This is a genomic window from Thioalkalivibrio sp. ALE17 (assembly GCF_000425605.1).
In the GTDB taxonomy this organism is placed as follows: Bacteria; Pseudomonadota; Gammaproteobacteria; order Ectothiorhodospirales; family Ectothiorhodospiraceae; genus Thioalkalivibrio.
In genome coordinates this window covers 220,814-278,075 of record NZ_AUDT01000003.1, presented here as the reverse complement: position 1 = coordinate 278,075, position 57,262 = coordinate 220,814, and the positions used below count along the sequence as shown (strand labels likewise).

The following is a 57,262-nucleotide window of genomic DNA, read 5'->3' as shown; positions in this document are numbered from 1 at the left end:
CTTGTCCTGTTCCCCAGAGTGCCGCCCGGTCCCCTGCGTTACAATCCATAGAAACCATCCGGCGCCGCCGGTTCCGTTCCCGGGGAACTCTTCATGCGCATCCTGTTCGCCAGCAGCGAGGCCTACAGCCTGGTCAAGACCGGCGGGCTCGCCGATGTCAGTGCCAGCCTGCCCGCCGCCCTGCGCCGCCGACGCCAGGATGTGCGCCTGGTCCTGCCCGGTTATCCCGAGGCCTGCCGCAACCTGGTGGATGCCACCCCGCGCCCGGGTCCGGACAACGCCCCGTGGCAGATCCTCGAGGGCCGCCTGCCCGGCACTCGCGTGCCGGTCTACCTGATCGACTGGCCGGAGTACTTCCAGCGCGCCGGCAATCCGTACAGTGCCAGCAACGGCATGGACTGGCCGGACAACGCCCAGCGCTTCGCCGGTTTCGCCCGCGCCATCGTCGCCCTCGCGCGCGACGAGGCCGGGCTGGACTGGACCCCGGAGCTCATCCACCTGAACGACTGGCAGACCGGCCTCGTACCGCTGCTGCTGGACCCGGAGCGCACCGGCATCGAGCGCCCGCGGACCGTATTCACCATTCACAACCTGGCCTACCAGGGCCTATTCCCGGCCAGCACCCTGCAGGAGCTGAACCTGCCCGCGGACCTGTGGCACCCGGAGGCGCTGGAGTTTCACGACCAGCTGTCGTTCATGAAGGCTGCCCTGGTCTTTGCCGACGCCATCACCACGGTCTCGCCGACCTATGCCCGCGAGATCCAGGAGCCAGCCTCCGGCATGGGCCTGGACGGCGTGCTGCGCGCCCGCGCCGCGGACCTGCACGGCATCCTCAACGGGGTCGACTACCGCGACTGGGACCCGGCGCGCGACCGCCATATCGCCGCGCGCTACAGCGCCGACGACCTCGCCGGCAAGGCCGCCAACAAGGCCGCGCTACAGACCCGCCTGGGCCTGGAACCGGACCCGGACATCCCGCTGCTGGGCCACGTGGGCCGCATGGTCGAGCAGAAGGGCGTGGACCTGCTGCATGCCGCCTGCACCCCGCTGCTGGAGGCCGGGCGCATCCAGCTGGCCCTGGTCGGCTCCGGCCAGAAGGACCTGGAACACGCCACCGGCGCCCTGGCGCGCGCCTATCCCGGCCGGGTCGGGGTGCACATCGGCTATGACGAGCCCCTGGCCCACCAGATCGAGGCCGGCGCCGACCTGTTCCTGATGCCCTCGCGCTTCGAACCCTGCGGTCTCAACCAGCTCTACAGCCTGCGCTACGGCACCCCGCCGGTGGTCCACGCCACCGGGGGCCTGGCGGACACCGTGGTCGACGCCACACCCGATCATCTGGACGCCGGCACGGCCACGGGATTCAGCTTCTCGCCGGACAGCGTGGCCGCCCTCGGCGGCGCGCTGGAGCGCGCCCTGGGGCTGTACGCCGCCCGCGGCGACGGCCGCTGGGAACAACTGATGCGCACCGGCATGGCCCGCGACTTCGGCTGGAACGCGAGCGCCGACGCCTATCTCGCCCTGTACCGCGAACAGCTCCCGCGCCGCAGCCGGCGTGCGAAGGCCGCATCTGCGCTATAATCGCGTCCTTTTCGCGACCTCCCGACCCCAACCGGCAAGCCCAGGCAGCGGCGATCGTCGTCCTGCGCGCACAGGCCCGATATGACTCGAAGCGATCAACACGACCGATTCCTGCCCAAGGACAAGGAACTGCGCGCCCGCGTGCGGCTGTTCGGGGAACTCCTGGGCAACGTGATCCACAAGCTGGAAGGCCAGGCGGTATTCGACGCGGTCGAAAAGCTGCGCCGCGGCTTTGTCAGCCTGCGCAAGAACGAGGACCCGGACCTGCGCCGCCAGCTGATGGCGGACATCACCCACTTCGACGCCGCGCTCACCGAGCGCGTGATCCGCGCCTTCAGCATCTACTTCAGCCTGGTCAACATTGCCGAGGAAGACCTGTTCTACCGCTGGCGCCGGGCCCAGGTCTCCAGCGGCGAACCGCTGTGGACCGGCTCCTTCGACCAGACCCTGCGCCAGCTGCATGACGAGGGGGTCACCGCCGAGGAGCTGGAACGGCTGCTCAGCGAACTGCACTACCAGCCGGTCTTCACCGCCCACCCCACCGAGGCCCGTCGCCGGACCACGATGGAGAACCAGCGCCGCGTGTTCGAGACCGCCGACCGGCTGAACCAGCCCGGTCTGGGCGAGGAGGAACGCCGCCTGATCACCGAGGAACTGGAAACCCAGATCCAGATCCTCTGGCGCACCAACGAGGTGCGGGTGAAGAAGCCGCAGGTCCAGGACGAGATCAAGTACGGTCTGTTCTACTTCGAGGAGAGCCTGTTCGAGGCCATCCCGCAGTCCTACCGCTTCCTGGAAAAGGCCATCCGCCGCATCTACGGCGTCCACCCGGACGGCAGCCTGCCGGTGCGGATCCCGGCCTTCCTGCACTTCGGTTCCTGGATCGGCGGGGACCGCGACGGCAACCCGAACGTGACCCCCGAGGTCACCGAACTGTCCTGTCGCCTGGCGATGGAGCAGGTCCTGCGCGAATACATCAAGCGGGTCAACCACCTGCGCAACGTGCTGACCCACTCGTCGTTCATGTGCCAGCCGTCGCAGGCCTTCCTCGACAGCCTGGACTCCGACGCCAACATCGCGAACGCGGTGTTCCAGGGGGCCTCCGACCGCTTCGAGAGCGAGCCCTACCGGCGCAAGCTCTACATCATGCGGTATCGCCTGCGCGAAACCCTGGACACCGTGGTCCGGCGGGTACACGGCGAGGCCGCGGTGCTGCCGACCAACAGCGCCTATGCCGACGCCCAGGCCTTCCTGAGCGACCTGAAGCTGATCCGCGACTCGCTGATCAGCCACGGCGACCGCAATATCGCCAGCGGCGCGCTGACCGATCTGATCCGCCTGGTCGAGACCTTCGGCTTCCACCTGCACCACCTGGACGTGCGCCAGGAATCCACCGTGCATACCGACGCGATCGCCGAGATCCTCGGCCAGCTGGCCCCGGACACCGATTACGCCGCCCTGGACGAGACCGGCCGCCAGCAGGCCCTGAGCGACCTGATCGCCGCCGAACAGCTGCCGGAACTGGACCGCGACGCCCTGGGCGAAGGCACCCGCGAAACCCTGCGCGTGTTCGAGGTCATCCAGGGCATGCGCCGCGAGGTCGGCCCGGATGGCATCGGGACCTACGTGATCTCCATGACCCACGCGGCCTCGCATGTGCTGGAGGTCCTTCTGCTGGGGCGCCTGGCCGGCCTGGCCGGAGACGACGAAGACGGCAACCCCTTCTGCCACCTGCGCATCTCGCCGCTGTTCGAGACCATCGAGGACCTCCTGCATGTCGAGGACGTCCTCGAGGGCCTGCTGTCCAACCCGGTCTACGCCCGCCTGCTGGCCGCCTCCGGCAACATCCAGGACGTGATGCTCGGCTATTCGGATTCCTGCAAGGACGGCGGCATCCTCGCCTCCAGCTGGAACCTCTACGAGGCGCAGAAGAAGATCGTCGGCATCACCGACCGCTTTGGCGTGCGCTGCCAGCTGTTCCATGGCCGCGGCGGCACCGTCGGCCGCGGCGGCGGCCCGACCCATGAGTCCATCCTCGCCCAGCCCCCGGCCACCGTGCAGGGGCGCATCAAGTTCACCGAACAGGGCGAGGTACTGTCGTACAAGTACTCCAACGTGGAGACCGCGGTCTATGAGCTGGGCATGGGCGCCACCGGTGTCATGCTCGCCTCGCGCAGCCTGATCCGGCCACCGCGCCAGGACCGCGACGACTACCGCGCCACCATGCAGGATCTCGCGCAATGCGGCGAGGATGCCTATCGCGAGCTGATCGACCGCACCGACGGCGTGCTCGACTACTTCTACGAGATCACCCCGGTGCAGGAGATCGGCTTCCTGAACATCGGCTCGCGCCCCTCGCACCGGCGCAAGACCGATCGCTCCAAGAGCTCGATCCGGGCGATCCCCTGGGTCTTCGGCTGGGCCCAGGCGCGCCACACCCTGCCCGCCTGGTACGGCATCGGCACCGCGCTGGAGCGCTGGCGTGGCGACGATCCCGAGCGCCTGGCCCAGCTCCAGCGCATGTACCAGGAGTGGCCGTTCTTCCGCTCGCTGCTGTCCAACTGCCAGATGGCGCTGACCAAGGCCGACATGCGCACCGCGGCGGAATACGCCCGCCTGTGCAGCGATCCGGAACTGGCCGAGCGCATCTACGCCCGCGTGCGCGATGAACACAGCCGCACCGTGACCGAGGTGCTGCGGGTCGCGCAGCTGGACGCCCTGATGGACGAGACCCCGCTGCTGGCGCGCTCCCTGCAGCGGCGCAATCCGTACCTGGACCCGCTCAACAGCATCCAGATCCACCTGCTGCGCGAATCCCGCCAGTTCGACGCCGAGGCCGACGACGACGCCGACAACCCGTGGCTCTCGCCCCTGCTGCGCTCGATCAACGCCATCGCCGCCGGCATGCGCAACACCGGCTGACCCTTACGGGAGCGCGAGCTGGCCGGTCCGATGGTCCGCGACCATCATCGCGTCAGGGAAACGCTGATCAATGTGCACATTGACCAGCGTTTCCCCTAGAATCCGGTCATGCGCCTGCTGCTCCTGATCGTTGCCATCGTCGCCGTGTTCCTCGCGGTGCGCACCCTGGTGCGCTCCAGCAGCAACCGCAAGCAGGTCTCCCGCGGGGAACGCCCCGAACGCCTCAAGGAAGGTGGCGCGGTGATCCGCTGCGCCTTCTGCGGCGTGCACGTTCCGGAGGCCGAGGCCTACCGCGACGGGGACCGCCTGTACTGCTCGCGCCAGCACGCCGAGGTCGACCGCAGCCGCTCGGACGCCGGCACCCACAGCGAAGACGACTGATCCCCGCGCGCATGGACGGCCAGAACGGGGCGCACACGCCGATCGACGCCGACACCCGACGCTCCGCCTGGCTGTTCGCGCTCTACCGGGTCTTTGTCGCAGCGGTTCTGCTGCTGCTGGGACTGTTCCCGGATACCCCGCTGGGACTGCATGCGGTCGCCCCCCAGTTCTACGCGGTGATCGCCACGGCCTACCTCGCCTTCGCGCTGGCCGCGGCCGGCTTCGCCTGGCGTTGCACCCACAACCCGAACACCACCAGCCTCAGCCGCATCGCCCTGATCGGGGGCGCCGGGGACGGCATCGGCCTGATCGGGCTGCTGCTCGTCTCCGGTGGGGTCGGCACCGGGATCGGCCTCCTGCTGGTCCCCGCCCTGGTCGCCACGGTACTACTATCCAGCGCGCGCTTCGCGCTGAGTCTGGCGGCCATCGCCACCCTGGCGCTGCTGCTGGCCGAGACGGTCAGCGCCCTGCTCCTCCATCCTGGCGAGAGCGCCATCACCCAGGCCGGGCTGCTGGGCGCCACCCTGTTCGCGGCCGGCCTGCTGGCGCGCCACTTCGCCCGCCGGGCCGGCGAGACGCGCGCCCAGGTGGAACGCCAGGAGGCCGACCTGGCGAATCTGGCCGAGCTGAATGCCCAGATCATCGCGCGCATGAGCGCCGGGGTCATCGCGGTGGACCCGGAGGGCTACATCCGCTCCATCAACGAGGCCGCCCGCCGCCTGCTGCCGCCACGGCCGGGGCGCCACCTGTCGTCGCTGTCGCCCTCGGTGGCCCGCGTCATCCGCGAGTGGCAGCGCAGCGGCAGGCCCAACACCAGCCAGCAGTTGCCGGGCGATCGCGATCAGCCGGCCCTGCGCATCCGCCTGGCCCCGCTGGGCGACCGGGGCGACCAGGGCACGCTACTGATCCTGGAGGATGCCGCCGAGCTCCAGCGCCAGGCCCAGGCCAGCAAGCTTCAGGCCCTGGGCCGGCTGACCGCCAGCATCGCCCACGAGATCCGCAACCCGCTCGGTGCGATCAGCCACAGCGCTCAGCTGCTTGGCGAGTCACCGGACCTCGCGCCTCACGACCAGCGCCTGCTCGACATCATCAACAACCAGAGCAAGCGCGTGAACGAACTGATCTCCAATGTCCTCAGCCTGTCACGCCGGGACACCGGCGAGCGCGAACGCCTGAACCTGCAGGAGACCCTGGACCGCTTTGCCGAGGAGTTCTGCGGGGCCCTGCAACTGCCCCGCTCCACCCTGCATGCCCGGGTGGAACCGGGCGACTCCGAAATCCAGTTCGATCGCTCGCAGCTCAACCAGATCCTGTGGAACCTGTGCACCAACGCACGCATCCACGGCGGTCACGACGAACCCGACAGTCCGCCCATCGTGTTGCGCGGGGGCGCCGGCCAGGTCGCCCGCGTGGTCAGCCTGGATGTCATCGATGCCGGCCCCGGGATCTCCACGGAACAGGAAAAGGACCTGTTCGAACCGTTCGTCTCCGGTCGCAGCGGCGGAACCGGGCTCGGCCTGTACATCTCGCGCATGCTGTGCGAAAACAACGGGGCCTCGCTGGAGTACATCCGGACGCCCACCGGCGGCTGCTTCCGGATCCTGTTCGCTCCCCTGGAAGACGAATCGCCAAAGGAACAAGGCGCATGAGTATCCGTCACGTGCTGGTCGTGGACGACGAGCCCGACATCTGCGAACTGCTCGAGATCACCCTGGCACGCATGGGCCTGGAAGCGACCACGGCCACCCGCCTGGAACCCGCCCGCGCCCTGCTCGCCGAACGCGACTTCGACCTCTGCCTGACCGACATGCGCCTGCCCGATGGCGACGGCCTCGAGCTGGTCCGCCACATCCAGTGCGAACGCCCGCAATTGCCGGTGGCCGTGATCACCGCCCACGGCAGCGTGGACACGGCGGTGCAGGCACTGAAACTGGGGGCCTTCGACTTCGTCAGCAAGCCGGTGGACCTGAAACAGCTACGCGAACTGATCGATGCCGCGCTGCGCCTGGAGACCCGTGGCCCCGGGCCGGAAGAAGGGCCCGATGACGCGACCACGCCGGCCCGCCCCGACGACAGTCCCCTGCTGGGCCATTCCGAACCCATGCAGCGCCTGCGAGCCACCATCCACAAGCTGGCCCGCAGCCAGGCGCCGGTGTTCATCTCCGGCGAATCCGGCTCCGGCAAGGAACTGGTCGCGCGCGAGATCCATCGCCTCGGGCCGCGCGCCGAGCGGCCGTTCGTCCCGGTCAACTGCGGCGCCATCCCCGGCGAGCTGATGGAGAGCGAGTTCTTCGGCCACCGCAAGGGCGCCTTTACCGGGGCAACCCAGGACCACACCGGCCTGTTCCAGTCCGCCGACGGCGGCACGCTGTTCCTCGACGAGGTTGCCGACCTGCCACTGCCGATGCAGGTCAAGCTGCTGCGCGCCATCCAGGAGCGAGCGATCAAGCCGGTCGGCGGCACCCGCGAGATCCCGGTGGACGTGCGCATCCTCAGCGCCACCCATCACGACCTCGAGAAGGCCGTACGCGAAGGGCGCTTTCGCCAGGACCTCTACTACCGACTGAACGTGATCGAGCTGAAGGTCCCCCCACTGCGCAACCGCCGCGGGGACATCGAGCGCCTGGCCGCGCGTATCCTGCGGCGCATCAGCGAGCAGTGGGAGACCGGCGATATGGAACTGGCCCCCGATGCCCTAGCGGCCCTGCAGGGGCACGGCTTCCCGGGCAACGTCCGCGAACTGGAGAACATCCTGGAGCGCGCCGCCACCCTGTGCGAGGGTCGGCTGATCCACGCCGACAACATCGACCTTCCCGCCACTGGCCTGGGCACCGAACCCGTCATGGACCGCGCCCCGGACAGCCCGCCTGACCCCGACCACAGCGCCCGCAACGAGGCCGACCGCGCACTGGACGACCAGCTCGCCGCGCAGGAGCGCCAGGCCATCGCCACCGCACTGCAACAGACCGGCGGCAACCGTACAGCCGCCGCGCGCCTGCTCGGCCTCAGCTTCCGCCAGCTGCGCTACCGCCTGAAGAAACTCGGTATCGAGTAACGGTCCCTCGACCAGTCCGCCGCTACAGCAGATCCGCCCACTCGGTCAGGGCAAACCAGATCACGTAGCCGCCGTAGAGGATCAGAAAGATGATGCTGAGCACCGTGATCGGCCGAAACCCCTTCACGTCCACCTGGTAGGACACATCCTCCCCCTGCGCGCGGCGGCGGCGCACATCCATCCAGCGCGACACCCGCCACCAGACAAACAGCAGGATCAGGATCACGGTCAGGAACTTCAGCATCGCGGTTCGCTTCCTCGTCGGACAGCACTGAACGCGACACTACCCGAGAACGCCACCCTCCGCATTCTCTGATGACGGCCGCGCCTTTGCCCCGCAACCCTGGCGGGCAGAACGCTTGTGGGAGCCTGCTTGCAGGCGAAGCCCCCGCCAAACCCGGGCCTGCTACCCACGCCGCTTCGTATGCCGCGTGGCCGGCGCATTCCACGGATCCTCCGGCCAGGGGTGCTTCGGATAGCGCCCCTTCAGCTCGCGGCGCACCTCCGGATAGCCGTTCTCCCAGAAGCTGGCGAGATCCTGGGTGACCTGCACCGGACGCCGCGCCGGCGACAGCAGGTGCAGCACCAGCGCCACGCGGCCGCCCGCCACCCGGGGTGTCTCGTCCAGGCCGAACAGCTCCTGCAGCTTGACCGCCAGCACCGGCGGGTCCTGCGTGTAATCAATCCGGTGGGCGGAGCCGGAGGGGACCTCGATCCGCGCCGGTGCCTCCCGCTCCAGTTGCTGCTGGTGGTCCCAGTCCAGTCGCGCGCGCAGGATCGCCGCCAGATCCAGCCGCTCCAGGTCCCGACGCCGCGTGATCCCGGCCAGATACGGCCCCAGCCAGTCCTCGAGGGTCATCAGCAGCGCGTCGTCGCGCAGATCCGGAAAACCGGCCGCGGGCAGGGTCTCGTGCAGCAGCTGGATGCGCGCACGCAGCTGGGTCGCCGCGTCATCCCGGGGCAGCAGCGCAAGGCCCTCGCGGCGCAGCCGTTCGCACCAGCGCGGGATGGTGGCGGCGGGATCGTCCAGCACGACCATCTGCCGCTCCACCACCAGCGTGCCGATCCGCCGAACCCGCGCGTTTTCCAGCCGCGAGCCATCCTCCACCCAGTCGCAGCGCATCTCGCGGTGGAAGAGCTCCGGGGCCTCCTGCTCCAGTGCCGCCAGGTCCAGCATCACCGCACAGCGGATGCGGGCCTCGCGGTCGGCATCCGTGCAATCCACCGCGACCAGGTAGTCGGCATGCGCCAGACGCTCACGCTCCGGCAGCCACGCGCCGCGGCCGTTCCCCATCACGAAGCGCCCGGCCACCTCGCCGCGGCGACGCGCGATACGCTCCGGCCAGGCCAGCGCCGCCAGCACGCCCAGCGCCGTGCTTTCGTCCAGTGCCGCCTCCGTACCCGCGGGGCGCTCCCCGACTCGTGCCAGCGCCTGTTCCAGACGCCGCAGGCCGGATTGCCAGACCCGGCTACCCGAGCGCCGCGCGTGCTCCAGGCGCGCACCCAGCTCCAGCGGCGCCTCCGGCCCGGCCACACCCGGTTCTTCCACGGCCACCGCCAGTTCGCAGGCCAGGCGCGCAAGCCCCCGCTCCCGGCCCCGCAACAGCATGTGGGCCAGGCGCGGGTGCGTCGGCAGGCGCAGCAGGGCACGGCCGTGCCCGGTCATCCGCCCGTCGGCATCCACCGCACCCAGTTCCGCGAGTACGGCCTGCGCGGAGGCCAAGCCCTGCGCGGGCGGCGGCTCCAGCCAGTCGAGCTCGGCCACCGCCTCGCCCCAGCCGGCCAGTTCCAGGGCCAGCGGCAGCAGATCCACCTGCTGCATCCCCGGGGTCGCGTAGTCCGGGCGCGCGACCTCGTCGGCCCGCGACCACAGGCGGATCGCTACGCCGGGCTCGGTGCGACCGGCACGCCCGGCCCGCTGTTCTGCGGCGGCCTTCGAGGCCGGGAGCGTCACCAGCCGCGAGAGCCCGGTCGCCGCATCGAAGCGCGGCTCGCGGGAGAGCCCCGCGTCGATCACCACGCGCACGCCCTCGATGGTCAGGCTGGTCTCGGCGATGTCGGTCGCCAGCACCACCTTGCGCTCGCCCGCGGGCGCCGGGCGCACGGTCCGGGCCTGCTCCTGCGCCGGCAGCCGGCCGAACAGCGGCGCGATCTGCGCCGGGCCGGCAGGGGTATCCATCTCCTCGCCCAGCCGCGTGGCCACCTCGCGGATCTCGCGCTCGCCGGGCAGGAAGACCAGGATCGAGCCCGTCTCCGCCGCCAGCGCGTCCCGCACCGCCTGCGCCACGCCGTCGGCCAGCGGCGCATCCTTCGCCGTCGGGACATAACGGACCTCGACCGGAAACTGCCGCCCGCGCGCCCGCAGCACCGGCACGGCATCCGCCTCCGGGCCGGCCAGCAGCCGCGCCACGGCCTCGTCGTCGAGGGTCGCCGACATCACCACGATGCGCAGCTCCGGGCGCAGCAGCCGACGCACCTGCAGCGCAAAGGCCAGCGCCAGCTCGGCCTCAGGCCGGCGCAGGTGGAATTCGTCGAAGACCACGGTGCCAACCCCTTCCAGCAGCGGGTCGCCCTGGATGCGCCGCAGGAACAGGCCATCGGTGACCAGCTCCACCCGGGTGCGATCCGAGACCTTCTGCTCGTCGCGCACGCGGTAGCCGACCGTCTGCCCGGCCGCTTCACCGAGCTGCCCGGCCATGTAGGTCGCCGCCATGCGGGCGGCCAGCCGGCGCGGCTGCAGCACGATCACGCGATCCTCGGGGCTGGCGGCGGCCAGATGCAGCGGGACGCGGGTGGTCTTGCCGGCACCGGGTTCGGCCACCAGCACGGCGGCACCGCGCGTCTGCAGCGCGGCATCCAGGGGGGTTAGCAGATCTTCCAGCGCCCGGGCCTGCGGCGCCTCATTCAACTCTGTGGCCATCTACAGCGGTCAGTTCTCGGTAACCCGCGTGCCGGCCCGCACCCGGTCCCCCGGGCGGGTGACGACACGCTCGCCCGCCTCCAGGCCCTCGAGGATCTGTGTGGCGAAACCCGAGCGACGCCCCACCTCGACCCGGCGCGGCTCGGCACGACCGTCCTCGACCACGAACACCGACCACTCGCCGCGGTCGCGGAACAGCGCGCTGGTCGGAACCTGCAGCACGTCATCCCCTTCCCACAGCAGGAACTCGGCCTCCACGCGGTAGCCCACTGCCAGCCCGGCCATGCGTGCCTCCACCGCGTCGAGGTCGAGGATCACCGGCACGCGCTGCTCATCCACGCCCAGCGCGGAGATCCTGGTAAAGCCGAACGGCTGCACCCGGCGTACGGTGCCCTCCAGTTCGGCATCGCGGCCCCAGTCGGTCAGGCGCACGCGCATGCCCGGCACCACGCGCACCGCGTCCATGGACAGCAGATCCACCTGCACCTCGAGGTCGTCGAGATCGCCCACGACCAGCACCGGCTCGCCGGCCCCGATCGTGCCCTCGCAGCAGCGATAGCGCTCCAGCACCACCCCCGAGGCCGGCGAGCGCACGGACAGCGTCTCGGCCTCGGATTCCGGCATCTGGCCGCTGGCGATCTCCAGCACGATCCGGGCACCCTCGATCTCGCTGCGCGCGACCTCCACCGCGGACTCGCCGGCGCGCACCGCCGAGCGCGCGCGGTCGCGTGCGGTCTCCATACGCTCCACCTCGGTGGCCGAAACGGCCCCGCGCTCGAACAGCTCCTGGTGCCGGCGGTACTCGGATTCGGCGAAGCGCGCCTCGGCCCGCAGGTTCTCGAGATTCGCCTCGGCGCTTTGCAGGCGCGACCGCGCGGCCGCCAGGTTCTCGCGCGCCTGCTCGCGCGAGCGCACATCCAGCGCCGGGGTCGGCAGGGGCTCCATGCGGAACAATGTGTCGCCGAGTTCGACCGCGTCCCCCTCTTCCAGCTCGACGCGATGCAGGAAGCCGGCGATCGGCGCCGACACCGTAAAGGTGTCGCGCAGCCGCGTGCGCCCTTCCTCGCGCACGGTCTCTTCGAACGGGCCGGCCTCGACCGTGGTCAGCGACACCGGTACCGGCTGCGGGCGCAGCGCCCAGACCAGCGCGGCCACCCCCGCCAGCACGATCAGCCCAACCGTAATTCGCTTTTTCATCGCCATAGCGTCAGTCTCGCAAATCCCGCCATCCGGCGCTTCCCCATCACCCCGTGTGGCGCAGATCGCGCTGGACGCATATCGGTTATCACCTGACTTACCGTTCATCTCAACCGTTGTGAGGCTGGTCCTGGTTCGTCCTCCGGTGTTTACGGTGCCTTCGGTCCACATACTGCCTGGCGCTGACTCGCCAGCGCGCCCCGAGGTCCTTTCTTGCTTGCCCAAGAAAGGACCCAAAGAAGGGCACCCGGATTTCGCCCGGGAACCTCGCTCCGGACGCGCTGGGCCGGCGGCGCTGAACTCGCTGCGCCTCCGGCTCCGCTCAGACATCCAGCGCCTTCTCCCGGCCCATCACGCCCTCCGCGAGGGGCTCCATACGGGGGAGGAAGGTCAAAACAGGAGCTAGTCCAACATTCCTGTCTGACCCTATGCATTGCCGCCTGAAAGCCCCCGGCGCCCGCTGGCGGGCGCGGCACGCAACGGCCAAAGGCCGTGCGTGCCCAAGATGTCCGAAGACCCAGCCTTCACCTACTGGCAAGACCGTCGGGACCACCGTTGTCTTGACCTTGACCCCCCCGTTGTCGTCGCGCCGAGTGGAGAGGGTTTTCGCGGGATCAGAGGCGCTGGATGTCTGAGCGGAGCCGCAGGCGTAGCGAGTTCAGCGCCGCCCGCGAAAACCCTCGGAGCGAGGGAAACCCCGGCCCGCACAGCGGGCCGGGGTCGCGGCAGTCGGGCGTGTTTCTTGGTTACTTCTTTGCACGAGCAAAGAAGTAACTCGCGGCGCGCTGGCGAGTCAGCGCTCGGCAGGCAGCGGACCGGAACCACCGTAAACACCGGATGCCGAACCAGGGCCAGCCACAAAGAGGCGGGCAATAGCGACCGCTACTCCGCCGCCTTCAGGGCCTGCACGCGGTCAAGCTGCTGCAGGCGCCGCCAGGCAAGGAAGGCGGTCAGACTGGCCGCGACCAGGATGCCGAGGGCGGCGAAACCGTAGGCCTGCGGCGTGATCACCAGCGGCACACGGAACAGATCCATCGCAAACGCCTGGTTCAGCAGCCAGGCGAAGCCCGTGCCGGTCAGCCAGGCGACCGGGATCGCGGCGAGGGTCAGCACCGCGATCTCGCCGAGCAGGATCCAGCTGACCTGGCCGCGCGAGTAGCCCAGCACCTCCAGCGTGGCCAGATCCCGGGCGCGTTCGGCATAGGTGATGCGCGCGTTGTTGTAGGTCACGGCAAAGGCGATGGACACGGCCAGGGCGACGAATACCATTGCGAACACGATAATCGTCTCGCCGATGTATTGGCGGATGTTGCGCTCGGCCTCCGCGATCAGGCCGACACTGGCGACCCGGGGGCGGTCGGACAGGCTGCGGAACAGCGCCTCCTCCTGTGCGCGGTCGGTCAGCAGCCAGGCACCGGAGACCGCAGGGCCCTCGCCGATCAGGCGGTTCAGCGCCGGGCGGTGCATATAGGCGCCGACACCGATGGGCTCCTCCACCACGCCGGCCAGCGGCACCGTGACCGTGCGGCGACGGCCTTCCAGGATCTCTACCTCCACCGGGTCGACCACGCGCAGCCCGAGCTGTTCGGCCAGGTAGTCGGTCAGCAGGATGCCCTCCTCCGGCAGTCGGCCACGCCCGCCACCCATCGGCAGTTGCCGCAGGCGCGGTTCGGCGTCCAGCCCCAGCAGGCGCACGCGCTCCTCGCGGTTCACGCCGACCAGCCGCACCGGCACCGCCCGGAAGGTCTCCACCGCCAGCACGCCCGGCTCGTGGCGCAGCTCGCCGGCCGCGCGCGCCGGCACGGGATCGGTGAACTGCAGGTCGATGTCCATCTGCAGGACCTGCCCGTACTGCGTGTCCAGCATCTGGCTCACCGCGTTCAGCTGATAGGCGCCCATCAGCAGCAGACCGCCGGACAGGCCGATGCCGATCACCGACAGCACGGACTTGAGCCGGTGGCGCGCGAGGTTGCGCAGGATGATCCGGGTCGGCTGGTCGAACGCGCCCCAGGCCGCCGAGCGCTCCAGCCAGCCGCGGTGAAAACGCTCCGGGGCCGGCGGGCGCATGGCCTCGGCCGGTTGCATGCGCACCGCCTGCCAGACCGCGCGGAAGGTGCCGAGCATGGCCGCGCCCATGGCCACGCCCACGGCCAGCACCATCACCCAGCCCTGCAGGCGAAAGCTCATCTCCGGGAAGCGGAAGTACTCCGCGTAGATGCCGGCCAGTCCCTGTGCCGCCCAGGCCCCGAACGCGAGCCCCAGCGCGCAGCCCACCAGCACGATGCCGCCGGTCAGCAGGGCATAGTGCCCGGCGATGACGCCATTGCCATAGCCGAAGGCCTTGAGCACGGCGATCGGCTCGCGCTGGGAGCGGATGATGCGGCCGACGACAACATTCAGCAGGAAGGCCGCGACAGCCAGGAAGATGGTCGGCAGGATCGCCGCCTGCGCCCGCAGCTGGGTCAGCTCCTCGGACAGAAAGCGATGCGAGAACTGGTCGTCGCGGCCATAGGCCCCCATGCCGCCGTAGCGCGCCAGTTCCCGGTCCATTGCCTCGATCACGGGGGCCGGATCCGCGCCTGCCTCCAGGCTCACGGCCACCGAGTTGAACGCCCCCTCCATCCCGTAGGCGGCGGCCAGCGCGCGGCGGTTCATCCACAGGATGCCGTAGCGCTCGTAGTCCGGCAGCAGGTCGGTGGGGCTGATCTGATAGACAAACTCCGGCGACAGCGCGATGCCGCTGATCTGCAGATCGGTCAGGCGCCCGTCGATAATCGCGCGCAGGGAGTCGCCGGCCCGCAGCTCGTGGGCCTCCGCGAAGGCCTCGCTGACGACCGCCTCGCGCTCGCGACCGGCCTCCGGCAGCCGCCCCTCGCGCAGGTAGAGCCGGTTCAGCAGTGGCTCGCCTCCGTCGGGTATGGAGAGCACGGTGCCCCGGATGGGATCGTCAAAATCGGCGACCTCCAGGCGCACCGGGGCCCGCACCCGGGTCTCGATCTGGTTGATCCCCGGCGTATCCCGAAAGCGTTCCACCGCGCTCTCCGGCGCGCGCTTGATCTCCGCGAACACGTCGGCGAACTGGTATTCCGAGTAGAAGCGGTCCTTGGTGATCGTGAGAGCATCGAGGCTGGTCACGGCGATCACCAGCGTCATCACGCCGCTGGCGATCACCAGCGCGATCGCCGCCGCCTGTCCCTTCAGGTGACCGAGATCACGCAGGATCTTGCGGTTCAGGGCGCGCATGGTCGGCCGCGGTCGCTACCAGTGGAGCTCGGCCGGGGACTGGCGCGTGGCATTTTCGTGGATCTCGCTCACGCGCCCATCGCTCAGGTGGATCACCCGGTCCGCCATCTCGCCGATCACCGCGTTGTGGGTGATGATCGCCACCGTCGTGTCCAAGCGCTCGTTGATGTGCTGCAAGGCCTCCAGCACGCGGATGCCGGTCTTCGAGTCCAGCGCACCGGTCGGCTCGTCGCACAGCAGCACGGCCGGCTGCTTGGCGATCGCGCGGGCAATGGCCACCCGCTGCTGCTCGCCGCCGGAGAGCTGCGAGGGGAAGTGGTCCATGCGGTCCTCCAGCCCGACCAGCGCCAACGCCTCCTCCGGCGGCATGGGGTCGCGCGAGATCTCGGTGACGATCGCCACGTTCTCGCGCGCGGTCAGGCTGGCGATCAGGTTGTAGAACTGGAACACGAAGCCGACATGGTCACGGCGAAAGGCCGTCAGCGTGCGCTCGGAGGCCTGCGCCAGATCCTGGTCGCGGTAGCGCACCTCGCCCTCGGTCGCGGTATCCAGCCCGCCCATGATGTTCAGCAGCGTCGACTTGCCGGAGCCCGAGGCCCCCAGCATCACCACCAGCTCGCCGGTATACAGCTCCAGGTCCACCCCGCGCAGGGCGTGGATGGTCACCTCGCCCATGCGGTAGACCTTGGTCACCCCCGCCGCACGGAAGATCACCTCCCGTGTGGCCACGGGGGCCGGGGACGCGCTCATGCGGGGGCGGCCACCACGTGCGTGGTCGGCAGCGCCGAGGCGCCCGGCTCGGGCGCGCTTGGCAGGATGCCGCCCTCGCCGTCCAGGCTCATGGACCACAGGCTCAGCAGCAACAGCAGAATGATCAGGATCGGGATCAGTACGCGTGGTTTCATCGGACAGGCCCTCGCTCGCGGCAATAGTTCCATGCTGCCACAAAGCCTTCGGCGCGGCGTCGGAAAAACAGCGCCGCCGCCCCGGCCGGACCAGCGTCGGGGTTGCGTCCGGAGATCGCCACGTCGCCTTCGGCTCCTCGCGATGACGTTGCTTTGGCCCCCGCCATTGCGAGGAGCCGAAGGCAACGTGGCAATCGCTGAAATCGAGCACAAAGCCAGCGCGACCCCTGCTTCCATCCCCCCCGATTTGTTGTTTTGCGCCCAAATATTTACCCTATGCGCACCGTCCGGCCTGTTGCGGGCGCGCAGCGAACCCCGAAATCGCGCGCCGCCAGGCCGCTGTGCCGTCTTTTTCGGACGCCACGCCAACCCGTTTCAACAACGCAAGGAGTCAACATGTCCGCTCTGATCTGTGGGTCCATGGCCTACGACACCATCATGGTGTTCCCCGACCGCTTCAAGAACCACATCCTCCCGGACAAGGTGCACATGCTGAACGTGTCCTTCCTGGTCCCGGACATGCGTCGCGAGTTCGGCGGCTGCGCCGGCAACATCGCCTATAACATGAAGCTGCTGGGCGCGGACCCGACCGTGATGGCCACCGTGGGTGGCGACTTCGCCCCCTACGCCGACTGGATGGACAAGCACGGTATCTCGCGCAAGTTCGTGAAGGAGCTGCGGGACACCTACACCGGTCAGGCCTTCATCACCACCGACCAGGACGACAACCAGATCACCGCCTTCCACCCGGGCGCGATGGGCTTCTCGCACCAGCAGAAGGTGACCGACGCCGACGGCATCAAGGTCGGTATCGTCTCCCCGGACGGCCGTGACGGCATGATCGAGCACGCCCAGCAGTTCGCCGACGCCGGCATCCCGTTCATGTTCGACCCGGGCCAGGGTCTGCCGATGTTCGACGGCGACGACCTGAAGCGCTTCATGGAGAACGCCACCTATGCCGCGTTCAATGACTACGAGGCGCAGCTGACCGCCGATCGCACCGGCATGAGCATGGAGCAGCTGGCGGAGATGGTCGACGCGATGATCGTCACCCGTGGCGGCGACGGCTCCGACATCTACACCGGCGGCAAGAAGATCACCATCCCGTCGGTCGAGCCGGCCGCAATCAAGGACCCGACCGGCTGTGGCGACTCCTACCGCGCCGGCATCCTGTTCGGCCTGGAAAAGGGCTTTGATTGGGAGACCACCGGCCGCATCGCCTCGCTGATCGGCTCGATCAAGATCGCCCACTCCGGCACCCAGAACCACCACTTCACCGCCGACGAGTTCGCCGACAAGTTCGAAAAGGCCTTCGGCTACCGCTACTAAGCGACCTCACGCCGCCCCGGGCACCCGCCCGGGAACGCAAAAGGCCCGGTCCGAGTTCGCTCGGCCCGGGCTTTTTTGTGGACGACTTCAGCTCCCCTGCCCCCGTGGGAGCGTGCTTGCACGCGAATGCCCTTGCCCGCGCCCGACTCTGGCAGGGCTTCGCCGCCGAGCCGGCTCCCACAAGAAATTCCTACAAGGCTATTCGCCGTAATGCGTACGCGCCCGGATCACGATCACCAATAACTGCTCGTCCCGAATCGTGTACAGCAGACTGTCCTTGTAGCTGATCCTCAGGGAGTAGTATCCGCGCAGATCACCAACCAGCGCCTTGCCACAGTACGGGTCGACCGCCACCCGGTTGCGCAGGATCTGCTTCACCTTGTCACGCAGCTTCGGCGTCAGACGCCGCAAGTCCTTCTCGGCTTGACGGGTGAACCGAATAGTCCAGGTCACTGCTTCTCCCCGAACACCTCCTCGAATCCCAGCGTATCGCCCTCATCCGCCTCGCGGCGGCCCTGCTCGAATTCCTGCCGAAAGCCGGGTTCCGAGAGCAGTTCCAGGGTCTCGATCAGGCTGGCGTACTCGTCTTCCGACATCAGCACCGCATCGCCGTTGCGATGCCGGATGTGGTAGATCGCGTGCTGTTCGTTCACGCCCTTGATCAGGTCAAACAGACCCTTGCGGGCCTCGGTAGCGGTCAGCGTCGTCATCGCCAGTTACCCGAAACGTACATAAAGTGGTACATATCGTGCGCCCGCCGCCCCACCCGGTCAAGACCGAACCGTCACAAGCAGGATAGGGCCCCTGTGGGAGCGTGCTTGCACGCGAATGCCCCTGCCCGCGTCCGACTCTGGCAGGGGCTTCGCCGGCGAGCCGGCTCCCAGAAGACATTCCTACAAGGCCTCAGCCCCGCTGATAGGTACCCACCAGGCGATTCATGCCGATCACGTGGGGCTCGGCGTGTTCCAGGAACTGCCACAGGGTCAACCCCGGCGGTAGCTGCAGGTCGGCATCCAACGCCAGCAGCCAGAAGAAGTAGTGATGCTTGCCGTGGCCCTCGGGCGGCATCGGCCCGCCATAGCCGGTGCGACCAAAATCCGTCTGGCCCGTCGCGCCCAGATCGGTTGCCTCGGACAGGCCATCCAGATCCGGCGGCAGGTTATACAGCACCCAGTGCACAAAGCCATAAGTGCCCGGCTGGATCAGCGGCGCATCCGGGTCGTGGCAGATCACCGCCAGCGACTGGGTACCCTGCGGCACGCCGTGCCACTGCAGCGCCGGCGAGGTGTCCTCGCCCTCCCCGCTATGGCGTTTGGGGATCGGCTGGCCGGGGCCGAACGCGGAACTCGACAGCTGCATCTCGGACAGTGCAAAACCCATGACTGGCTCCTTTTGAGTAACCTGCCCGCACGGTAACGCCTACAGCCGCACCCCTCCAAGCCGTCACGCGACCATCTCCGCTTGCAGACCGGCGCCGGCATGCGGATCATCCCGGCATGCGCAAACTTCTGCAGAAATGGCTGGCCCCACGCGACCCACTGGAGTCCGCCGCCCAGGCGGTGGACCACGGCCGCAGCGGCATCGAGACCGTACTGGGCCTCCCGCACCGGCTGTCGGTACCGCTGCTGCGCCGCCACTTCGGCGACGATGCCGAACCCTCCGACGAAGCCTTCCGCGAGACCGGCCGCGATGGACACTGGAGGCTGCCGCCGCCCGCCCCCGAGTTCGAGGTGCACCTGTTCGGCGATACCGAAGGCCGCCTGACGCTGGGCACCATCCGCGGGCGCGGCCCGTACACCGGGCTGGTAGTCTTCAGCGAATGGTCACCGGATCACCCGGCCCACGTCTGGCAGCTGCGGGTGGAAGAACCTGCCGGCGAAGCCGCCCAGGCCCTGCACGATCACCTCCTGGACCCGAACCGCGCCCCCGAATAGCCCCCATCGCCGCACACCACCCCCTATAGGAGCCTGCTTGCAGGCGAACCCCCTGCCGTGAGACCCATTCGTTGGAACCAGGCCTCTACGCTGGAAAAATCCCGTCACACCCCCAACATATCCTCAAGGAAAACCGGTAACAGCAGCTCCGCGAAGCGATCGGCGCGTTCCCCCCAACACCCCAGACAGGCAGGGCGGCCACCATGACGCGAAAGCCCCAGTCCATCTCCCTGGTCCTTGGCAGCGGCGGCGCCCGCGGCTTGGCGCAGATCGGCGTGATCCGCTGGCTGGAGGAACACTCGGACTACCAGATCCGCTCCATCGCGGGCGCTTCCATGGGCGCGGTCGTCGGCGGCATCTACGCGGCCGGCCAGCTGGACGCCTACGAGGACTGGATGAAGACCTTGCGCCGCCAGGATGTCTGGCGGCTGCTGGATTTCTCCTTTCGCGGCGCCGGGCTGATTCGCGGCGAGCGCCTGATCGAAAAGCTGCGCGACATGCTCGGCGACACCGACATCGAACAGCTGCCGATCTCGTTTACCGCCGTGGCCACCGACATCGAGCGCGAACGCGAGGTCTGGCTGAATACAGGTTCCCTGTTCGACGCCATCCGGGCGTCCATTGCCATCCCCACCGTGTTCACCCCGGTGCGCCACAAGGGGCGGCTGCTGGTGGATGGTGGCCTGCTGAACCCGGTCCCGATCGCCCCGACCCTGAACGACGACACCGACATCACCCTGGCGGTCAGCCTGAATGGCCGCGTCGGCGAAGAACTGATCCGCCCCGAACGCACCGGGACTTCCGACTCGCACGTGGGCGCACCAGATAGCCGGGGCCTGCTGAATCACCGCCTGGCCGAGGCCCTGCCCGACCGGGTCGGCACCTGGCTGCAGGACTGGCAGGACAAGCTGGGCCTGGGCGAGACCGACCCCAGTCTGAGCCGCGAACAGGAGGCCCGCGCACTGGGGCTGATCGACATCGTCTCCCACTCCATCGAGGCCATGCAGGGCACCATCGCGCGCTTTCGTATCGCCGCCTACAACCCGGAGCACCTGATCGAGGTCCCGGTCAACGCCTGCGGCGTGTTCGACTTCCACCGCGCCGCCGAGATGATCGACCTCGGCTACGCACTCGCCGAGCGCAAGCTGGGCGACAAAAAGCCGTAAGCCCCTACCCCCTGTAGGAGGCCAGCCCTCTGGCCGATCCAGCGCCGGCACAACCCATCGGCCAGAGGGCTGGCCTCCTACAGCGGAAAAGAGGGAACGGCCTGCTCAGTGCTTGAAATGCACGAACAGCCGGCCGTGGTTCTTCGAGTCCTTCTCCACACGGTGGTAGCGGGCCTTGATCTCCGGCTGCTGCAGGAAACGCAGCACGCGCTTCTTCAACTGCCCGCTGCCCTTGCCGTGGATAATCTCTACCGTCTTGATGCGCTTATCGCAGGCCTGCTCGATCGCACCGTTGAGCTCGGCGTCGATCCGGCGGCCATTGCGAAAGCACTCGTGCAGATCGACCGATAACCGCGACATCGCAACAAAGCCGGGCTCAGTTCACCGTCACCACGATGCAGCGGGCAAGCTGCTGCACCTTGTGCGACACGCTGCCGGACAGCAGCCCCTGCAGGCCACCCAGCCCGCGCGAACCCATCACCACCATGTCCACGTCGTGGTACTCGGCCTGCTGCAGGATCACCTTCGCCGGAGAGCCATCCTCGATATGGTGCTCGATGTCGGTCACGCCCAGTTCGGTGAAGTATTCGTGCGCCTGCTCCACCAGCTTCCTGGCGATATCCCGCAGCACCTTTGGCGGCACCGCGGAGCCGACCGCCGCGCCGCCCATCGCCAGGGGCGGATCATCCGGGTCCGGAAGATCGGAGAGTTTTCGGATATGCGGCGGCACCTCGCCCTGCAGCAGCACGCTGACCAGCACCACTCGGGCGTGATACTTGGCCGCCAGGTCCGCGGCCACCTCCACCGCGCGCCACGCATTGGCAGAACCATCCACTGGCACCAACATGGTCTTCAATTCCATACCGCACTCCTTGGAAACGCCGCCAGGGAAACACTGATTAAGGTACACACTTGCGCTTCTCCCCCGTGGGACCCGGCCCGCTCCGGGCCGTTCAGTCGCCGACCAGACTGCCAGACTCGCCCCCCGCGCGCACCCCATTCCAGCCCCCTATACTGGGGACAACAATCCGCCCGGAATCCGCGATGACCCGCCTGTTCGAAAAGACCTACCTCAAGCCCGGCGCCGCCCCCGGCCACGGGGTCCACGCCACCGAACACCCGCACACGGGCGACGCGGTCGTCTCCGCCTGGCACTACCACCGCGAACAGCTCGTCGAACTCGACCCGCAGCGCACCCTGCGCGAGGGCGCACAACCGCACGAGGGTGGCCTGGTCTGGCTGCACCTGCAGGGCGCGCCCAGTCCGCGTCAGCTGCACGATCTGGGCGAGGCCTTCGACCTGCACCCGCTGGCGCTGGAAGATGTGCGCCACCAGGGACAGCGCCCCAAGGTGGACTTCTTCGAGGAGCAGTTGGTCGCCATCCTGCGCCAGCCGCGCCATCACAACGGCAACATCGAACTCGACCAGGTCAATGTGTTCGTGGTGAATACCCGCCTGGTCATCAGTATTCACAGCGGCGAGCATGACCCCTTCGGCCCGGTCCGCGAACGCATGCGCGGCGCCAACCGCAACTTCAATCGCCTGGGGGCCGCCTACCTCGCCTATGCCCTGATGGACACCGTCATCGACCAGGCCTTCCCGGTACTGGAGCACATCAGCGAACGCCTGGAAACGCTGGAGGAAACCGTCCTCGAACAACCCGACCGCCAAACCCTCAACGAGATCCATATCCTGCGCCGCGAACTCCTCGTGCTGCGCCGCCAGCTCTGGCCCACGCGCGACGTAATCGCCCGTCTGATGCGCGACGACATGGAGCCTTTCACCCCGGAGCTCTTCCCGTACCTGCGCGACGCCCACGACCACACGATCCAGATCATGGATCTGCTGGAGTCCTACCGCGAGATGGCCGCCACCCTGATCGAGGCCTATATGTCCGCGATCAACCAGCGCTCCAACGACGTGATGCGCGTACTCACCATCATCGCCACCATCTTCATCCCGCTGACCTTCCTGGTCGGCATCTACGGCATGAACTTCGACAACCCGGACAGCCCCTGGTCCATGCCCGAGCTCTACACCTACTACGGCTACCCCGTACTGCTCGGCTTTATGCTCGCCGTCGTCCTCGGCATGCTCTACCTCTTCCGCCGCCGCGGCTGGCTATAACGTCCCCGCCCCCAACATCGCAGCGCCGCTCTCCCCTTCCCGTCATCGCGAGGCCGCAAAGCGGCCGTGGCGATCTCCAGACCGAAACCCCGACGCGCGAACTGCCAAAAGCGATTCACAGGAAGCCATGAAGATCGGAAGGCATAACACAGGATCTTTGTTCGTTCCGCCGGAAGCCTGCCCCTGCCCTTCCGAGCATGGCCGCGCCCCAAGCGACAACCTGTTGAGAGATCACAGCTAGCACCGCGGAGCCGCGATTACGTCCAGCCGCAGACTCCGTTACGATGCCGGCAACGCAGCGGCACCGACCGAACGGAGGATCCATGGACGTCCCATCGAGCGGCACACCGGAACTGGACGAACTGACCGCCCGGGTGGAGGCCTTCGTCGCGGAACGTGACTGGGCCCAGTTCCACTCGCCCAAGAATCTGTCGATGGCGCTGGCGGGCGAGGTCGGCGAACTGATCGAACACTTCCAGTGGCTGACCCAGGAACAGTCGCGACACCTGTCCCCCGAGACCCACGAGGCGGTACGCCAGGAGATCGCGGACGTCCAGATCTACCTCCTGCTGCTGGCCCGCAAGCTCGATATCGACCTGCTGCAAGCGGCCCGCGACAAGCTGGAGATCAACATCCGCAAATACCCGGTGCACAAGGCCCGCGGCAACGCCCGCAAATACTCGGACCTGTAATCCACAGGCCGGGCCAACGATCCATTTCAGATCGCGGAAAGTATCTCCCTGGCAGGAGTCTCCACGGTTCTCTTGGCCTCAGCAAAGCCGGGGTGGGCACAGGCCTTCGGAGTGCGGGCCCTGCGGTGAGCCAGACCCGATCGCTTGCGGACTCCGACCAGAACGGGTTTCAAGCCGGGTGTTCGAACGTGAAAGAAGCCAGCCGGGCGGGGTGCCCGGCTTGGCGAGGGAGTGGGGCTTACCAGTCAGGGGCCCCTTCGTCGTCATCTTCGTCTTCGTCGTCGTCATCATCCATGGGGCCGGCGCCCGCCTCGGCACCTCCGCCCATGCTGCCGCCACCACCCGCGCCGGCTCCGCCTTGCGGCGCACCGCCGCCGGCGCCCGCGCCACCTTCGGGCGCACCCGCACCGCCTTCAGCGCCAGCACCGGCTTCAGGGGCTCCGGTATCGGCGCCCGCGCCGGCATCTCCACCCGTCTGGGCCTGCGCGGCACCGAGGCCGCCCAGCGCAAACATGGAACCCAGGACCATCGCGATCGCAGTTTTCTGGAAAGTCGACATCATGCGTTTCTCCTTCAGGATTGAATCGAATCGCAGTCAATCGATCAGGGCCGTACTGGCGTTCAATTGACTGCACCGAAGGAACAGCAAGCGGAATGCCAGAACGACATCCGGCAACGAAGGTCTCGTTTCTGCCAAACGCCGTGATCCACTTCTCGCACAGGCGCGGACACGCCATCCACCCGCAATGACGCAAAACGACACATGGGCTGGAACGACCCGGTCAGGACGCTACACCGCCGTTCTGGAGCACGAGATCACGCGTCCGCCAGAGTGGGCCGCTGACCGGAGTTTCTGCTGCAGGCCGCCTTCCGCAGCATACCCTCGATCATGCCGGCCGGAGCCCGGGACGACCTGCGGATGGCCGCAGCCCCCCGCGGGAGCTCGCGATGACGGCCAGTGAAGCACCGTCATCGCGAGGAGCGCAGCGACGTGGCGATCTCCCGGGACAGCCCGGGCGCCGGATCCGGCGGGCGTCAGGACCTACGCCGAGAGCTTCCACCCTACGCAACAAAAAAAGCGCCCGGGGAAAACCCCGGGCGCCTCTGGATCTGAACCGGGCGAACCGCCCGGCTCGGGCCGTGCTTACTGCTGGAACTGCTCCAGGTCGAAGCGGTCGGCGTTCATCACCTTGGTCCAGGCCGTGATGAAGTCCTTCACGAACTTCTCCTGGTTGTCGTCCTGGGCGTACACCTCGGCGTAGCTGCGCAGGATGGAGTTGGAACCAAACACCAGGTCGATGCGGCTGGCGGTCCACTTCACCTGGTCGCTCTGGCGGTCACGCACCTCGTACACGCCGTTGTCCGCGGGCGTCCAGGTGTTGGCCATGTCGGTCAGGTTGACGAAGAAGTCGTTGGTCAACTGGCCTTCACGGTCGGTGAACACGCCATGCTTGCTGCCACCATGGTTGGTACCCAGCACGCGCATACCGCCAATCAGCACGGTCATCTCCGGCGCGGTCAGGCCCATCAGCTGGGCGCGGTCGAGCAGCATCTCCTCCGGCTTGACCACGTAGTCCTTCTTCAGCCAGTTGCGGAAGCCATCGGCCAGCGGCTCCAGCGGTTCGAAGGAGTCGGCGTCGGTCATCTCGGCGCTGGCGTCACCCCGGCCCGGGATGAACGGCACCAGGGCATCGTGACCGGCCGCCCGGGCCGCCTGCTCGATGCCCACGCTGCCACCCAGCACGATCAGGTCGGCCACGCTCGCGCCGGTCTCGGCGGAGAGCTGCTCGTAGACCTTGAGCACGCGGGCCAGGCGCTCGGGCTCGTTGCCTTCCCAGTCCTTCTGCGGCGCCAGGCGGATGCGGGCGCCGTTGGCACCACCGCGCATATCGGAGCCACGGAAGGTACGGGCGCTGTCCCAGGCGGTCGCGACCATCTCGGCAATGCCGAGACCGCTCTCGGCAATCTTCTGCTTGGTGGCCTCCACGGAATAGTCCGTGTTGCCGGCCGGCACCGGATCCTGCCAGATCAGATCCTCCTGCGGGGCGTCCGGCCCGATGTAACGGGTCTTCGGGCCCATATCGCGGTGGATCAGCTTGAACCAGGCGCGGGCGAAGCAGTCCTTGAAGTACTCGGCGTCCTTGCGGAAGGCGTCCATGTACTTGCGGTAGACAGGGTCCATCTTCATCGCCATGTCCGCGTCAGTCATGATCGGGTTATGGCGGATGGAGGGGTCCGTGGCGTCGACCGGCTTGTCCTCGTCCTTCATGTCCACCGGTTCCCACTGCCAGGCGCCGGCGGGGCTCTTCTTGAGCTCCCACTCGTGGTCGAGCAGGGCCTCGAAATAGCCCATGTCGAACTGGGTCGGGTTCTTGGTCCAGGCGCCTTCGATACCGGAGGTGATGGCGTTGGTGGCCTTGCCCTGCATATTGGGGTTCTTCCAGCCGAAGCCCTGCTCCTCAACATCGGCGCCTTCGGGTTCCGGCCCCAGCGCGCCGGCATCGCCGTTGCCGTGGCACTTGCCCACGGTGTGACCGCCGGCGGTCAGCGCCGCGGTCTCCTCGTCGTTCATCGCCATGCGGGCGAAGGTCTCGCGGACCTGCTCGCCGGTCTTCAGCGGGTCGGGCTTGCCGTTGACGCCTTCCGGGTTCACATAGATCAGGCCCATCTGCACGGCCGCCAGCGGGTTCTCCATGGTGTCGGGCTTCTCGACGTCGCCGTAGCGCTCGTCGGAGGGCGCCAGCCACTCCTTCTCCGCGCCCCAGTAGGTGTCCTTCTCGGGGTGCCAGATATCCTCGCGGCCGAAGGAAAAGCCGAAGGTCTTCAGGCCCATGTTCTCGTAGGCCACATTACCGGCCAGGATGATCAGGTCGGCCCAGCTGATCTTGTTGCCGTACTTCTTCTTGAGCGGCCACAGCAGGCGGCGCGCCTTGTCCAGGCTGGCGTTGTCCGGCCAGCTGTTGATCGGCGCGAAGCGCTGGTTGCCGGTGCCGCCGCCACCCCGGCCATCGGCGATCCGGTAGGTACCCGCCGCGTGCCAGGACATGCGGATCATCAGCCCGCCGTAGTGTCCCCAGTCGGCCGGCCACCACGCCTGGCTCTCGGTCAGCAGCGCGTGCATGTCCTTTTTCAGGGCCTCGAAGTCGAGCTTCTTCACCTCTTCCCGGTAGTCGAAGTCCTCGCCCATCGGGTTCGTCTTGCGGTCATGCTGATGCAGGATGTCCAGATTCAGCGATTCCGGCCACCAGTCCATCACCGAGTGACCAGCGGCCGTCTCGCCGCCGTGCATGACCGGGCATTTGCCCATGTTCTGATGCTCACCCATATCCTTCTCCTTGTTCGCTGCGTAGAGCGTGTTCGTGTTCGGGAAGCCACTATCCTTTCGTGATGGCCGGCTTCCGTGGGGGACCGCACGCCTTCTCCGCCTCTTCCCGGCTGCAGCCGGAGAACGGCGTGCTGTTTGTGTATGCCTGAAGGTAGGCCGCCCGAGTCATTGGTGCAAGTTGAGATTCACCATGATCGGGATAGCCCATCACTATCGCTCCACGGGCGAATGCACGGCGCGTGCGGCTACAGGATGCTCTCGATCGCGCGGCGCAGCTCGGCGGAGCCGGGGCCCGCCTGGCTGGGGAAATGCGCGACCACCCGACCCTCCCGGTCCACCACATACTTGTAGAAGTTCCAGCGCGGGGCGTCGGCCTGGCGCGCCAGCTCGCGGAAGATCGGATGGGCATCCGCGCCGCGCACGCCAATCGGCCTGAACATGTCGAAGGTGACGCCAAAGTTCTCGAAGCACACCCGGGCGGTCTCGGCCTCGTCGTCGGCCTCCTGATTGAAGTCATGGGAAGGGAAGCCGACCACCTTCAGCCCCCGGTCCCGGTAGTCGCGGTGCAACTGTTCCAGACCGCCGAACTGGTCGGTGTAACCGCAATGGCTGGCCGTGTTGATGATCAGCAGCGGCTGCCCCTGGAAACGCTCCTGCAGGTTCACGACCTCCGAGGAATGCAGCCGCCCCAGCTCGTGCTGGAACAGGGCCTCCCGGTCCGGTTCGGCGGCGCTCGCGACGGCCACCGGCAACACCAGCAACAGGGAAGCAAACAGGCGCGCAAAACGGGACATGGCGGATCTCCACAGGGGCGTGAGCTTCTGACCATCACGACCGCACGGGGTTCTTTCTTCGCTCGGCCACGACGGACGGGGCCGGGGTCCCGCCGGGTTCGCCCCGATATGGGGGGCAGCCCCGGAATTCCGCGCCCTGGCCTGGCGGCTGCGTGACGCGCACCTTCGTGCCCGTATACCAAGAAGGTCCCCTCCCGATGCTTGCTCGTACTCGCCCCCTCCTGCTGCTCGCACTGATCCTGCCACTGGCGACCGGTTGCACCGCGGTGACGGTGGCGGGTGCCACCATAAACGCCGCCGTCAGCGCCACCACCGGCACCGTGCAGGCAACCGGCAAGGCCGTGGGCGCGCCGGGGCGTGCCGTCACCCCCGGCGGCAAGCAGAATCACGACACCGAGTGAGTCGGGAACCGTCACCCGCGTTCGGCGACGATTGGACGTGACAGGCAACGGGTAACCGGAAAGGCGCCGCCGCCAGGGCACCCCGATTGTCGGATGCCAGTCCTCCTGCCAGGCCCGCATGCAGCGGCCGAGCCCCCAGCTGCTTGCGCCGCACCGCCAACCCGGACCCGTACGGGGGCATCCTCGCGCCTTCAGCCGCTGGCACCACTGCTGCCGCGCGCGCACGGCAGGCCCGCCCGCCACCAGGCCAGCATCCCGCCACGAAGCTGAAGGGCCTCGTAGCCGTGGGCGCGCAGCCGGCGTACGGCGGGGATGCTGCGGTGTGCACTGAGACAGATCGCCACCACAGGGCGATCACGATCCAGCGCCAGTCCGGACAGCGCCTCGTCGGAGAAGCGCGTGATGGGAAGATGCCGCGCACCGGGGATGCGGCTGCGGCGATGTTCGACCGCGGTGCGCACATCCAGCACCTGGACCTCGGCCTTCTCCAGCGCCCGCGCCAGATCCTCGGGACAGATCTCCGGCTCTCGCCCGAACGGCCACCACTGGTTCCAGCCCATCGCGATCACCTCCTGCCCGGATGCCTGTACCCACCCCGAGGATACCGCCACCCACACCCGCGAAACGCCGTGGCCCCATCCCGTGAAAGACAATAAGGCAGGCCCCCTTTTGCAGGAGCCTGCTTGCAGGCGAAGCTCCCGCCAAAGCCAGCCGCGATCCGGGACAGATCGTCACCCCGGCTGGAGGGATTAGCACTACCAATCGGGGTATAGGCGGGAACTGCTTTGCAGCCTGTCGCAGGCCGCCTGCAGCAGGTCGATATCGAGCTTGCGGGCCAGCAGCAGGAGGTAGATCTGCACATCGGCGATCTCCTGGCGCACGGCCTCATGGGTCTCGGCGGACAGGTGCCGCGACTGCTCCTGGGTAAGCCACTGGAAGGGTTCAATCAGTTCGCCGACTTCACCCACCAGTGCCATCGACAGGTTCTTCGGCGAATTGAACTGCACCCGACCGCGCTCCTCGACGAATGCCTCCAGCTGCACGATCAACTCTTCCAGCCCCTGCGCTCCTTGCGAATACCCTTTCATCGTCTCCCCGTGGTATCGACCCTTGGGCATGCCTGCATCGTACACAAGGCCCGCATGCTCCAGTAATCACGGCCACGCGGCCCTGGCGATTGCAACCGCCGACGATTCACGTCCCACCCTCGCCATCCGGGTTTTGTTGGGCCATGCTGCAGGCTGCGACTTGCCAATGACAGGTCCCCAGCGACCGGTCGGGCGCCGCGCCCTCGAACGAAAAGGAGCTTGGCATGAACCTGGAGAAGGTGATCTTCGGCTTTTTCATCATCCTGGCGTTCACCCTGAACTTCGGGTTCTTTCTCGGCGAGATCGACAATCCGGCGCATCACAACGTATACGAGTTGTTCGCGGCCATCGTGGTGAACGTCGTGGCCACCGCCCTGAAACTGGGCGACCGGACGCAAACCGGTGCACTGCTGCTGGCCAGTTCGCTGGTGGCGGTGCTGCAGCTGTTCGCGGCCGCGGTAGTTTGGGGCTACGCCAGTCACGTGCATGCCGGAGGCATGGATGCGATGTTCATGGCCAGCATCGTTTCACTGGCGGGCGGGGCCATGGTGGCGAACCTGATCTCGGTGCTGCTGCTCATCGCGGATACGGTGGCCCTGCGCCGCTAGAAACGAAGCCGTGGCCCCCACGATCAACAAGGTGCTGTTCCTGTTCCTCCGACGCATGCGGGCGCCCCTGCTCGCGCTGACGGCGGCCTATGCGATATCGGTTCTCGGCCTGGTGCTGATACCCGGCGTAGACGACCAGGGCGAGCCCTGGCGCATGGATTTCTTTCATGCGTTCTACTTCGTCACCTACATGGCCACGACCATCGGCTTCGGCGAGATCCCCCACGCCTTTTCCGAGGCGCAGCGGATGTGGACGGTGTTCGCCGTCTACCTGTCGGTGGTGGCCTGGCTCTACGCGATCGGCAAGATCCTCGCGCTGATTCAGGACCCGGCCTTCCGTCTGGCGGTCAGTCAGCATGCGTTCGACCGCACCATCCGCAAGCTGCAGCGACCGTTTCATATCATCTGCGGGTATGGCGACACCGGCGCTCTGGTGGTGCGTTCGCTGCTCGGGCGCAATGGCTTCACGGTGGTCATCGACCAGAATCCGGACCGTATCAACGAGCTGGTACTGGAGGATTATCCGCTGCAGATCCCCGGCCTGTGCGCGGATGCCAGTGTGGCCAACCGTCTGCTGGAAGCCGGGCTGCTCAACCCCCACTGCCAGGGAGTGGTGGCACTCACCAGCGACGATTCGGTGAACCTGCGTATCGCGATTGCCGCCAAACTCCTGAACCCGGACCGGCCCGTGATCTGCCGTGCCGAGAGCCATGACACGGAGAAGAACATGGCCTCGTTCGGGACCGACCAGATCATCAACCCCTTCGACATCTTCGGCCAACGGCTGACCCTGGCGCTGCACTCCCCCGCGCACCACCTGCTTCACGAGTGGCTGGGCAGCATCCCCGGGAGCCCGCTGCCGATGCCGATCGATCCGCCCTGCGGTCGCTGGATCCTGTGCGGCTTCGGCCGCTTCGGCAAGGCCGTCCATGCCGGGCTCACGCAGGAAGGCGTGGAGGTGACTCTGATCGACACCGATCCCGAGGGTGCGGACTGCCCGCCGGACTGCATCAAGGGGCGTGGCACCGAGGCGGACACCCTGCAACAGGCCGGCATCGAGAGCGCCTCGGGCATCGTGGCCGGCACCGAGCGCGACGACTACAACCTGTCCATCGTGATGACCGCGCGCGAACTAAACCCGGACCTCTTCATGGTGGGGCGGCAGAACCACGAGCGTAATTCGCTGCTGTTCGGAGCTGCGGACCTGCCAATGGTGATGCGCCACGACCGGGTCATTGCCGAGGCCATTCTGGCGCACCTGACCTCGCCGCTGTTACCGCGTTTCCTGGAACTGAGTCGCGAGCAGTCCACCGAGTGGGCCAACGAACGGGTCAGCGCCATCACGGCGGTGGTGGGTGACCGTGTACCAGCCATCTGGACCGAACAACTGGACGAGGCATCGGCCCCGGCACTCCTGCAACACTTGAAGCACGAACCAGTCACCCTGGGCCAGTTGCTGCGCGCCGATCACCCGGAACGCCAGCGCCATGCCTGCATCGTCCTGCTGCTGCGGCGCGAAGGCGGCACACCGGAGATCCCCGCACCGGACGACGATACACCCCTGCAGCCCGGCGACCACATGCTGTTCTGCGGCCGCTTCGCCAGCGCGCTGGCAATCTCCCACACTCTGCGCGACGAGCATGCCCTGCGCTATCTATTGACCGGCGAGGACAGCCCCGAAGGCTGGATCTGCCGCGCGCTGCGCTCCGCCCGCGGCCAGACCGCCTAAAGTTGTTCCGGGCTATTCCCGGGAAACTGAACCATGCCGGCCTTCGGCGGCACGCTGAACCGCCCGCTCGGCAGACCGGAAGTCCCATGATTTCAGGCGTTGCTCGAGAGGGCTGGGGACTACCGGCATAATCGCGGTCCAGCGAACGGGACTGCCGGCAGACCAAGGAAAGTCACGCGATGGCGAGCGTAAAAAGTACCTGTTACGAGTGCGATGCGAACTGCGCGATCGACGTGACCCTGGACAACGCCGGCGAGCCGGTGAAGATCGACGGCCCCGACTGTCCGCGCTGTTACGTCCAGCTGGATCGGCGTAACCATCCCGAACGCCTGCTGTACCCGCTGCGGCGCACCGGGGCGCGCGGCAGCGGCGAGTTCGAGCGCATCTCCTGGGACGAGGCGCTGGATACCATCGCCGAGCGCCTGCGCGCGACCCGCGAGGAGCACGGCGCCCCGGCGGCCGCGTTCTTCGCCGGCTACACCAAGGAGGCGCGCCCGCAGCTGCAGCGCCTGGCGCATGCCTTCGGCTCGCCCAACTACCTGACCGAGAGCGGCTGCTGCTTCTCCTCGACCAAGGTGGCGGAGGAGGTGACCTTCGGCACCAAGATCAAGACCTCCTCCACCGTGGCCTCGGATGCGACCCGCTGCCTGCTGGTGTGGTCGACCAACCCGCGCGGCTCCATCCCGCTATTCCATCAGCATGCGCTGGCCGCGGCGCGCCCCGGCTGCGCCACCGTGGTGGTCGACCCGCGGGTGACGCCGCTGGCGGAGCAGGCCGAGGTGCATCTGCAGATCCGCCCGGGTACGGACGGGGCGCTGGCGCTGGGCATGCACCACCTGATCTTCGAAAACGGCTGGCAGGACCAGGCCTTCCTCGACGAATGGGGCAGCGGCGTGGAGGCCTTCCGCGAATACGTGGCCGAATTCCCGCCGGAGCGGGTGGCGGCGATCTGCGGCATCGAGGAGGCCGACCTGAAGCGTGCCGCCGAGCTCTACGCGACCCGTAGCCCGGCGCAGATCATGCTCTCGCCCACCGCCACCGTGCAGCACTCCAACGGCTTCCAGAATCACCGTGCGGTGACCCTGCTGGCGGCGGTCACCGGCAATATCGACCGCGAGGGCGGCAACCGCTTCTTCAACGACAAGGTCACGCCGAAGCCGATCGACCTGTTCGACCACTGCAAACAGAACCTGCCGCCGCGCATCGGCGACGAGACCTTCCCGGTGTGGACGGCCCACTGGCCGGCGGCGCAGAGCATGCTGCTGCCGGACGCGATCCTCGACGGCCGGCCGCAGCGGGTGCATTCGCTGCTGGCGATGGGCATCAACACCGCGATGTGGCCGAACTCGAAGCGCATGGAAGAGGCGCTGGGGGCGCTGGATTTCTTCGCCGTGTCGGACTTCTTCCACAACCCGGCCACGCGCATGGCGGACATCGTGCTCCCGGCCGCCACCAGCCTGGAGCGCCCGGCGCTGATCGCCTATCCCGGCTGCAACTTCCGCGGCGAGCTGCGCTACCGGCATCAGGCGGTGGCCCCGCGCGGCGAGGCACGCGCCGACGCCGAGGTGTTCCTCGAGCTGGGCGTGCGCCTGGGCATGGGCGAGCAGTTCTGGAACGGCGACCTGGAGGCCAGCTGGGCCGAGGCCGCCGAGGGTATCCCCGAGACCATCCGCGAGCAGGTGTACAACGACCCGGACGGCGTGACCGTGTTCGCCAAGGCGCTGGACGACATGGTCGAGCACGGCTTCGAGGAGGGCGACCGCCAGTACCGCCTGCACGGCTTCCGCACGGTCAGCGGCAAGGTGGAGTTCGACGCCGCCGAGCTGCGCGAGGCCGGGCACGACGGGCTGCCGGTCTGGCGTGAGCCGGCCGAGAGCCCGGTTTCCACGCCGGAGCTGGCGCGCGACTATCCGCTGGTGCTGACCAGCGGCGCGCGCCACAAGCACGCTACCCATTCGCAGCACCAGTACCTGGAGCGCATGCGCCGGGCAATGCCGGAGCCGCTGGTGGAGCTGCACCCCGAGGATGCCGCGGCGCGCGGCATCGCTGATGGCGACACCGTGGAGGTGCGCTCGCCGCGCGGGCGGGTCGCCTTCGTGGCGAAGGTCACCGACCGCATCAAGCCCGGTGTGGCGCACTGCCAGCACGGCTGGAACCACGCCAACGTCAACGAGCTGACCGACGACCGCAACCTCGACCCGATCAGCGGCTTCCCCGCGTTCAAGTCGCTGCTGTGCGAGGTGGAACGCCTGCACGCCGGGCACGAGCAACGCCTGCCGGAGGCGGGCTGACCGTGCCCTTCGTTGGTGTTCTGCCCGAGCGCCGGCACCTCTTCCGGCCGCAGCCGCGTCGCGAGGTGGCGGTGTCGGATGCCGCCGCCTGGCGCTTGAACCCCGCGCATCGGCATGTCTACGACAAGCTGCGCCTGGCCCTGGATGCGGGCCTGACCGCCGCGCCCTGCGGGGTCGCGCCCACGGACCTGGGGCTGGACGCGGCGGACACGGTGTTCGTGAAGCCGATCACCAACCTCGCCGGCATGGGGCTGGATGCGCGTGCCCTGCCCGCTGGCGAGGTGCCGGCCGAGCCCGGCAGCTTCTGGTGCCAGCGCCTGGAGGGCGCCCACACCAGCACCGACTGCCTGGTGGAGAACGGCGAGGTGCGCTGGTTCGCCCACACCCGCGGCTCGGACGAGAAGGACGCCGCACGTCCGATCTACTGGGAGATCGGCGCCGCCGTGCCCGAGGTTGAGCCGTGGATCGCCGACTGGGTGCGGCGCAACCTGACCGGATACAGCGGCATCTGCAACATCGAGCTGATTGGCGAGCGACCGATCGAGGCCCACCTGCGCGGCTCCAACGGCTTCTTTGACTTCTACGGCCCGGCCTTCATCCCGGCCTGGGTGGCGCTGGCAGACGGCGAACCGTTCACCCCGCCCCCGCCGATCCCCGGCGGCTTCGTCATCTCGGTATTCGGCGAGATCGAGCTGCGGGACGCCGACTTCCGAGCCGCCGAGGCAGCCGGCGTGAATCTGCAGCCGGACCCGTCCACCCCGGGCCGCGCCGCCATCCTGCGCTGCCAGGATCGCGACGCCGGCTTCGCCCTCTACCAGCACCTGACCGGCCACACGCTGTAACCCCTGACGCCCGGCCCATAACCGCCGGCAGCCCGAGCGGGACAGGAACAACGTCGTGATCTGCTTGCGGCTGCCCCGGCAGCAGTCGCCAGCTGCGCAGGGCGGGGGTATGTTGGCGGCATGGAGATCGACCCCGTCATCCGCGAGTGGCTGCGCCTGGCCGGGCAGGCGCCCTCCTCGCACAACACCCAGCCCTGGCGGTTCCGCGTGGATCGCGCGGGAATCGAGGTCTGGACCGATCCGGCGCGCTCGCTGCCCGTGAACGACCCGACCGGGCGCGAGCGCATCATCAGCTGTGGCTGCGCGGTGCTGAACCTGCGCGTGGCCGCCGCCGCGGACGGCCAGGGCCTGAACGTGCGCCCGGAACAGGCGGGCGACGGCCCGTTCGTACGCCTGCTGACCGGGCACCACGGCGGGCCGGACCGGCAGGAGCTGGCACCCCTGCGGGACTGTATTGGCGCACGCCACTCCTGGCGCGGCCGGTTTCGTCCCGACGCACCCGCCCCGGACATCATCGCAACCCTCGTGCAGGCCGCCCGCCAGGAAGGGGCCTGGCTGCGCCCGGTCACGGACCCGGAATGCCGCGGGGAGGTCGCCGAGCTGGTCCGGGCGGCGACGGCGGCACAGTGGAAGAACCCGGCCTGGCGGCGCGAGCTGACGCACTGGATGCGCACGCCCTCGCGCGGCGACGGCCTGGCGGTCGGTCGGTTGAGCGGCGGTCTGACGCGCTGGAGCGTGCGCCACCTGGTATCCGCCCGGGCGATGGCCCGAGACGAGGCCCGCGCGGCCCGGGCCGCCCCGGTGCTGCTGGCACTGGGCACCGGGATCGAGGGCCCGATGCAGTGGCTGACGGCCGGACAGGCCCTGCAGCGCGTACTGCTCGAGGCCGCGCGGCACGGGCTCTGCGCCCGTTATCTGAATCAGCCGATCCAGCTGGCCGAATGGCGCCCGAAACTCGCCGAACTGCTGGGCGAGGGCCAGCCACAACTGCTGTTCGCGCTCGGCCGCCCGGACGGCACGCCCCACCCCACGCCGCGACGCCCGCTGGACGAGATGCTGAAGCGCTGAGGGCAACGCCCGCCCGCGCTCCATTCGAGACGACACGCGGCAGGGGCATGAATGGCGTGCGCTACACTGAACCCCCGTTCACCTCCCGTCCGCCGCCATTAATCGTCATGCTGCTCACCCTGCTCGTTATGTTCGCCCTGCTGGGCCTTGGCCTGGCGCTGATGCTCTGGCATGCACGGCAGGTGTTTGCGGTGGAACTGCGCGATGGTGCGGCCCGCGTGCGGCGCGGCAAGCCGCCGACCGCGTTCCTGCGCGGCTGCGAGGAGGTCGCGCGCCAGTTCCGGCTGAAGCGCGGCCGGATCACCGCCGTGCGCACCGACGCCGGCGTGCAGCTGCGTTTCTCCCGCGATCTCCCGAAGAAGACACACCAGGCCTTTCGCAACGTCTGGACACCCCCGCCGGGCGGCGGCGGTGGCGGCGGCATGCGGGCGACGGGATAACGCCGCACCGGCTTGCGGCCACGCTTCCGATCAATGGGCTCCCTTGAACGCCGGGCTGGCGCCGGTTCCGTCAAGCACGATTAGACTCCGCTAACCTCCTCGGTCCGGCACTGCGGCGCGGCGATGTGCTGTTCCAGGATCCGGCTCGCGGCTCGGATGAGTGAAAACGCAGGGGCCATGCCCGGCTCCCCCGGCCATCGGCCAGGGCGACCCATCGCCCGCCGCTTGGGCCATCCTGCCCCAGCAGCCACGGTGCCATCGCCGGCTCTACCCGATCGGCATGCTGCGTGTTGCCGGCATGCTGCCCAGGCGGGGGTGGTGTTCCGGCGGCCCGGGACCGACACTATGGGCACGCGGCCGACGGCCGCGAGGACCGCAAACCGCGTACCGCGCGGCCCGCTTGGGCAAAGGAAGGAGACACCTGCATGCTGCTGGCCCTGCTACTGATGATCGCGCTGCTGCTGGCGGCCGGTGCCGTGCTGATCTGGCAGGTCAGCATCATCTTCAGCATCGAGATCGAGGACGGACAGCCGCGGGTCCGCCGTGGCGACCCGCCAAAGTCGTTCCAGCACACGGTACGGGACGTGGTTCGCCGCTACGGCATCCAGCAGGGCCGCCTGACCGCCGTGCGCCGCCAGCAGGGGCTGCAACTGCGCGGATCGGCCTCAATACCCCGAGAGGCCAGATCCGAACTGCAGCACGCCCTGCAGCGCATCAAGGTGGGCCGCAAGCGCCGCAAGAAGCGGCGCTGACCGAATCCGTGCCCGTGGCTTGCGCGCCCGCGCCCGCTCCCACACCCGGGGAGACCGGCCAGCACGCCGGGGCCTGGTTCGTCTACCTGCTGGAATGCGCGGGTGGGCGCATCTACACCGGGGTGACACCGCGCCTGGCCGCCCGCATGGCGGCCCATGGCAGCGGCCGCGGTGCCCGTTTCACCCGGATGCACCGGCCCAGGCAGCTGCTCGCCGCGCGGCCTTTTGCCTCTCGTGGCGAGGCGCTGCGCATGGAGCTGCGCATCAAGCGCTACAGCCCCGCCGCAAAACGGGCCCTCGCCCGCGACTGGGCACACGCCGCCAGCATCTGCCGGCTGCCCTCGGCGACGTGACTACTCCAGCGGCTGCTGGCGCGAGTGCCGGAACTGCTCCTGCACCGAGGCGGAAGGCTTGCCGGTCAGCAGGCTCACCACGACGATGGCCACGGTCGCGAAGATAAAGCCGGGCAGCAACTCGTAGACGTCGAACAGCCCGCCCTCGGCCTGGTTCCAGAGGATCACGGTAACCGCGCCGACCACCATGCCGGCCAGCGCCCCGTTGCGCGTCATCCGCGACCAGTACAGCGCGAGGATGATCACCGGGCCAAAGGCCGCGCCAAAGCCACCCCAGGCGTAGGCCACCAGGTCCAGCACCCCGGCCTCCGGCGCCATTGCCAGCAGCAGGGCCACCAGCGACACGCCCAGTACGGCGGCACGGCTGATCCACACCAACTCGGTCGCCCCCGCCTCGGTGCGCAGGATGCCGCGGTAGAAATCGTTGGTGATCGCACTGGCGGAGACGATCAGCTGCGAGTCGATGGTGCTCATGATCGCGGCGAGGATCGCCGCCATCAGGATGCCCGCCACCCACGGGTTGAACAGCGCGCGGATCAGCTCGATCAGCACGGTCTCGCCGTCCGCCAGCGGCGCGTCGGCAAAGTAGGCGATCCCCATGTAGCCCGTGGCCACCGCGCCGATCAGAGCCAGGACCATCCAGGTCATGCCAATCAGCGTGGCGCGCGGCACGTCGCGCTCGGAGCGCAGCGCCATGAAGCGCGCCAGGATATGCGGCTGGCCGAAATAGCCCAGCCCCCAGGCCAGCAGCGAGATCATGCCGAGGAAGGTCATGCCCTGCAGCACCTGCACATGCGTCGGATCCACGGCGGCGACCTCGCTCTGCACACTGCCCCAGCCACCGACCAACACCACCGCGAACATCGGCACCACCAGGAGCGTCAGGAACATCAGGATGCCCTGCAGGAAGTCGGTCCAGCTGACCGCCAGGAAGCCACCCAGGAAGGTGTAGCTGATGATCACGATGGCGCCGACCCACACGGCGGTCTCGTAATCCATGCCGAACGAGCTCTGGAACAGCAGCCCGCCCCCGACCAGCCCGGCCGAGATATACAGGGTGAAGAACACCAGGATCACGATCGCGGAGACCACGCGCAGGATACGCGTGCGGTCCTCGAAGCGGTTCTCGAGGAAGTCCGGGATGGTCAGGGAGTCCTTCGCCAGCGCGGTGAAGCGGCGCAGACGCCCGGCCACGAACAGCCAGTTCAGCAGCGCACCGACCACCAGCCCGACCCCGATCCACAACTCGGAAAGCCCGGAGACATACACCGCACCGGGCAGCCCCAGCAGCAGCCAGCCGCTCATGTCCGAGGCCCCGGCACTCAGCGCGGCCACCCCCGGTCCCAGGCGGCGCCCGCCGAGCACATAGTCCGACAGCGTGGTGGTCGTGCGGTAGGCCGCGATCCCGAGGATCAGCATCGCCGCCAGATAGGCGGCAAAGGTCACCAGGGTTGGCATCGGCATGTTGATCTCCATGGAGCGTCTCCTCGTATCAGGCCGATGGCCCTTGTTGTTGTGGTACTCGGTCGCGTCTCGATCAAGTGTAGAGGACGCCGTGCCGCCCGGCGGCCTCGCGTCGTCAGTGCGGCGTGATCCTCACGCTCTGCTCAGTCGGCCGCCGCCAGCAGGCTGGCGTTGCCGCCGGCGGCCGTCGTATCGATGCACAGGTGGCGCTCCACCACAAAGCGTTCGGGCGCGATCAGGGCGGTTTCCAGCGCAACGATCGGCCCGTCCCGCTGTGCCAGCGCCTGACGCAGCGCTCGGGTCCAGTCGCTCACGCCGGCTGCGGCCACCGCGACCAGCCCCTCCAGCGCGGCCAGTGCGTCCGGTTCCAGCGCGCCGTCGATCCCGACCAGCGGCACGCCCTTCCCGTGCAGCGCGCGCGCCGCGCGCTCGGCCCCCGGCGCCAGCATGATCACCGGGCAGCCCGCCCCCAGCGCCTGCACCGCCTGCGCCAGCGCGATCTCCGCACCCTGGCCCAGGCAGAGCACCGGACCGCGCGGATACAGGCGCAGACGATTGCTCTCGCCGGTCGGACCCGGCAGCGTCTGCGGACTGGTGTCGAAGGCCGCGGTCTCCGCCAGGGCCTTGCGTAGCAGACCCGTGCGCTCGGGCAGCGCCTCGCGCAGCAGGTGCATGCGGTCGGTGCGCTTGGCCCAATCGCTCCCGTCCAGGGCATCCAGGGCCTGCTGCAGGCGCTGCGGGGCCACCCATTCCTCCTGCGCGCCCGCCTCCGGCGGGTCCGGCCGCTCCGCGGCAATGGACGTGCGACGGGCAAAGCGCGTCAGGTACAGCGGCCCGCCCGCCTTCGGCCCGGTGCCGGAGAGCCCCTCTCCGCCGAACGGCTGCGAGCCGACGATGGCGCCGATCTGGTTGCGATTGACGTACTGGTTGCCCACGCGCAGGCGTTCCACCACCTGCTGCACGCGGTCGTCGATGCGGGTATGTAGACCGAAGGTCAGACCATAGACGCGGGCGTTGATGGCATCCACCACCGCATCCAGCTCGCGGGCCCGAAAGCGCGCCACGTGCAGCACCGGCCCGAACACTTCGCGCTCCAGCTCGCCGATCCCGGACAACCGGACGATGGACGGTGCGACAAAGCGGCCGTGCTCCGGTACCGGGAGGGACTTCAGCAGCCGCCCCTGCTCCTCCTGTGTCCGCAGGTAGTCGCGGATATCCGCCTGCGCCTCGGCATCGATCACCGGCGAGACGTCGGTCGCCAGCTGCCAGGGATCGCCGATGCTCAGCGCGTCCATCGCGCCCTGCAGCATCTCCAGCAGGCGGTCGTAGGCCTCGTCCTGCACGTAGAGCATGCGCAGCGCCGAGCAGCGCTGCCCGGCGGACTGGAAGGCGGAGGCCAGGATGTCGCGCACCGCCTGCTCGGTCAGCGCCGAGCTGTCCACGATCATCGCGTTCAACCCGCCCGTCTCCGCGATCAGGACCGCATCCGGCCCGGCGTTGTCCGCCAGGCTGCGGTGGATCCGTTGCGCGACCTCGGTGGAGCCGGTAAAGCAGACCCCGGCAATGCGCGGGTCGGCGGTCAGCGGCCCGCCCACCGTCGGGCCATCGCCCGGCAACAGCTGCAGGGCCGACTGCGGGAGACCGGCCGCACGCATCAGTTCCACCGCGCGGGCGGCGATCAGCGGGGTCTGCTCGGCCGGCTTGGCGACCACGGTATTGCCCATGGCCAGGGCCGCGGCGACCTGCCCGGTGAAGATCGCCAGGGGGAAATTCCAGGGACTGATGCAGACGAACACGCCGCGTGGCTCCAGCTCCGCCTCCTGCCCCAGGCGTTCGGCCTCGCCCGCGTAGTAGCGCAGGAAATCGGCCGCCTCGCGCACCTCGGCAATGCCGTCCCAGACGGTCTTCCCGGCCTCGCGGTTGGCCAGTGCGATCAGTTCCGGGGCATGTTCCTCGTAGCGGTCCGCGATCGCGCGCAGCAGATCGGCGCGCGCCGTCACCGGGTGCGCCGACCAGTCGACGAACCCGGACAGGGCCGTGTCCAGCGCCTGTTCGACCTCCGCCGCCGTGGCCTCGCGGACCTCGCCGACCACGGCACCGGGATCGGAGGGGGAGACCGCAACGCGCGGCGCGCCCTGCGCCGCGTGACCTTCCACCAGCATGGGTGCGGCCTGCCACTGCGTCTGCGCGAACGCCTCGCGCGCGGCCAGCAGCGGCAGGATGGAGGCCGGCTCGTTGACGCGGTACCCGCGCGAGTTCTGTCGCTGTGGCCGGTAGAGATCGACCGGGTCACGGATGGCCGGGTTGGCCACGGCGTCGCCCAGCGCGTCCAGGTCGGCGATGGGATCGCGCGCGATCTCCGCGGGCGGGATGCTGCTGTCCACCACCTGGTTGACGAACGAGCTGTTGGCGCCATTCTCCAGCAGGCGCCGCACCAGGTAGGCCAGCAGGTCGCGGTGCGCCCCCACCGGCGCGTAGATGCGGCAGCGGGTGCCGGCCGTCGCCTTGACGATCGCGTGCACCGACTCCCCCATGCCGTGCAGGCGCTGGAATTCGAAGCCGTCACGGGCGTCGCCGGCCATCGCCAGCACCGCCGCGCAGGTGTGCGCATTGTGGGTAGCAAACTGCGGGTAGATGCGGTCGCGCCGGTCCAGCAGCATCTGCGCACAGGCGATGTAGCTGACATCCGTGTTGACCTTGCGGGTGAAGACCGGGAAGCGTTCCACGCCCAGCTCCTGGGCCTGCTTGATCTCGGTATCCCAGTAGGCGCCCTTGACCAGACGCACCATGATGCGCCGGTCCAGCCGCTGCGCCAGCGCATACAGCGCCTCGATCACCGGGGCCGCGCGGCGGCCGTAGGCCTGTACGACCACGCCAAAGCCGTCCCAGCCCTCCAGCTCCGGGTCCGCCAGCAGGGCCTCGATCACGTCCAGCGACAGGTCCAGACGGTCCTGCTCCTCGGCGTCGATATTGAACCCGATGCCGGCGCGCGCGGCCTGACGCGCCAGCTCCTGCGCCCGCGGCACCAGCTCCGCCATGACCGTCGCGCGCTGGGTGTACTCGTAGCGCGGGTGCAGCGCGGAGAGCTTGACCGAGATGCCGGGGCTGGAGCGCACGTCGCCTTGCGCCTGGTTCGCGATCTCGGCGATCGCCGTGGCATAGGCCTGGTGATAGCGGCGGGCATCGGCATCGGTGCGCGCGGCCTCGCCCAGCATGTCGTAGGAATAGGTGTAGCCCTCGTGTTCCCTCTCGCGGGCATTGCGCATGCCCTGGGCGATGGTCTCGCCAAGCACGAACTGGCGACCGAGCAGCTTCATCGACTGCGCGACGGCCGTGCGCACCAGCGGCTCGCCGACACGCCGGATCAGGCCGCGCAGGGCGGCGGCCGGGCGCTGCGGATCGTCGTTCAGCACCTTGCCGGTCAGCATCAGCGCCCAGGTCGAGGTATTCACCAGCGGGGACGACGAGTGCCCGAGGTGGGCTGCCCAGTCGGAGGGCTCGATCTTGTCCTGGATCAGTTCGTCGATGGTCTCGGCATCCGGCACCCGCAGCAGCGCCTCCGCCAGGCACATCAGGCCGACCCCCTCCTCGGTGGACAGGCCGTACTCGGCCAGGAAGCTCTCCATCATCGACGGCGTGGTCTCGGCGCGTACCCGCTCGACGATGCGCGCGGCCTCCGCCGCGATGCGGGCGCGGGCCTCGGCATCCATCCGGATGCCGCCGCGCAACTCCCGCAGTACGGCCGCCTCGTCGGCCGTGTAGGCCTCACGGATGCGGGCGCGGTGGGGATCGGACGCCGGGTCGCGTGTCGGGTGCGGACGGGTGTGGGGCTGCGTCATCGGCCTGCTCCTGCGGTGCCGGGGTTGGCTCGACCGGGCGCCGGCCTCTGACTGGAAGCATAGACGGGCGCGTCCGGGGTCCTCGGGGCCTAAGGGTCACAGGTGCCCCGTCTTCACGTAGATCAGGGTCTCCTGTTCCACCCAGGGATTGTGCTGGCTCAGGTGCGGGTTGCGAATCCACGTGCCGGCGGGGTAACGCCCGTGCTCGTCGATGAATTCACCGGACAGCACCAGGATCTCCTCCCCGCCCCAGTGCCGATGGGGCTGGAAGTGCTCGCCAGTCGGCCAGTGCACCAGAGCGATGTGCTCGGTCCCGAAGCTGTGCAGATGCAGGACCCGCAACCCGCCGATGCCCGGCTGGAACGGCGCCGAACGGGTATCCACCACCACCTTGTCGCGGTCCTCCGGGGCGAACTGCTCAAGCTTCACGAACAATGTGCAGCCGGGGTCCGAATGCGGCGCGTGGCGGGAACCCGGCGGGTTGCGCAGGTAGGTCCCGGCGGGATAGTCCCCGGCCTCGTCGGAGAACACGCCGTCCAGAACCAGGATCTCTTCGCCCAGTGCGTGGGTGTGCGGCGGGAAGCGGGCTCCGGGCTGGAACTGCACGACACTGGTCGCACGGCCCGCTTCCGCCAGCTCGCGTTCCAGCGGCTTGCGCACCACGCCTTCGGCGCGGCTGCCGCTCCACGACATGGCGGCCGTCTCCACCACCACCGGCTGCTGCAGATCCAGATTCAGGGCTTCCATCGCGCGCTCCGTTCACCTCCCCAGTCGAACACGCGACCCGCTGTTAGTTCCTGGACAGGGAGAGCAGGCCCTCAGTGGTGGTGCCCTTCGCGCCCCGGATGATGACCATGATGGTCGTGATGGCCGCCCCCGGAATGCGCCCCTGGCGAGCCACCGGACTCGCCCTGATAGCCGCGGGCCTGCCGATAGCGCGCCTTCTGCTCCGCGTCGAGCAGCGCATCCATCTCCAGATGGTAGGACAGATGCAGGTGGCGCAGGCGACCACGCAGCTCGCCGATCTCGACGGTCAGCGACTCGATGGTCGCGCTGCTGATACCGCCCTCCGCGAAGCGCGCATCCAGTTCCCGCTCCCGCTCCACAATGCGCCGGCCGAGATCGCGCGCCTGCTCCCGCATCACCGCGAACAGGCGCTCGGTCTCGCGCTGCTGCTCGGGCGTCAGCTCCAACGAGTCGGCCACCTCCAGCACATGCATCGGCCCCGGATAGCCATGCAGTTCGGCCGGCAGCGCCATGCCCATACCCCGCCCTTCCAGCAGATCCTCGGTCTCCTGCGCGGAGAGTGCCTTGATCTCGCGTGCCTGCAATTCGGAGTACGGATTGGCCGCAGCCGGTGCCGCAACGACCAGGGCAAGCCCCACAACCAGCCACCCGGAAAAGCGGAGTACACGATGCATGATGGAACCCTCGACGGTGAAAAGTGTTCGCATTGTAGATCGCTGGCGATCTCGGGGCGCGGGATCACTACGGGACGTCTAGACTCCAGAGCGGGGCCCAGAACAACCAAAACAGAAAGGACGCGACATGCTGATTATCGGACTGATTGTGGTCGTCGCCGCGCTGGTGTTCGCCACGGCGAAACTGCGCGTGCACCCGTTCCTGGCCCTGCTAATCGCCGCCTTCGTGATGGCGATCATCGGCGGCATCGCCCCGCGCGAGGCGATCAGCGTCATCAACGACGGTTTCGGCAGCACCCTGGGCTATATCGGCATCGTGATCGCGCTGGGCACGATCATCGGGGTCATCCTCGACCGCACCGGTGCGGCCGTCGTCATGGCGGAGGCGATCATCCGCACCCTGTCCGACCGCTTCCCGACCCTGACGGTCTCGATCATCGGCTACATCGTGTCCATTCCGGTGTTCTGCGACTCGGGCTACGTGATCCTGAACTCGCTGAAGAATGCCCTGGCCAAGACCGCCGGCATCTCGGTGGTCGCGATGAGTGTGGCGCTGGCCACCGGCCTGTTCGCCACCCACAACTTCGTGCCGCCCACCCCCGGCCCGATCGCGGCCGCCAGCAATGTCGGCATCGCCGATGCGCTGGGCCTGGTGATCCTGGTCGGCCTGTTCGTGTCCGCGGTGGCGGCCGCCGTTGGCTGGCTGTGGGCCAGCCGCTACGCGAAGGCCAACGACGACGAGCTGCTGGAACCGGACCCGATCAGTGAAGCGACTGGCCAGGAGATCGAGAAGGAAGAGATCAAGCTGGAGCATCGCCCGACGACCCTGGGCGCCTTCATGCCCATCCTGGCGCCGATCGTACTGATCTCCATCGGCTCGGTGGCCGCGCTGGCCACCCGCGATAGCGACCCCGGCATGCTCGCCGCGGCCCTGATCTTCCTCGGCACCCCGGTGGTGGCGCTGGCGATCGGCGTGATCTTCGCGCTGCTGCTGATCAAGGGGGCCGGCATCAAGGACCGCTTCCACCAGATGACGGTGGACGCGATCCTGCTGGCCGCGCCGATCATCCTGATCACCGGCGCGGGCGGCGCCTTCGGCAACGTGCTGCGCGAGACCCCAATCGGCGATCAGCTGGGCGACCTGCTGAGCGGGCTGGGCCTGGGCCTGCTGGTGCCATTCCTGATCGCGGCTGCTCTGAAATCCGCACAGGGCTCGTCCACCGTGGCACTGGTCACCGCGTCCAGCATGATCGCGCCGATGCTGGCCTCGCTGGGGCTAGATTCCACCATGGGCATGGTCCTGGCGGTGATGGCCGTGGGTGCCGGCGCGATGACCGTCTCGCACGCGAATGACAGCTTCTTCTGGGTGGTCACCCAGTTCAGCCGCATGAAGGTGTCCACCGCGTACAAGGCGTTCACCACCGCCACGCTGCTGCAGGGCATCAGCGCAATGATCACCATCTACATCCTGGGGCTGATCTTTGTCTAGGGGGACGCTGACCAATCGGCACGCTCGCGTTGGTACCCCCCTGTTTCCCGAGACAAGGCGCGTCGTGCAGCGGGTAGTGGTTCTACCCGCAAGCGGCGCAACGCAGCATCGGGGAACAGGGGGCACCAACCCCGAAGGGGCTCGGCCGATTCTGCGCGCTGCCGGCGTTGCAGTTCGCTCATGTAGCTCGGCTACACTTCACTCACCGCGCCTTGTCAGCGCGCAGAGTCGACTCGAGCGCGAACGTGCCGATTAGTCAGCGTCCCCCTGGTCACCTCCGGGTCGTCGTCTGCCCGGACAGCTACAAGGGAAGCCTCGAGGCCGAGGACGTGGCGGCCGCCATGGCCCGGGGCGTGCACGCGGCCCGCCCGGCTGCCCGGGTACGCGCCCTGCCCATGGCCGACGGTGGCGAAGGCACGGCCCGCCTGGTCAGCCATACCCTCGGCTGGGCCTGGCACCTGTCCGACGTGACCAGCCCCACCGGCACCCACCTGAGCGCCGGCTGGGGCTGCGATCATCGCGAGCGGCGCGCGGTGATCGATGTCGCCTCTGCCTGCGGCCTGGACCGGATCCCCGACGATCGCCACGACCCCTGGCAGCTCCACAGCTTCGGGGTCGGCGAGTTGATGCGGGCCGCCCTGGACGCGGGCGCCGAACACCTGCTGATCGGTCTCGGCGGCAGCGGCACGGTGGACGGCGGCGCGGGCATGCTGGCCGCGCTGGGCGTGCGTTTCCTCGATGCGCAAGGGCAGCACCTCCCGCCCCACCCCGCAGGCCTCGCGGATCTACAACAGGTGGACTTCGACACACTGGACCCGCGCCTGGCCCGCGTCGACATCACCGTCCTGAACGACGTCGACAACCCGCTGACCGGGCCGCATGGCGCGGCGGCCGTGTTCGGACCGCAAAAGGGCCTGAAGACCGCGGACATCCCGGCCATGGATGCCCACATGGAGCGCCTGGCCGCCGCCATCGAGGCCGCGGGGCAGTTGCAGCGGCCCGTCGACACCCCGGGGGCCGGCGCCGCCGGCGGGCTTGGATTCGCGCTGGACTGCGTCCTCGGCGGTCGCGCCCGCATGGGGGCCGGCTACCTGGCCGAGCTGATCGGACTGGATGCCGCGCTGCGGGAGGCCGACCTGGTCATCACTGGCGAGGGCCAGCTCGACGGCCAGACCTCGCACGGCAAGGTCGTCGCCGAGGTGGTACGCCGCGCCCGCGAGCAGCAGGTGCCGGTCGTGGCGGTGGCCGGCTCCATCGCCTGCGACCCGGCCGAACTGGCCGCCTTTGGCCTGAGCGACGCCCGCGCCCTGTGCGATGGGAGCATTACCCTGGACGAGGCCCTGGCCCACCCCGCGCGCTACATCGCCGAGCGCACCCGCGCCCTGGTCGAGGCCCGTCAGCCGCCGAACTCGCCATCCGCGCCGGCCCCAACGCCACCCCACTGAACGCGCGCGGGCAGATCCGGTCCGATGGCCCGGACGCCAAAACACCCACCAAGGAATGACCCATGACCGAGCAGGATGACGCGCTCTTTCGCCCCTATACCCTGGGCCCGCTGGAACTGCCGAACCGGGTGCTGATGTCGCCGCTCACGCGCTCGCGCGCGGCCCAGCCCGGAGACGTACCCACCGACCTCAACGCCGAGTACTACGCCCAGCGCGCCGGTGCCGGCTTGATCATCAGCGAGGCCACCCAGGTCTCGCCACAGGGCAAGGGCTACGCCTTCACCCCCGGCATCCACTCGGCGGAACAGGTGGAGGGCTGGCACAAGGTGACCACGGGCGTGCACAACGCCGGCGGGCGCATCCAGGCGCAGCTGTGGCATGTCGGCCGTATCTCGCGCCCGGAGCTGCAGCCCGATGGCGTGCTGCCGGTCGCCCCCTCCGCGATCCGGCCCGAGGGCGCCTATACCTTCATCAGTGCCGACTCCGGCATGGTCGAGGTGCAGGAGCCGCGCGCGCTGGAGCTGGACGAACTGCCCGGGATCGTGGAGCAGTACCGCCAGGGCGCACAGAACGCGAAGGCCGCCGGCTTCGACGGCGTGCAGATCCACGCGGCCAACGGCTACCTGCTGGACCAGTTCCTCCGTAGCGGCAGCAACCACCGCAGCGATGCCTACGGCGGCCCGGTGGAAAACCGCATCCGTCTCCCACTGGAGGTGGTCCAAGCCGTGATCGAGGTCTGGGGCCCGGAGCGGGTCGGCATCCGCGTAAGCCCCACCGGCAGCTTCAACGGCATGCACGACGACGACCCACTCGCGACATATAGCGCCTTCGCCCAGGCCCTGGACGCCACCGGCATCGCCTACATCGAGGTGGTGGAGGACTCGTTCCAGGGCAACCACGAGACGGGCCGTCCGGAATCCATCATCGACGCGATCCGCTCGCGCTTCAGCCGCACCTACATCGGCAACGGCGCCTATACCGCCGACGAGGCCTGCCAGCGCATCGCAGCCGGGCGCTGCGACCTGGTCACCTTCGGCCGCCCGTTCATCGCCAACCCGGACCTGCCCGAACGCTTCCGCCGGGGCGCCCCGCTCAACGAGTGGGACGAAGCCACCTTCTACGGCGGCGACGCACACGGCTACACGGACTACCCTGCACTGACCTGATCCGCAGGTGCGAGACCCGGGTTGCAGGGCATTCACCCCACCCCGGATTGAGTCACCTCGTGCTCGCCATGCAGCGCGCAAGGGTCGGCGTCGGGTAACCCCTTCGCTCCGCTGAGGCGCGACAAGGGGCCACTCGACACCCACTGCCCCTGGCACGCGGCTGCGGCGTCAGTATTTTTTACACATTCCAACCAGCACCGCCCAAGCCCAAACTTTTACGATCAATAAATCAATACCTTGTTGATATGGCCCCTGAATTGCTTGCAGACCGCCGGGCTACGATTTTTGCTCCGGGGCACCCGCCCCGAACCGCATAAAGGAACATGACGCGAGACCCTCGGCCTCGGGTCACCTGTCGACAAGGAAGAAAGATGAACAAGAAGTCGCTTACCACCGTTCTGGGTGGTCTTGTCCTGGCAATGAATATCTCTGCCGCCCACGCCTTCGCGATCCTGCACTTCGAGGACGCAACGGCGGGCACGAGCGTGGTACCCAGTGCGCTCGACAGCCTGGGATTGAGTGGCACAACCACGTTTACGAACAATACCGCCACCTTCAACAGCCTGATCACCAACAACCAGTACGACATGGTGATCTTCGGCGAGCAGGGTGGTTTTAGGTTCTCCGACGTCCAGACCAGTCTTTCCGGCTATCTGGCAGGCGACGGGCTGGTGCTGGGCACCACCTGGAACACCGGCTCCGGCTTCTCCGATTTCATGGGTGCCGACAACCGCACCGGCACAAACGACGCGACCCTCGAAATCGACGGCCATCCGATCTTCCTGGATCTCCCGGACCTGATCGGCCTGCAGAATCCGGGCTGGGGCGTCTGGTCCAGCGGCTGGACGGCCGGCGCGGGCGCAACCGGTCTCGGCAGCCTGGCCGGCGGATCCGCAGCGGTCCTCGGCAACAATGGCCAGAGCCTGCTCCTGGGGCCGCTGTTCGACGCCTATGCCGATACCGGCGCGGGAGCGCAACTGGTCGTCAACTCCATCCAGTTCCTGCGCGGGGATCCCACCCCGGTCCCGGAACCTGAAGCCATCGCCCTGATGGCCATCGGTTTGCTGGCACTCGGCATCGTGATGCGCCGGCGTGACCCGAAAGCCGGGTAACCCCGGAGTCCACCATTACCCCCGCCGTCGGCGGGGGCGCCTGCGCGCCAGAAAACCAGACAACTGCGCGGCCGGGTAAACCGGGCGTCGCATCAGCGCATGGACTGCACCAGGCGGTAGCGATCCGCCTCGAAGGCGCGCAGCGTCCGGTGTGGCGGATAGGCGAGGCCGTCCACCGCCTCCAGCGTATAAACCGCAGGCCGCGGACTCTGCAACCCGACATGGATGCGGCTGAGGTCACCCTGGGAAATCTCCCATTCGACCTGGTTGCGGGCGATCACGCCGACCTTCACCGTGTCCCCCTCGCGCCACCAGTCCCGCAGACCGGTCGCCATTTCGCGGATCCCGTCACCCGCAACGTTGTACTGGACGTGGCTGCGCACATACCAGACACGGCCGTCGGCACCCGAGTTGGTGGCCCAGACCCCGGTCCCGCCCTCCGGGGCCGTTTGCGCGGTCATGAATTTCATGTCGAAGCGCAGCTCGTAGCCATGGAGCGGATTGGCGAACCGCCACATGCCGTCCAGTAGGGGATCATCCGTGGAATCCATCGGGGACGCTGCGGGCGGGCTCGCCGGGGCCGGTGCGGGCTCGACAACCTCGGGGGCCGGCCTCGGGGCCGCCGCCGACTCGACGGGCGCAACCGGCGCCGGTTCGCGCACCCGCTCCCGGACTGGCGGCGCCGGCAGTCGCGACTCGGCCACTTCTTCGGCAGGCTCCGCCCGGGTCTCCGCGACGACCTCGCCCTCCGGCTCGGGTACCGGCTGCGCCCAGGCCTGCTGCAGGAGTCGCTCGATGAGTTCGTCCACACTGGCCTGCAGCGCACCCTCGCGGGCAATCCGGATGCGGTCGCTGGCCTGCCAGGCCTCGCCGGCCTGGGCGGTATGCGCGTTCTCCTGTTCCTGCGAATACACGACCTCGCCGGTCTCGCGCTCGCTCAACGTGTAGCGCACACGCTGGGTCACGGTCATGTCGCGACCAACCCAGGGCTCGTCATGCTCCAAAACGTCCATCTGCAGGAAATAAGGGCTGTCATCGGACGGGTCGAACACGCCAGCCTGGCGCAAGTAGGACTCGACGCGCCCCTGGAGGAACCCCGGCGTTAACCGCGAGCGCGACACCTCGTTGCGCACCCCCACGTACCCAATCCCCTCACGCAGCGGACTCGTCGTGGGGACATCAGGCCGTTCCGCCTGCGCCACGACCACCCGAGATTCCACCGTCGCGCAGCCGCCTAACAAGACCCCGAAACCCAGCAGCCCGAGCACGGCCAGGCCGCGTGCCGTTACCCCCCGCCAACCCGCCATATCCGAACCCCGCTCGATCGATGCCCCGGGAATCATAGCCCAGGCGGCCCGGGAAATTCGGATCCACGCTGCGTCCGACTCGAGCGCGAGCGCGAGCGTGTACCTTGCTCCGTGCTTCCTAGACGGCGACGTCGGCCAGGTGGCCCTTGCCTTCCAGCCAGGCGCGGCGTTCGGAGGCGCGCTTCTTGCCGAGCAGCATGTCCATCAGTTGCTGGGTGTCGTCGGCGGCGTCCAGCGTGAGCTGCACCAGGCGCCGGGTGTCCGGGTTCATGGTGGTTTCGCGCAGCTGTAGCGGGTTCATCTCGCCGAGGCCCTTGAAGCGGGTCACGGAGACCTTGCCCTTCATCTTCTCCGCCTCGATGCGTTCCAGCACGCCGGCCTTCTCGTCGTCGTCCAGCGCGTAAAAGGTCTGCTTGCCGACGTCCACGCGATAAAGCGGCGGCATCGCGATGTAGATATGCCCGCGCTCCACCAGCGGGCGGAAGTGCTTCAGGAACAGCGCGCACAGGAGGGTGGCGATGTGCGCGCCGTCGGAGTCCGCATCGGCCAGGATGCAGACCTTGCCGTAGCGCAGCCCGTCGAGGCTGGCCTGCCCCGGGTCCACGCCCAGGGCCACGGAGATGTCATGGATCTCCTGGGAACCCAGCACCTGATCGGGATCGACCTCCCAGGCATTCAGGATCTTGCCGCGCAGCGGCATGATCGCCTGAAAGTCGCGGTCGCGCGCCTGCTTGGCGGAGCCGCCGGCCGAGTCGCCCTCGACCAGGAACAGCTCGGTGCGCTCCAGGTCCTGGCTGGCGCAGTCGGCCAGCTTGCCCGGCAGGGTCGGCCCCTGAGTGACCTTCTTGCGCACCACCTTGCGCCCGGCACGGCTGCGCTTCTGCGCGTTCTGGATCGCCAGCTCGGCGATACGCTCGCCCTGCTGCGGGTGCTGGTTCAGCCACAGGCTGAAGGCATCCTTGACCACGCCGGAGACAAACGGCGCGGCCTGGCGCGAGGACAGGCGTTCCTTGGTCTGCCCGGCAAACTGCGGGTCCTGCATCTTGAACGACAGCACGCTGGAGACCCGCTCCCAGACATCCTCCGGCGCCAGCTTGATCCCGCGCGGCAGCAGGCTGCGGAACTCGCAGAACTCGCGCACGGCATCCGTCAGACCGGTGCGCAGGCCGTTCACGTGCGTGCCACCCTGAGTCGTCGGGATCAGGTTTACGTAGCTTTCGCTGACCACCTCGCCGCCCTCCGGCAGCCAGGTGACGGCCCAGTCGGCAGCCTCGGTGGCCCCGGAGACCGAGCCCATGAATGGCTCCTCCGGCACACGATCGAGGCCATCCAGGGCCTCCACCAGATAGTCGCGCAGCCCCGCCTGATAGCACCACTCGCAGGCCTCGCCGGTGGTCTCGTCGCGGAACGTGACCGTCAGGCCCGGGCACAGCACGGCCTTGGCGCGCAGGATGTGCTTGAGCTTTGGCACCGAGAACTTCGCCGAATCGAAGTACTGCGGGTCCGGCCAGAAATGCAGTGTGGTGCCGGTATTGCGCTTGCCGACCTCCCCCACCGCCTCCAGGTCCTGGGTCTTGTGGCCGCCGGCGAAGGCCATACGGTACTCGCGCCCGTCGCGCTTGATCTGCACCTCGAGCTGCTGCGACAGCGCATTGACCACCGAGACGCCCACCCCGTGCAGACCCCCGGAGAACTGGTAGTTCTTGTCGGAAAACTTCCCGCCCGCATGCAGCGTGGAGAGGATCACCTCGACCCCCGGGCGGTTCTCGCGCGGGTGCAGATCCACCGGCATGCCGCGGCCGTCATCCGACACGGAGACCGAGTCGTCCTTGTGCAGGACCACGTCGATCCGCTTCGCGTGGCCGCTGATCGCCTCGTCCACCGAGTTGTCGATCACCTCCTGCGCCAGATGGTTCGGGCGGGTGGTGTCGGTGTACATGCCCGGGCGCTTGCGCACCGGGTCCAGCCCCTCGAGGACCTCGATATCGGATGCGGAATAGCTCACACAGGAACCCCTTTATTGATCATGCCCTTTGCCGAACCCGGCCTTCTGAACAGGCACCGTCATTGCGAGGAGCGAAGCGACGAAGCAACCCCTCAACGCAAGCCCCGACGTCCGCGCCTGCCGGCGCCGGGGCCACACGCATGGATCGCCACAGCGCTGCGCGCCCCGCGATGACGAGGGTGGCGGGTTTCGTTACCGGCGTGTCCCCTCGTCCCGGACTGTGCGCAGCGTACCAAAGCCCGCGGGGGAAAGGCTGCTTGCAATCCCGGGGCCGATCCCAACAATGCAGGACAGATTCCGTATCCCCGTCTTCACAGGAGGTTTCCGATGGAAGGAGCCGCGAGCATCACTGGCAACGACATCCTCGACGTGACCCAGGAGGATTTCCAGCAGGCCGTGCTGGACGAATCCCACAAGCGCCCGGTCGTGGTGGATTTCTGGGCCGCCTGGTGCGGGCCCTGCCAGCAGCTGATGCCGCTGCTGCAGCAACTGGCCGCGCAGTACGCCGGCAAGTTCCGCCTGGCCAAGGTCAACAGCGACGAGCAGCAGGCCCTGGCGCAGCAGTACGGTGTGCGCAGCCTGCCCACGGTGATGATCTTCCGTCACGGCAAGCCGGTGGACCAGTTCATGGGCGTGCAGCCGGAGCCGAACATCCGCGCGATGATCGACCAGTACCTGGAGAAGCCCTCCGACAAGCTGATCGAGAAGGCCCGCGAACAGGCCCAGGCCGGAGACACAGGCGCCGCCCTCGCCACGCTGCGCGCGGCGCTGGAAGAGGACCCGGACAACGGCGACCTGCGCATCGAGCTGGCCCGCGCGCTCGCCCAGGCCGGCGACCCGGAAGCCGCCGAGGCCGAGCTCGGCAAGCTCCCGCTGGACCAGAGCGAAAAGGAAGAGGCGAAGGCCCTGCGTGCCCGCCTGGTATTCGCCAAGACGGCCGCCGGCATCGACCCGCAGGCGCTGGCAAAGGAGCTGCAGGAAGGCGATCCGCGCCCCGAGGCACTGGAGCAGATGGCCGCCTACGCGATGCTGTCCGGCCGCGCCGAGGAGGCGCTGGGGCTGTACCTGCAACTGATGAAACAGCACCGCTCCTACAACGACGGGGCCGGCCAGAAGGGCCTGCTGGCCGCGTTCGAGGTCCTCGGCAACGATCACCCGCTGGTCGGTCAGTTCCGCCGGCAGATGGCCTCGCTGCTGTACTGACCGGGCTCCGATTGCCGTCACAGCATCCTTGCAGACGGCTAAGACTTCGACGTCGCCCGTCGGCCAGAGGGCTGGCCTCCTGCAGCACGCGGCAAGCCCCCCGTAGGAGCCGAGCCCCCTCGGCGATTGGCGTTGATCAACCACCATCGATCCGAGCTGCACCTGCGACGGGAACCACGGTGTGCAGGGCAAGCGCGGGCGGGGATTCGCGAGCAGGCTCGCTCCCACAAAGGGGCCCTTCCCGGGTGGGTCGAGCCGGGCCGCTGGCTGCGGCCCGGTCGACGTCCGGATCAGTTGCTGCCGAGGATGCGCTCGATCACGGCCTGCGGTTCCTGGTAACCGGAGAGCTGCTGGCCACCCTCGGTGATCAGCGCCGGGGTGCCACGCAGGCCGAGCTGCTGCCCCATGGCCATGTGCTGATCCTGCGGCGTGGCGCAGCTGCCGTCGATATCGCTCAGCTTGTCGCCTTCCTTGGCTCGGTCCATCGCCTCTTCGCGATCCTCCGCGCACCAGATACGGTCCATGATCTCCGGGGAATCACGTCCCAGCACCGGGAACATCAGGTAACGCACCTTGATCCCGGCGGACAGATATTCCGGCAGGTCCTGATGGATCTCGCGGCAGTAGGGGCAGTTCGGATCGGTGAAGATGTTCAGCACGCCCCGGGTCTCTCCGTTCGGCGAGTAGGTCACCAGCTCGCTGTCGTCGATGGCGGCGAACATGTCCGCGCGCACGCCGCTGAGCGCGGACTGGGTCAGGTTTTCGCGGGTCTCCAGGTCGACCATGTTGCCCTGGATCAGATAGCGCCCGTCCTCGGAGACATAGAGGATATCGGTGCCGTAACGGACCTCAAAGACACCTTCCATCGGCGTCTCGCGGATGCTGTCGATCTCGGTATCCGGGATGACCCGGGCCATGTATTCCTCGATGGCCTCGGTGGCCATGAGCGGAGTACTGATGACGGCCAGGGCCGCAGCAAGGGGAAGAGCACGTTTCAGGGACATGGATTCTCTCGTGTCGATACAAAAAAGCGGCGCCAGTTTACCAGCCTCGCGGGGGTATCCCCGGGCCATCTGGCGGAGTCCGGTAATAGACGTCAGCCGCGGGGATGATGTTCCGCATGCAGGCTCTGCAAGCGGGCGCGCGCAACGTGGGTATAGATTTGTGTGGTCGACAGACTGCTGTGGCCCAGCAGCATCTGCACCACGCGCAGGTCCGCCCCGTGGTCCAGCAGATGCGTGGCAAATGCATGGCGCAGGGTGTGCGGCGACAGCGGCGACTCGATGCCGGCACGGCGCGCGTGAGCCTTGATGCGGTACCAGAAGGCCTGACGCGTGAGCCCGCCGCCACGCCGGGTGACGAACACCGCCTCGCAGGGCGGGTGACCGTCCATCAGGTCCGGCCGTGCCTCGCGCTGATAGCGGGCCAGCCAGTGGGCCGCCTCCTCGCCCAGCGGGATCAGGCGTTCCTTGTCGCCCTTGCCGGTAATGCGCACCACGCCCTGCCGACTGTTCACCTCCGACTGCTCCAGCCCCACCAGTTCGGAGACCCGCAGTCCGGTGGCATACATTAGTTCCAGCATCGCGCGATCCCGCAACCCGACCGCATCGTCGATATCGGGGGCCCGCAGCAGGGCCTCCACCTGGGCCTCGGACAGGCTGTCCGGCAACGGGCGCCCGGCCCGCGGGGACTCGATCCCGGCGCTCGGATCATCCTCGCGCTCGCCCTGGTGGACCAGATAGCGATAAAAACGCCGGATGCTGGACAGTGCCCGGGTGATGGACTTCGGCCGTGCCCCGGCCTGCATGCGGGCGCTGACATAGCCCAGGAGATCGGCCGCACGGGCGGATTCCAGGCTTGCCCCCCTGGGTTCCAGCCAGTGCGCCAGACCCTCCAGATCGCGCCGGTAGGCCGACAGGGTGTGGTCGGACAGACCCTCGACCGCCCAGAGCTCGTCCAGGAAACGGTCGAGGGCCGGAGATGCCGCCGTGGCGACGCTCACGCGTTACTGGCCACCAGGTTTCCCGGCATTGCCCGGGGCGTCCGGGTTCTCCGCGCGGAACTTGCCGGCCAGGTTCTCGAAGACCTTGGTCAGTTCCAGCGGCAGCGGGAAGAAGATGGTGTTGGCGTTGCCGTTGGTCGACATGTCGGACATCGTCTGCATGTAGCGCAGTTGCAGCGAAGAGGGGCTGGCCTCCATCTGCTGCGCCGCCTGCACCAGCTTTTCGGCCGCCTGCAGTTCGCCCTCGGCGTGGATGACCTTGGCGCGGCGTTCGCGCTCGGCCTCGGCCTGGCGCGCGATCGCGCGGATCATGGAGTCGTCCAGGTCGACATGCTTGATCTCGACATTGGTGACCTTGATGCCCCAGGCGTCGGTCTGGGCATCGAGGATCTCCTGGATGTCGTTGTTCAGCTTGTCGCGCTCGGAGAGCATCTCGTCCAGATCATGCTTGCCGAGCACCGAGCGCAGCGTGGTCTGCGCGAGCTGGCTGGTGGCGGCGTAGTAGTCCTCGACCTGGATCACCGACTTGGCGGAATCCACCACGCGGAAGTACAGCACCGCGTTCACGCGTACCGTCACGTTGTCCTGCGAGATCACGTCCTGGCTGGGCACGTCGAGCGTGATGATGCGCAGGTCGATCCGCACCATCTGCTGGATGCCCGGGATCACGATGATCAGACCCGGACCCTTCACCGACTGAAAACGGCCGAGGAAGAAGATGACGCCGCGCTCGTACTCGCGCAGCACCTTGATCGACATCACGATGATGGCGACCAGGATGACTAGCGGGACGACAAAGAAACCGAGATCGTTCATGTCCTGCTCCTTCTGCGTTATGGGCTCGGCGGCGACCGGTCAGCCGGTCGTGGCAGTGCCCGGGGTGTCTTCTTCAGTCACGGGTTCGACCCGCAGCCTGAGTCCTTCGATCGCGGTCACCCGCACCTTCTGTCCCTCGCGGACCGGTGCCGAGGTCTCGGCGTTCCACTGTTCGCTGTGGACCCAGACCCGACCGCTGCGATCGAAGTCCTCGCGCGCCTCGCCGATCATCCCGATCATCTCTTCATAGCCGGTGGCGGGCTTCTTGCCGCGCAGGCTGAACAGCCGTCCCAGCACCCAGACGGACAGGATGCCGATGGCGATGGCCGTGCCGATCACCAGTGGCAGGGCCACGTTCAGGTTGGGGTCGTCCCACAGAATGATGGAACCGGTTGTGAATGCCACGATGCCTCCTATGCCCAGCGCCCCGAAACTGGGCACGAAGGCCTCCGCAATCATGAAGATCATGCCCAGCAGCATCAGCGCCAGGCCCGCATAGTTCACCGGCATCACCTGCAGCGCAAAGAACGCCAGGATCAGCGCGATCGAACCGATCACGCCGGGGTAGATCGCGCCCGGGTTGGCCAGTTCGAAGATGATGCCGTAGATCCCCAGCAGCATCAGGATATAGGCGATGTTCGGGTTGGTGATCACGGACAGCAACTGGGTACGCCAGTCCGGATCCATGCGCACGATCTCCAGCCCTTCGGTCGCCAGCGTGCGCTCGCCGTCGTGCATGCGCACGGTATGCCCGTCGATCTGGGCGAGCAGGTCGCTCAGGTTGTCCGCCACGAAGTCGATGACGTTCTGCTCCAGCGCGGCGGTCGCGGTCAGGTTGGAGCCCTCGCGT

50 protein-coding genes and 1 pseudogene (1 of these 51 only partly in view) are annotated in these 57,262 nt (G+C 68.3%); 24 read left to right on the top strand and 27 right to left on the bottom strand.

The window, feature by feature from the left end; all coding sequences use genetic code 11:
• Positions 1–93 precede the first annotated feature (93 nt).
• The 5 genes from glgA to H609_RS0104575 all read left to right on the top strand — a co-directional run bounded on the left by glgA (position 94) and on the right by H609_RS0104575 (position 7,939).
• Positions 94–1,581: a glycogen synthase GlgA gene (gene glgA, locus H609_RS0104595; RefSeq protein ID WP_028484406.1), complete on the top strand. Its 1,488-nt coding sequence runs from the start codon at positions 94–96 to the stop codon at positions 1,579–1,581.
• Positions 1,582–1,662: 81 nt separating this feature from the next.
• Entirely contained in the window at positions 1,663–4,503 is a 2,841-nt protein-coding gene (ppc, locus tag H609_RS0104590; RefSeq protein ID WP_028484405.1) for a phosphoenolpyruvate carboxylase, read from the top strand.
• 108 nt (positions 4,504–4,611) lie between these two features.
• Complete coding sequence (locus tag H609_RS0104585) at positions 4,612–4,884, top strand: PP0621 family protein (protein ID WP_028484404.1); 273 nt, start codon at positions 4,612–4,614, stop codon at positions 4,882–4,884.
• Between the two features lie 11 nt (positions 4,885–4,895).
• Positions 4,896–6,533, top strand: a complete 1,638-nt coding sequence (locus tag H609_RS0104580) for a PAS domain-containing sensor histidine kinase (protein WP_018882833.1) — start codon at positions 4,896–4,898, stop codon at positions 6,531–6,533.
• Positions 6,530–7,939 carry a sigma-54 dependent transcriptional regulator gene (locus tag H609_RS0104575; RefSeq protein WP_028484403.1) on the top strand — a complete coding sequence of 470 codons (1,410 nt, stop codon included), beginning with the start codon at positions 6,530–6,532 and terminating at the stop codon, positions 7,937–7,939. The genes H609_RS0104580 and H609_RS0104575 overlap by 4 nt, the downstream gene beginning before the upstream one ends.
• 22 nt (positions 7,940–7,961) lie before the next feature.
• Here the strand turns inward: H609_RS0104575 and H609_RS0104570 are convergent, their stop codons facing one another.
• The 7 genes and pseudogenes from H609_RS0104570 to H609_RS14225 form a co-directional block, all read right to left on the bottom strand.
• Positions 7,962–8,183 carry a hypothetical protein gene (locus H609_RS0104570; protein WP_018867901.1) on the bottom strand — a complete coding sequence of 74 codons (222 nt, stop codon included), beginning with the start codon at positions 8,181–8,183 and terminating at the stop codon, positions 7,962–7,964.
• Positions 8,184–8,345: 162 nt separating this feature from the next.
• On the bottom strand, positions 8,346–10,859 hold the full coding sequence (gene hrpB / locus H609_RS0104565) for an ATP-dependent helicase HrpB (protein ID WP_028484402.1): 2,514 nt from the start codon (positions 10,857–10,859) through the stop codon (positions 8,346–8,348).
• A 9-nt stretch (positions 10,860–10,868) separates the two neighbouring features.
• On the bottom strand, positions 10,869–12,062 hold the full coding sequence (locus tag H609_RS0104560; protein WP_028484401.1) for an efflux RND transporter periplasmic adaptor subunit: 1,194 nt from the start codon (positions 12,060–12,062) through the stop codon (positions 10,869–10,871).
• A 316-nt stretch (positions 12,063–12,378) separates the two neighbouring features.
• Positions 12,379–12,584 (bottom strand): annotated as a pseudogene (locus H609_RS14370) (hypothetical protein).
• A 354-nt stretch (positions 12,585–12,938) separates the two neighbouring features.
• A complete protein-coding gene (locus tag H609_RS0104555) occupies positions 12,939–15,299 on the bottom strand; it encodes an ABC transporter permease (RefSeq protein WP_028484400.1) in 2,361 nt (786 codons plus the stop codon).
• 15 nt (positions 15,300–15,314) lie between these two features.
• Entirely contained in the window at positions 15,315–16,049 is a 735-nt protein-coding gene (locus H609_RS0104550) for an ABC transporter ATP-binding protein (RefSeq protein ID WP_028484399.1), read from the bottom strand.
• The gene (locus H609_RS14225) at positions 16,046–16,204 is read right to left on the bottom strand and encodes a hypothetical protein (RefSeq protein WP_196800893.1); all 159 of its coding nucleotides are present in this window, start codon (positions 16,202–16,204) and stop codon (positions 16,046–16,048) included. The genes H609_RS0104550 and H609_RS14225 overlap by 4 nt, the downstream gene beginning before the upstream one ends.
• Positions 16,205–16,600: 396 nt before the next feature.
• Here H609_RS14225 and H609_RS0104540 point away from each other — a divergent pair, with 396 nt between their 5' ends.
• Positions 16,601–17,533, top strand: coding sequence for a carbohydrate kinase family protein (locus tag H609_RS0104540; protein WP_018876421.1), 933 nt, complete (start codon positions 16,601–16,603; stop codon positions 17,531–17,533).
• Between the two features lie 198 nt (positions 17,534–17,731).
• Here H609_RS0104540 and H609_RS0104535 read toward each other — a convergent pair whose 3' ends face one another.
• From H609_RS0104535 to H609_RS0104525, 3 genes are all read right to left on the bottom strand, one after another.
• Positions 17,732–17,986, bottom strand: coding sequence for a type II toxin-antitoxin system mRNA interferase toxin, RelE/StbE family (locus H609_RS0104535; RefSeq protein WP_019584007.1), 255 nt, complete (start codon positions 17,984–17,986; stop codon positions 17,732–17,734).
• On the bottom strand, positions 17,983–18,243 hold the full coding sequence (locus H609_RS0104530) for a type II toxin-antitoxin system Phd/YefM family antitoxin (RefSeq protein WP_018146344.1): 261 nt from the start codon (positions 18,241–18,243) through the stop codon (positions 17,983–17,985). The genes H609_RS0104535 and H609_RS0104530 overlap by 4 nt, the downstream gene beginning before the upstream one ends.
• Positions 18,244–18,436: 193 nt before the next feature.
• Positions 18,437–18,913 (bottom strand): YbhB/YbcL family Raf kinase inhibitor-like protein, encoded by a 477-nt coding sequence (locus H609_RS0104525; protein ID WP_018878052.1) that lies wholly within the window; start codon positions 18,911–18,913, stop codon positions 18,437–18,439.
• A gap of 116 nt (positions 18,914–19,029) precedes the next feature.
• Here H609_RS0104525 and H609_RS0104520 point away from each other — a divergent pair, with 116 nt between their 5' ends.
• Positions 19,030–19,467: a hypothetical protein gene (locus H609_RS0104520; protein WP_018881272.1), complete on the top strand. Its 438-nt coding sequence runs from the start codon at positions 19,030–19,032 to the stop codon at positions 19,465–19,467.
• Between the two features lie 203 nt (positions 19,468–19,670).
• The gene (locus H609_RS0104515) at positions 19,671–20,633 is read left to right on the top strand and encodes a patatin-like phospholipase family protein (protein ID WP_019584008.1); all 963 of its coding nucleotides are present in this window, start codon (positions 19,671–19,673) and stop codon (positions 20,631–20,633) included.
• Between the two features lie 105 nt (positions 20,634–20,738).
• Here the strand turns inward: H609_RS0104515 and H609_RS0104510 are convergent, their stop codons facing one another.
• Together H609_RS0104510 and H609_RS0104505 are read right to left on the bottom strand one after the other, a co-directional pair.
• A complete protein-coding gene (locus H609_RS0104510) occupies positions 20,739–20,993 on the bottom strand; it encodes a Smr/MutS family protein (protein WP_018867944.1) in 255 nt (84 codons plus the stop codon).
• 16 nt (positions 20,994–21,009) lie between these two features.
• On the bottom strand, positions 21,010–21,495 hold the full coding sequence (locus H609_RS0104505) for a universal stress protein (protein WP_018867943.1): 486 nt from the start codon (positions 21,493–21,495) through the stop codon (positions 21,010–21,012).
• A gap of 182 nt (positions 21,496–21,677) precedes the next feature.
• Between H609_RS0104505 and corA the strand changes: the two genes are divergently transcribed.
• Together corA and H609_RS0104495 are read left to right on the top strand one after the other, a co-directional pair.
• The gene (gene corA, locus H609_RS0104500; RefSeq protein ID WP_028484398.1) at positions 21,678–22,760 is read left to right on the top strand and encodes a magnesium/cobalt transporter CorA; all 1,083 of its coding nucleotides are present in this window, start codon (positions 21,678–21,680) and stop codon (positions 22,758–22,760) included.
• Positions 22,761–23,083: 323 nt separating this feature from the next.
• The gene (locus tag H609_RS0104495) at positions 23,084–23,452 is read left to right on the top strand and encodes a nucleotide pyrophosphohydrolase (protein ID WP_018867941.1); all 369 of its coding nucleotides are present in this window, start codon (positions 23,084–23,086) and stop codon (positions 23,450–23,452) included.
• 238 nt (positions 23,453–23,690) lie between these two features.
• Here H609_RS0104495 and H609_RS14365 read toward each other — a convergent pair whose 3' ends face one another.
• From H609_RS14365 to H609_RS0104470, 3 genes are all read right to left on the bottom strand, one after another.
• On the bottom strand, positions 23,691–24,014 hold the full coding sequence (locus tag H609_RS14365) for a hypothetical protein (RefSeq protein ID WP_018867940.1): 324 nt from the start codon (positions 24,012–24,014) through the stop codon (positions 23,691–23,693).
• Positions 24,015–24,596: 582 nt separating this feature from the next.
• Positions 24,597–26,777: a catalase/peroxidase HPI gene (gene katG / locus H609_RS0104480; RefSeq protein WP_028484397.1), complete on the bottom strand. Its 2,181-nt coding sequence runs from the start codon at positions 26,775–26,777 to the stop codon at positions 24,597–24,599.
• A 245-nt stretch (positions 26,778–27,022) separates the two neighbouring features.
• On the bottom strand, positions 27,023–27,571 hold the full coding sequence (locus H609_RS0104470; protein ID WP_028484396.1) for a glutathione peroxidase: 549 nt from the start codon (positions 27,569–27,571) through the stop codon (positions 27,023–27,025).
• 197 nt (positions 27,572–27,768) lie between these two features.
• Between H609_RS0104470 and H609_RS0104465 the strand changes: the two genes are divergently transcribed.
• Positions 27,769–27,972, top strand: coding sequence for a hypothetical protein (locus tag H609_RS0104465; RefSeq protein WP_026332084.1), 204 nt, complete (start codon positions 27,769–27,771; stop codon positions 27,970–27,972).
• A 191-nt stretch (positions 27,973–28,163) separates the two neighbouring features.
• Here H609_RS0104465 and H609_RS0104460 read toward each other — a convergent pair whose 3' ends face one another.
• Together H609_RS0104460 and H609_RS0104455 are read right to left on the bottom strand one after the other, a co-directional pair.
• Positions 28,164–28,532 carry a rhodanese-like domain-containing protein gene (locus H609_RS0104460; protein ID WP_019584013.1) on the bottom strand — a complete coding sequence of 123 codons (369 nt, stop codon included), beginning with the start codon at positions 28,530–28,532 and terminating at the stop codon, positions 28,164–28,166.
• 195 nt (positions 28,533–28,727) lie between these two features.
• Entirely contained in the window at positions 28,728–29,060 is a 333-nt protein-coding gene (locus H609_RS0104455; protein WP_026332085.1) for a nucleotide pyrophosphohydrolase, read from the bottom strand.
• A gap of 224 nt (positions 29,061–29,284) precedes the next feature.
• On the opposite strand from H609_RS0104455, the gene H609_RS0104450 reads away from it, so the two are divergent.
• The 8 genes from H609_RS0104450 to H609_RS0104410 all read left to right on the top strand — a co-directional run bounded on the left by H609_RS0104450 (position 29,285) and on the right by H609_RS0104410 (position 37,143).
• Positions 29,285–29,668 (top strand): DUF6394 family protein, encoded by a 384-nt coding sequence (locus tag H609_RS0104450; RefSeq protein WP_018876429.1) that lies wholly within the window; start codon positions 29,285–29,287, stop codon positions 29,666–29,668.
• Positions 29,669–29,678: 10 nt separating this feature from the next.
• Complete coding sequence (locus tag H609_RS0104445; RefSeq protein WP_018876430.1) at positions 29,679–31,397, top strand: TrkA family potassium uptake protein; 1,719 nt, start codon at positions 29,679–29,681, stop codon at positions 31,395–31,397.
• 179 nt (positions 31,398–31,576) lie between these two features.
• Positions 31,577–33,688, top strand: a complete 2,112-nt coding sequence (locus tag H609_RS0104440; RefSeq protein WP_028484395.1) for a molybdopterin-dependent oxidoreductase — start codon at positions 31,577–31,579, stop codon at positions 33,686–33,688.
• Between the two features lie 2 nt (positions 33,689–33,690).
• A complete protein-coding gene (locus H609_RS0104435; RefSeq protein WP_018876432.1) occupies positions 33,691–34,530 on the top strand; it encodes a hypothetical protein in 840 nt (279 codons plus the stop codon).
• 120 nt (positions 34,531–34,650) lie between these two features.
• Positions 34,651–35,598: a nitroreductase family protein gene (locus H609_RS0104430; RefSeq protein ID WP_018876433.1), complete on the top strand. Its 948-nt coding sequence runs from the start codon at positions 34,651–34,653 to the stop codon at positions 35,596–35,598.
• 107 nt (positions 35,599–35,705) lie between these two features.
• Positions 35,706–36,038: a DUF3634 family protein gene (locus tag H609_RS0104425; protein WP_018881281.1), complete on the top strand. Its 333-nt coding sequence runs from the start codon at positions 35,706–35,708 to the stop codon at positions 36,036–36,038.
• Positions 36,039–36,463: 425 nt separating this feature from the next.
• Positions 36,464–36,790: a DUF3634 family protein gene (locus tag H609_RS0104415; protein ID WP_018876437.1), complete on the top strand. Its 327-nt coding sequence runs from the start codon at positions 36,464–36,466 to the stop codon at positions 36,788–36,790.
• Between the two features lie 14 nt (positions 36,791–36,804).
• Positions 36,805–37,143, top strand: a complete 339-nt coding sequence (locus H609_RS0104410) for a GIY-YIG nuclease family protein (protein ID WP_018878065.1) — start codon at positions 36,805–36,807, stop codon at positions 37,141–37,143.
• Here the strand turns inward: H609_RS0104410 and putP are convergent, their stop codons facing one another.
• The 4 genes from putP to H609_RS0104390 all read right to left on the bottom strand — a co-directional run bounded on the left by putP (position 37,144) and on the right by H609_RS0104390 (position 43,867).
• Positions 37,144–38,619 (bottom strand): sodium/proline symporter PutP, encoded by a 1,476-nt coding sequence (gene putP / locus H609_RS0104405; RefSeq protein ID WP_018879772.1) that lies wholly within the window; start codon positions 38,617–38,619, stop codon positions 37,144–37,146.
• A 131-nt stretch (positions 38,620–38,750) separates the two neighbouring features.
• Entirely contained in the window at positions 38,751–42,446 is a 3,696-nt protein-coding gene (gene putA, locus H609_RS0104400; RefSeq protein WP_028484394.1) for a bifunctional proline dehydrogenase/L-glutamate gamma-semialdehyde dehydrogenase PutA, read from the bottom strand.
• A 96-nt stretch (positions 42,447–42,542) separates the two neighbouring features.
• On the bottom strand, positions 42,543–43,193 hold the full coding sequence (locus H609_RS0104395; protein WP_028484393.1) for a cupin domain-containing protein: 651 nt from the start codon (positions 43,191–43,193) through the stop codon (positions 42,543–42,545).
• Between the two features lie 71 nt (positions 43,194–43,264).
• Complete coding sequence (locus tag H609_RS0104390; protein ID WP_231369960.1) at positions 43,265–43,867, bottom strand: Spy/CpxP family protein refolding chaperone; 603 nt, start codon at positions 43,865–43,867, stop codon at positions 43,265–43,267.
• Between the two features lie 127 nt (positions 43,868–43,994).
• Here H609_RS0104390 and H609_RS0104385 point away from each other — a divergent pair, with 127 nt between their 5' ends.
• From H609_RS0104385 to H609_RS0104370, 4 genes are all read left to right on the top strand, one after another.
• The gene (locus H609_RS0104385) at positions 43,995–45,356 is read left to right on the top strand and encodes a GntP family permease (RefSeq protein WP_018865726.1); all 1,362 of its coding nucleotides are present in this window, start codon (positions 43,995–43,997) and stop codon (positions 45,354–45,356) included.
• Positions 45,357–45,607: 251 nt separating this feature from the next.
• Entirely contained in the window at positions 45,608–46,801 is a 1,194-nt protein-coding gene (locus H609_RS0104380; RefSeq protein WP_081659419.1) for a glycerate kinase, read from the top strand.
• A gap of 62 nt (positions 46,802–46,863) precedes the next feature.
• On the top strand, positions 46,864–47,967 hold the full coding sequence (locus H609_RS0104375; RefSeq protein ID WP_028484390.1) for an alkene reductase: 1,104 nt from the start codon (positions 46,864–46,866) through the stop codon (positions 47,965–47,967).
• 371 nt (positions 47,968–48,338) lie between these two features.
• Entirely contained in the window at positions 48,339–49,079 is a 741-nt protein-coding gene (locus tag H609_RS0104370) for a PEP-CTERM sorting domain-containing protein (RefSeq protein ID WP_018865723.1), read from the top strand.
• A 92-nt stretch (positions 49,080–49,171) separates the two neighbouring features.
• On the opposite strand, the gene H609_RS0104365 is transcribed toward H609_RS0104370, so the two are convergent.
• Positions 49,172–50,386: a hypothetical protein gene (locus H609_RS0104365; protein ID WP_231367122.1), complete on the bottom strand. Its 1,215-nt coding sequence runs from the start codon at positions 50,384–50,386 to the stop codon at positions 49,172–49,174.
• 118 nt (positions 50,387–50,504) lie between these two features.
• Positions 50,505–52,391, bottom strand: a complete 1,887-nt coding sequence (gene parE / locus H609_RS0104360; protein WP_018881288.1) for a DNA topoisomerase IV subunit B — start codon at positions 52,389–52,391, stop codon at positions 50,505–50,507.
• Between the two features lie 327 nt (positions 52,392–52,718).
• Here parE and trxA point away from each other — a divergent pair, with 327 nt between their 5' ends.
• On the top strand, positions 52,719–53,594 hold the full coding sequence (trxA, locus tag H609_RS0104355) for a thioredoxin (protein WP_028484389.1): 876 nt from the start codon (positions 52,719–52,721) through the stop codon (positions 53,592–53,594).
• 290 nt (positions 53,595–53,884) lie between these two features.
• Here trxA and H609_RS0104350 read toward each other — a convergent pair whose 3' ends face one another.
• The 4 genes from H609_RS0104350 to H609_RS0104335 form a co-directional block, all read right to left on the bottom strand.
• Entirely contained in the window at positions 53,885–54,598 is a 714-nt protein-coding gene (locus H609_RS0104350; RefSeq protein WP_018881289.1) for a DsbC family protein, read from the bottom strand.
• 92 nt (positions 54,599–54,690) lie between these two features.
• On the bottom strand, positions 54,691–55,596 hold the full coding sequence (gene xerD, locus H609_RS0104345) for a site-specific tyrosine recombinase XerD (protein WP_018876448.1): 906 nt from the start codon (positions 55,594–55,596) through the stop codon (positions 54,691–54,693).
• 3 nt (positions 55,597–55,599) lie between these two features.
• A complete protein-coding gene (locus H609_RS0104340) occupies positions 55,600–56,412 on the bottom strand; it encodes a slipin family protein (RefSeq protein WP_018865717.1) in 813 nt (270 codons plus the stop codon).
• A gap of 39 nt (positions 56,413–56,451) precedes the next feature.
• Positions 56,452–57,262, bottom strand: the 3' portion of a protein-coding gene (locus tag H609_RS0104335) for a nodulation protein NfeD (protein WP_026329842.1). 752 nt of this gene lie beyond the right edge of the window; 811 of the gene's 1,563 nt are visible here — the last part of the coding sequence; the start codon falls outside the window, past its right edge; it ends in the stop codon at positions 56,452–56,454.

Coding starts and splice junctions, on each gene's coding strand:
- glgA (WP_028484406.1), top strand. CDS start 94: ATGCGCATCCTGTTCGCCAGCAGCGAGGCCTACAGCCTGGTCAAGACC.
- ppc (WP_028484405.1), top strand. CDS start 1,663: ATGACTCGAAGCGATCAACACGACCGATTCCTGCCCAAGGACAAGGAA.
- H609_RS0104585 (WP_028484404.1), top strand. CDS start 4,612: ATGCGCCTGCTGCTCCTGATCGTTGCCATCGTCGCCGTGTTCCTCGCG.
- H609_RS0104580 (WP_018882833.1), top strand. CDS start 4,896: ATGGACGGCCAGAACGGGGCGCACACGCCGATCGACGCCGACACCCGA.
- H609_RS0104575 (WP_028484403.1), top strand. CDS start 6,530: ATGAGTATCCGTCACGTGCTGGTCGTGGACGACGAGCCCGACATCTGC.
- H609_RS0104570 (WP_018867901.1), bottom strand. CDS start 8,183: ATGCTGAAGTTCCTGACCGTGATCCTGATCCTGCTGTTTGTCTGGTGG.
- hrpB (WP_028484402.1), bottom strand. CDS start 10,859: ATGGCCACAGAGTTGAATGAGGCGCCGCAGGCCCGGGCGCTGGAAGAT.
- H609_RS0104560 (WP_028484401.1), bottom strand. CDS start 12,062: ATGGCGATGAAAAAGCGAATTACGGTTGGGCTGATCGTGCTGGCGGGG.
- H609_RS0104555 (WP_028484400.1), bottom strand. CDS start 15,299: ATGCGCGCCCTGAACCGCAAGATCCTGCGTGATCTCGGTCACCTGAAG.
- H609_RS0104550 (WP_028484399.1), bottom strand. CDS start 16,049: ATGAGCGCGTCCCCGGCCCCCGTGGCCACACGGGAGGTGATCTTCCGT.
- H609_RS14225 (WP_196800893.1), bottom strand. CDS start 16,204: ATGAAACCACGCGTACTGATCCCGATCCTGATCATTCTGCTGTTGCTG.
- H609_RS0104540 (WP_018876421.1), top strand. CDS start 16,601: ATGTCCGCTCTGATCTGTGGGTCCATGGCCTACGACACCATCATGGTG.
- H609_RS0104530 (WP_018146344.1), bottom strand. CDS start 18,243: ATGACGACGCTGACCGCTACCGAGGCCCGCAAGGGTCTGTTTGACCTG.
- H609_RS0104525 (WP_018878052.1), bottom strand. CDS start 18,913: ATGGGTTTTGCACTGTCCGAGATGCAGCTGTCGAGTTCCGCGTTCGGC.
- H609_RS0104520 (WP_018881272.1), top strand. CDS start 19,030: ATGCGCAAACTTCTGCAGAAATGGCTGGCCCCACGCGACCCACTGGAG.
- H609_RS0104515 (WP_019584008.1), top strand. CDS start 19,671: ATGACGCGAAAGCCCCAGTCCATCTCCCTGGTCCTTGGCAGCGGCGGC.
- H609_RS0104510 (WP_018867944.1), bottom strand. CDS start 20,993: ATGTCGCGGTTATCGGTCGATCTGCACGAGTGCTTTCGCAATGGCCGC.
- H609_RS0104505 (WP_018867943.1), bottom strand. CDS start 21,495: ATGGAATTGAAGACCATGTTGGTGCCAGTGGATGGTTCTGCCAATGCG.
- corA (WP_028484398.1), top strand. CDS start 21,678: ATGACCCGCCTGTTCGAAAAGACCTACCTCAAGCCCGGCGCCGCCCCC.
- H609_RS0104495 (WP_018867941.1), top strand. CDS start 23,084: ATGGACGTCCCATCGAGCGGCACACCGGAACTGGACGAACTGACCGCC.
- H609_RS14365 (WP_018867940.1), bottom strand. CDS start 24,014: ATGATGTCGACTTTCCAGAAAACTGCGATCGCGATGGTCCTGGGTTCC.
- katG (WP_028484397.1), bottom strand. CDS start 26,777: ATGGGTGAGCATCAGAACATGGGCAAATGCCCGGTCATGCACGGCGGC.
- H609_RS0104470 (WP_028484396.1), bottom strand. CDS start 27,571: ATGTCCCGTTTTGCGCGCCTGTTTGCTTCCCTGTTGCTGGTGTTGCCG.
- H609_RS0104465 (WP_026332084.1), top strand. CDS start 27,769: ATGCTTGCTCGTACTCGCCCCCTCCTGCTGCTCGCACTGATCCTGCCA.
- H609_RS0104460 (WP_019584013.1), bottom strand. CDS start 28,532: ATGGGCTGGAACCAGTGGTGGCCGTTCGGGCGAGAGCCGGAGATCTGT.
- H609_RS0104455 (WP_026332085.1), bottom strand. CDS start 29,060: ATGAAAGGGTATTCGCAAGGAGCGCAGGGGCTGGAAGAGTTGATCGTG.
- H609_RS0104450 (WP_018876429.1), top strand. CDS start 29,285: ATGAACCTGGAGAAGGTGATCTTCGGCTTTTTCATCATCCTGGCGTTC.
- H609_RS0104440 (WP_028484395.1), top strand. CDS start 31,577: ATGGCGAGCGTAAAAAGTACCTGTTACGAGTGCGATGCGAACTGCGCG.
- H609_RS0104430 (WP_018876433.1), top strand. CDS start 34,651: ATGGAGATCGACCCCGTCATCCGCGAGTGGCTGCGCCTGGCCGGGCAG.
- H609_RS0104425 (WP_018881281.1), top strand. CDS start 35,706: ATGCTGCTCACCCTGCTCGTTATGTTCGCCCTGCTGGGCCTTGGCCTG.
- H609_RS0104415 (WP_018876437.1), top strand. CDS start 36,464: ATGCTGCTGGCCCTGCTACTGATGATCGCGCTGCTGCTGGCGGCCGGT.
- putP (WP_018879772.1), bottom strand. CDS start 38,619: ATGGAGATCAACATGCCGATGCCAACCCTGGTGACCTTTGCCGCCTAT.
- putA (WP_028484394.1), bottom strand. CDS start 42,446: ATGACGCAGCCCCACACCCGTCCGCACCCGACACGCGACCCGGCGTCC.
- H609_RS0104395 (WP_028484393.1), bottom strand. CDS start 43,193: ATGGAAGCCCTGAATCTGGATCTGCAGCAGCCGGTGGTGGTGGAGACG.
- H609_RS0104390 (WP_231369960.1), bottom strand. CDS start 43,867: ATGCATCGTGTACTCCGCTTTTCCGGGTGGCTGGTTGTGGGGCTTGCC.
- H609_RS0104385 (WP_018865726.1), top strand. CDS start 43,995: ATGCTGATTATCGGACTGATTGTGGTCGTCGCCGCGCTGGTGTTCGCC.
- H609_RS0104375 (WP_028484390.1), top strand. CDS start 46,864: ATGACCGAGCAGGATGACGCGCTCTTTCGCCCCTATACCCTGGGCCCG.
- H609_RS0104370 (WP_018865723.1), top strand. CDS start 48,339: ATGAACAAGAAGTCGCTTACCACCGTTCTGGGTGGTCTTGTCCTGGCA.
- H609_RS0104365 (WP_231367122.1), bottom strand. CDS start 50,386: ATGGCGGGTTGGCGGGGGGTAACGGCACGCGGCCTGGCCGTGCTCGGG.
- trxA (WP_028484389.1), top strand. CDS start 52,719: ATGGAAGGAGCCGCGAGCATCACTGGCAACGACATCCTCGACGTGACC.
- H609_RS0104350 (WP_018881289.1), bottom strand. CDS start 54,598: ATGTCCCTGAAACGTGCTCTTCCCCTTGCTGCGGCCCTGGCCGTCATC.
- H609_RS0104340 (WP_018865717.1), bottom strand. CDS start 56,412: ATGAACGATCTCGGTTTCTTTGTCGTCCCGCTAGTCATCCTGGTCGCC.